The following is a 57,120-nucleotide window of genomic DNA, read 5'->3' on the forward strand; positions in this document are numbered from 1 at the left end:
CTTAGCGGCGGGATGCGCATTGGAGAAGTATGTGCCTTAACTTGGGCAGATGTGGATGTAGACAACGGCATAATCCGTGTAAATAAAACATTGCAGCGCATATACAGCCTCGAAAATAATCAACAGAACTGGTTCTAGACAGCCCGAAAACAAAAAACTCAATGAGGGAGATACCCATGAGCGGAGATCTGATCAGGTTGTTGAAGCCCCTCAGGAAAATGAAAAACCCCGATTTCTTTGTGCTTACCAATAGTTTAAAACCTACAGAGCCCAGAACTTATAGGATATATTACAAGAAACTGATGCAGAGCTTCGGTATGCCCGATCTAAAGTTCCATAGCTTAAGACATAGCTTTGCTACGAGGTGTATAGAAAGCAAATGCGATTATAAAACGGTTAGTGCGCTGTTGGGGCATTCAGACATTAGTACTACCTTAAATTTATATGTACACCCCAATTTAGAGCAGAAAAAAAAAGTAATAGAGCAGATGTTTAAAGATCTGGGTTAAGTTTTTATGTAAGAGACCGTTATTTTGGGCAGAAAGTATTTTTAATGTAGGAGTTAAAGTATTCATGCACTAAAATGACGGTTTCTTATGTAATAAATTACACTGTTTGCCATCATTAACGAATAAGTTGGGGCAAGCGCTGAACCCGTCGCGTCACTCCCTATCTTGCATCACTTCATAACCACAATCACAAGCGTACCTTATCACCGTCACCTCTAAATTCGTTACGTCACCTTATCACAATACCACGTCACTCTGAACTCGTTTTACAAGACTTTGTTGATTTTCTCTTGCGGTCTTGTAGCTACTTCGTGGTCAGAGTCTATATGAACTAGAAAGATGCCTTTGGTATTAAAGATGCTGAAATAAACGGCATAGCCCTCTTGAATACCGTTGAAACATAAATACTTTATGAAAAATTCAGCATGACGGGAGAGGAGTAAGTTCAGCATGACAGGTCAATCTACTTGCTCCACACCATACTTTTAAAGAAAGGCCGTACCTGGTATTTAACCTCTACAGGTAAAGGGAGTGGTTTATCTTTCAGGAGATTTAGCTGTTGGGCGTTCCATAGTGCATATTCCACATCGCATGAATCGAGTACCTCCTGCCCATTTAAGTTAAACTTATAATAAAACTTAATTGAACTGATTGTTTTTATTGTTCCGGTAGAGGACTGGTTCATGCCATAAACAGGCTTTCGGGCAATTAAAATCCCTGTGGTTTGGTAGGGCATACTTTTGCCTAGCCATAGCATTTTAAGGTAGGCAAAGTTGAAAAAGAAAAATAAGGCTAGCGAAAGAAACAGTAGCAAGCCAATGGTTTTCCATATGGACGGCCAATCGTAAAATTCTATGCGTTCTTTAAGTCGCTTTAACATGCAATTATCTTGGTTTTAGCTTTGCACGATAAAAAATGATAGCAGAAGCAATGAAAAAGCCCAATACTATATAAAATAGTTTATCTAAGATTATCAATCCCTTTGCAGAAAATAGAGTTTTAAATGTTGTTGATAAAAACATAATGTTTAGGCCGATTAATGCAGAAAAATAGAACATTAGGTTTACAAGTTGCTTAAATCTCATCTCGTAGTTTTATCTTTATATGTGGTATAAGCTATAATCAAAATAGAGCAAAAGACTAGTATCATCCATACTAGTCTTATGTAATTGTTCATTTTTGTATAATGGAATATAAAATCACTTATCAATAATATAGCTAATACTATTGAAGACCAATTTGAAATCTTATGCCAATTTGTTTTTTTTAGCATATTGGCTATGGATAAGGATTACCTACAGGTCCAACAGGATTTTGGTCCTTGGGATCAGGATCTTTTGGCGGAGTACCTGGAGGTGTTCCAGGTGGGGTTAAAGGTACAGGTGCGATATCATCATCCCATCCAAAATAATCACGCATTGCATCAAAGAGAGCACCTAACCCGGCTGAAATAAGGGCAATTTTAAGTGCAGTCCTAAAGTCATCACCATTTGGAAAAGGATTCATACCTCCATCGGCATTGTTATAAGGATTGGAAGGTTCTTGCCACGGTTGTCCTCTATCATAGCTATATAAAGTCGATTGGGCATCAAAAATTGCATAGCCTATGTAGCCTAAAATCCCAATAGGTATTAATACTTCTGCTAAAGGAGCTAAAACAGCTGCAAGTGTAGCTGCAAGTTCTGTATTGGTTAGACCCACTGCTAATAAAGTTGCAGCACTTAAATCACTGCTAGTCCCCGTCCCCGTCCCATTTCCGCTTCCTGTCCCACCTCCTGTCCCACCTCCTGTCCCACCTCCTGTCCCACCTCCTCCTCCATCAGATCCTCCAGGTGGGGTATAAGTTACATATCCATCATAATTAAACTGTTCAGGTCTGGTATAACTTCCATTAGGGGTGATGACAACAGTATCTAAATTTTGCCATAGATTCCAAGTCTCTGTACCGGCTACACGCCAATAAAGATTTCCGTTTGGGTCAATGGCATACTCATACTGTTGATTAACATCTACTAGCCCCCCCTTTATACCTCTTAAATTCTCTTTCTTTACTACTTCAAGCTCCTCGGAGAGCTGGTCAAGTTTAAGTTTTAATGTTTTCATACAAATTGAAATCAGGTTTTATTAGGTTTATATATCTAAAATAAAACATTAGTCTTTAATAATCAAAACATAGATATCAATTGCTATTAAATGCTATATATTTGAGATAATTTAATACCATATATAAACTTATGCCCCTTAATAAATTCCCTAGTGACAGGCAACTGGATATGATGGATTGCGGTCCGGCGTGTTTAAAAATGCTGGCCAAATATCATGGTAAATATTATAGCCTTCAATATTTACGAGATAAATGTGGGTTGACTAAAGAAGGGGTTTCTTTTCTAGATCTTAGTCATGCTGCAGAGGAGATTGGTCTCAAAACATTATCTGTAAAAGCTACGATAAATGATTTGCTTTTCAAAGTTCCACTTCCGGCAATTATACACTGGGATAATAGCCATTTTATAGTTGTATATAAAGTAAAAGCCCCGAATGGTCATATTGTTAATAGCGAACAAGTACCCAAAGGTAAAATATATGTATCTGATCCTGCAAAAGGACATATAACATACAATACAAATGATTTTGCTAAAAAATGGATAAAAGAAGAAGATAAAAAGGGATTGTTGATGGCTATTGAACCTCAAGCAGAATTTTATCAAAAACAAGCTGATGAGAAAATGGGGCGAAAAAAAACATTTGCCAACTTCTTAGGCTACTTTAGACCCTACAAAAAAAGCTTTATTAATTTGGCCATTGTAATGCTGCTCGTAACAATACTACAGGGTTTTCTCCCTTTTATTAGCAAAGCTGTAATAGACGTAGGTATTCAGACCCATGATATTGATTTTATTAACATTGTTTTGTTTGCCAATATTGCTATATACGTTAGTATTCTTCTAAGTAATATGGTTAGAGATTGGATTATGTTACATATAACTTCAAGATTAAACATTGCATTAATATCGGATTATTTGATTAAGCTAATGGTACTTCCTATTACTTTTTTCGAAAATAAAATGACTGGAGATATTCTTCAAAGAGCACAGGATCATGAAAGGATACGCAGTTTCATCATGAATAACTCTCTGAATATGATATTTAGCTCTTTAACTTTTGTTGTATTTGGTGTAATATTATTTTTTTATAATACTACCATATTCTGGATATTTCTTGTTGGAAGTGTTCTGTATGTGGTTTGGGTAATGGCCTTTCTAAAGATAAGGAAAAAACTTGACTGGGAGTATTTTGAGCTTATTAGTAAGAACCAGAGTTACTGGGTAGAAACAATCGGAAGCATTCAGGATATTAAAATCAATAATTATGAGAAGCCAAAAAGATGGAAGTGGGAAAGTATTCAAGCAAGGCTATATAAGGTAAACCTCAATGTGCTGAATGTTACAAATATGCAAAATCTTGGGGCTCAATTTATAGATAGTCTTAAAAATTTATTTATTACTTTTTTTTGTGCTAAGGCAGTTATTGCCGGTGAGATGACTTTTGGTGTAATGATTTCTACCCAGTTTATTATTGGTATGCTAAATGCACCGGTAGTACAATTTATTCAGTTTATTATCTCATTTCAATTCGCCCAGATAAGTTTTTTAAGACTTAATGAAATACACCAACTTAAGGATGAACATGAAGATGTTGGTACAAATGCAATTAATCTGCCCGAAAATAAAAGCCTTATTGTTAATAATATTATGTTCCAATATTCACCTACTGCACCAATGGTACTAAAGGGAGTAAGACTTGTTATTCCAGAGGGGAAAGTAACGGCAATTGTAGGGGACAGTGGAAGTGGAAAATCAACGCTTCTTAAATTGTTACTTAGATTGTACAAACCAAGTTATGGAGATATTATGATTGGCAATATGAATGTGAATAATGTAAGTCTTAAACAATGGAGAGATAAATGTGGGGCAGTTATGCAAGATGGAAAAATATTTAATGATACAATATTGAACAATGTTGTGCTTGATGATGAGAAAATTAATTACGAGAAGCTAAAACTGGCATTAGATACAGCTAACATTGCTCAAGAAATAGAAGCTTTGCCTTTGGGGTACCAGACTATGATGGGAGAACAGGGGCGTGGGTTAAGCGGAGGACAGAAACAACGTATACTTATAGCAAGAGCTTTATATAAAGATCCCGATTTTCTTTTTTTTGATGAGGCTACAAATTCTTTGGATACTTTAAACGAACAAAAAATAGTAAATGCACTTGATAATGTTTTTAAAGGCAAAACAGTAATTGTGGTTGCACATAGGTTAAGTACGATACGTAAGGCTGATCAGATTATTGTTATGCAGAGTGGGATGGTTGTAGAGGCAGGTAATCATCAAACCTTAATGGAAAGAAAAGGCAGGTATTTTCAGTTAGTACAATCACAATTAGATTTAACTGCAACTGTTCAGGTAAATTCAAATTAATAAATATTAAGGTAAATGAATGAAGATAAGAATAAATATCATAAAAATACTCGTACAGAAGAGGTACAGGATATTATAGATAAAATGCCTACCTCCTTTGGTGTCCGAGTTACAGCAATTGTAATACTTGTATTTATATTGTTATTTGTTTTTGGGTTTTTAGTGCGTTATCCTGATGTGGTATCTGGGCAGATTACCATTAATGCAAATGAAGCACCAATAAAATTGATTGCTAATACTTATGGAAAACTAAGGTTGACTGGTTCATCATCTATGCAGGAAATTAAAGAAGGGCAAGTTATTGCTTACTTGCAAAATCCTGCTGAGATTTCTGATATTTATAAAGTAGATAGTTTATTAAAAGGATTTAATACTGCAACTGATGTAACTCCAATGTTTATTTCGAACTTACCCATTAAACCTTCTATGGGGGAGCTAAATGGGAAATATAATACTTTTATTAATAGTGTTATTAATCTTAATAATTTTAAAATAGATCAACCACTGGATAAACAGGTAGAAAATCTTAATGCTTTACTCTTAGAACAAAAAAAATCAATTGATATAAGCTCAAAGCGTGTTGAGATGGTTAAACATAACATGGATTATGTAGGTAAGTTTTATAAAAGAGATTCTCTTTTGTTTATAAAGAAAGTTATTTCAGAAGCAGATTTAGATAAAACCCAAATTAGTTATTTTAATGCGAAAGATTCTTACCATAATGCTATGAATACTTTGGTAAATTCGACTCAGCAGATGAAACAAACGGAAGGTAAAATTAAGGAATTGCTAATTCAAAAAAGTGAAAAACTAAGCGAACTTAAAATAGCTTTAGTATCAGCTCATAACGACCTATTAGATAACATAAAGAGTTGGGAACAAAAGTATGTCTTTCGGGCACCATTTAATGGTAAGGTGCAATTTTTAAAATTTTGGGTTAATAATCAGTTTATTCAAAGTGGAGAATCTGTATTTACTATAATTCCTAAAATGGGACACGCTATGGGGCAGGTAAATATACCAACTATAGGGGCGGGTAAAGTAGTTGTTGGACAGGAAGTCATTGTAAAACTTGATAACTTTCCTTATACAGAATATGGTACGATAAAGGGTAGGGTTAATTCTATTTCTCTTTCTACAAATATATCTAAAACAGAAAAAGGAGAGATAGAAACGTATCTTGTGACTGTTGATTTTCCAGATCAGCTTAAAACAAATTATGGCTCTTCTCTTGAAGTAGGGTTAGATGCTAAAGGAAGTGCAGAGATTATTACAAAAGACAGAAGGTTGATTGAACGGTTTTTTGATAATCTTAAATATGCGTTAAAAAAATGAAGCAGATAAATTTAAAAACCTTCCTCATCGTTAAGATATAAACAATTATAATGGAAGAATGATAGATAAATATTAAAAGAAGGTTTGGATTATAGGGACAGACGATTAATAAATTAAAATCCAATAAATAAAACTTTTTTTAATTGCTTTTCAGCTTTACCTCAAACCATTACATATTTAATGGTAAAACAAATGGCTATAATCAAGCATAAAATAAACCAAAAATGCCCCCTAATGAAAAACCCTGAATAATAAGTTCTGTTGGTGTTTTCTGCTGGTTTTGTTTTTTTGGTGAAATAGATTAAAGCGGCAGCAAGAACGTAAAAAATAAGGGCATATTCCATATTAATTTCTTTATTACTCCTTGTTCTTCGTATCGATCAGAATAGTTACAGGACCATCATTCAACAGGCTAATCTTCATATCGGCACCAAAAATGCCGCATTGTACCTCTTTACCTATAAGCGTTGAGAGTTCTTTTTTCATCTGCTCATAAAGCGGAATAGCCTTTTCTGGTCTGGCGGCACGTGTAAAGCCGGGTCTATTGCCCTTTTTGGTAGAAGCAAAGAGCGTAAACTGGCTGATCAGTAAAATATTGCCATTAATATCGGCTAAAGACTTGTTCATTAAACCCTCACTGTCACTAAAAACGCGCATATTAGCAATCTTTTGCGCCAGCCATTGCAGGTCTTCGGTAGTGTCTTCATCTTCAATACCCAATAAGACCAAAAAGCCCTGTTCTATTTTTCCGGTAATTTGTGTTTCTACGGTGCAGCTTGCCTGGGTTACGCGTTGTATAACAGCTCTCATAATGTTTGGGATATGTACGTGCTAAGTTAATTAACCTTTTTTAAATGCTAAATTGTAGCTTTGAATAAAATTTTAAGGTAATGAAGTTTAAGCTTGGCGATTTTGTACGGTTTTTAGATGAGAAAAGAGAAGGTTATGTAACCAATATCATAAATGATGCAACGGTGGGCGTAACCGATACAGATGGTTTTGAAATACCGGTGGCGGTAAGCAATCTAACGCATGTACATGGACACCTGGAAGAAAACGCCGCTTTTAATGGACAAGAACAAGAAGTTCTGCATGATGAGACGTTTAAAGAGCATGGGGTCTTTATAGCTGTTGCCGAAGATGGTAAAGCCAGTGCCGTGGCACATTTGAGTGTAGTTAACCGCAGTTCTTACCAGTTGATGTTTACTTTAAAAACCGACAGAAAAGGTGTTTATAAAGGTGAATTTGCCAGCGTTATTCCTGCTAAAACAGCCGTAACCCTGTACGCAGCCAACTTAGGCGATCTGGATAACTGGCCGGTGTTTGTGGTACAGGCTCTGTATTTTAGCACGGCTAATGTAAAGCCTAAAGCACCTTTGCTGGCAGAACGAAAATTTAGGGCAAAGGATTTTAGTACTTCAAAAATACAAATACCCGAAATTAATAAGTATGGCTGGTTGATCGAACTGGATGAACAGGCGCCTGTTATAGATGCGCAGAAACTTAAAGAGAGTTTTTTTAGTCAAAAGACAGAAAAGCCCAAAGTACTTCGCCCGGCAGATGAGGTAGATCTGCATATCGAAAAACTGCGTGATGACCACCAGTTTTTGAGCGAGAGCGAAATGCTGGATATACAGTTGGCATACTTTAACCAAGTTTTAGATGCTGCCATTGTAAACCAGATGCCTAAGATTGTAATTATACATGGTGTAGGCAATGGTACGTTAAGGCATCATATCCATAAAGTGATCAGCAAGCACCCACAGGTACGTACTTTTATGGATGCTCGTAAAGAGAAGTTTGGTTTTGGCGCTACAGAGATTGTGTTTAAGTAGTTTCTTTTATCGTTATGCTGCCCATCTATCCGTCATGCTGAATTTCCTGAAGTATCGCGACAAGCTGTTTCAGTAATTACTCTGACAAGTGTCTCTACCGCAGGAGACAGACCCTGACCACGAAGTAGCTACAAGACCATAAGAGAAAATCAACAAAGCCTTGTAAAACGAGTTCAGGGTGACGTGAAGAGTTCAGCGCTTGTCCCGATTTTTCGGGAGTGACGATAGGGATTGGAGAATGACGAAATTACGGAGTTTGCTCCTTAACTTCCTTTGGCCGAGCGGGTCATTTGTTCCAGCATATCCCACATTTCGGTTGGGATGGCTTCAAGTCCGCTAAATTGTCCTGCACCCTGTAACCATTCACCTCCATCTATGGTAATCACTTCACCGTTGATATAAGCTGAGAAATCGCTTACCAGAAATGCCGATAGGTTGGCAAGTTCCTGATGATTGCCCGTGCGCTTTAAAGGAACACGGTTTTTAAAATCGAATTTTTGTGCCAGATCACCTGGTAATAACCTTTCCCAAGCACCCTTGGTAGGAAAGGGGCCAGGAGCAATAGCATTTGTTCTGATACCGTATTTACCCCATTCAACTGCCAGTGAACGGGTAAGTGCTAATACGCCTCCTTTTGCGCAGGCCGAAGGCACCACATAGGCAGAGCCCGTAAAGGCATAGGTGGTTACAATATTTAGTACACTTGCTGTTGTTTGTTTTTGTGCAATCCAGTGTTTACCAAAAGCTAAAGTACAGTTTACCGTTCCTTTGAGCACGATATCGATAATAGTAGAAAAAGCATTGGCTGATAAACGTTCTGTAGGCGAAATGAAATTGCCTGCCGCATTGTTTACCAGCGCATCTACCTGGCCAAACGTAGTTGTGGCTTCGTTTAAAAGATGTTCTACTTGTGTATAATCTCTTACATCGCATTGTACAGGTAGTACCTTGCCGCCCGTTTCGGCTTCCATTTCCTTTGCCGTTTCTTGTAATACTTCCAGCTTGCGACTGGTGATTACCAGATTAGCTCCCAGTTGCAGAAAATAGGTGCCCATGGCACGTCCTAGGCCGGTGCCGCCACCGGTTATTACTATGGTTTTTCCTTTTAGGGCGTTATCTTTTAACATGGGTTCGCTATACATATTGTATTTATTTGAGGTTGAACAATTGGTTAACTTTAAGTTTAACGGAAGAGTTTTGAGGAGTATTGTTCCATCTTCTTAAAACAGAACCTGCATTAAAGTATTAACTTTTCTTTTGTAGGTTGTCTATCATTGCTTTTAAAATAGCTCTTGTCCCCGGAGACCACCATTGTTTAAGCATGGTTTCTAACTCTGCACTCTGATCTGAATTGGCTACTCCAATAAGTTTTTTACGGATATTCAGTTTGCTTTGCTGCCAGGTATTCTGCTCAAAAGCCATATATTTTCTTACTTTGCGTTCGGCTGCGGTTAAGATAGTTTCGGGTTTAGTGATTTCATCAACTAGGCCAATCTGTAAGGCTTCTCCGGGATTGAACAATTTACCTTCTAACAGGCTGCGGGTGGCATTGGCCTGCCCTAACCAAAATGCGTAAAGTTCAAAAATGCTATGAGGTACAATAATGCCTACAGGTACCTCATTTAAACCAATAATGTATTTCCCTTCTGCCATTACACGTGCATCACAGGCCAGTGCCATTACACACCCTCCTGCCGGGCTATGCCCATTAATAGCCGCAACAATAGGTTTTTTAAAGCTAATCATGTTACCTATAAAGTTTAAGAACAGTTGCCAGAAACTTTTGGCTTCTTCTTCATTATAATGGTACAGCTCAATCAGATCTAAACCTGCTGAAAAAAAATTGTCTTTTCCAGCAAGGAGCACACCTCCAATATTAGGGTCGTTGGCTATGTTCTGCAACATATTATCTAGCTCTAGAACCATCTCACGGTTCAGGGCATTGGAGCGGCCTCGGTTTAATGTTATAACGGCAAGTTTATCTTTTACAGATGTAGTAATGGTGTTCATATATCTTTCCTCTTAGTGTTATAAAGCTAAGAGGAAAGCATTTATTATGCAAGCATAAAATTATTTTACTTCGTAGGTCAGTACTTTTCTGGCTAAATTACCATGAATGTCAATGCCTTCAATAACCATTCTGTAGATGCCGGCCACATCAGTATTAAAATAACCCACGCTTACATTACCATCTTTATCTGTAACTACCTGCGGGTCCCAAAATACGGTGGTACGCAAGTCTGGGCGACTATCAGGTGTGACATCGTATTTAGGCGAATAAAACTCACGTATGGCAGAAAATCCTTTAGGCACAAAGCTGATTAAGCCAGGGGTATAACGGTTATATGAACTGGTACCCATACCTGTTTTAGTTGTAATTACAATTACACCTGCAGATCCATTCATACCATATATGGCGCTATAAGACATGCTTTTTAAAACTTCTACGGTTTCAATGTCTTGTACTACGATATCATCTAATGAAAAACCATCTGTACCCAGGCTGATGCCATCGAGATAAACAGCCATAGGATTAGTGTTATTTCTAGCATAAGCAAGTCCGTTTCTGATCTGCACTCCTGCAATGCGCCCCTGCAGATATTGCGATAAAGAAAAAGCGTTTTCCAGATCTTTTGCCTTAATAACCATATCTGCCCTTCCAGGTCCGTTTAAATTACTTGAGCTGATGGTAAGAGGCTTTTTCTCTACTATCTTTACTTCATCTAGCAGAATAGTTTTGCTAAGCAGGCCACGTTTGGTCTGATCCTGAAAATACTTATCACTTTGATGCAAATAATCCATAATCGACTCGTTTACATTTTCATCTAAATCTGCCCTGTTTTTATTTTCAGTTACTTTCTGCTTTGGAACAGTATCAATATTGATCTCAACAAACTTTTTGTCTTTATTGGTGCGGGCTTGTACTAAAAATTTTGTACTATCCGGAAAAGAGATTTCATCAAAATTAAATCTACCCTTGCTGTCTGTAAGGGTATCTATCATCATTATTCCTTTTGCTAAAGTAAGTAAAGATACTTTACCCCCTACAACGGGGTTTTTACCTTTCATGATGTTACCACTGATGCTAAGGCCGGTTTCTGCGGGAAAAGTTAGATTTAAAGGAGTATCATTATTTACCTGCTGATAACTTATTTTTCTCCATCCTTGAGTTAATAAAAGGTTGTCCAGATCTTCTTTGGTTTTTTTATCATCATTTAAGAAATAATGATTAGGTTTTTCTACATAACCGCTCAGATCTGAGGTAAGCAGTAAGCCGGTAAGGATATTACTCTCGTTCTCTGGATCTGGCTTTACTGCGGTTGTATTGGTAACAGCCATAGAAAAACTGCCCATAACAGGACTGTTAACATGATGAGCTTTAAATGAGAAGTCCACTTTTTCGCGAGTTTTATAATCGGCTTTTAAATTTACAGGCTCAATACTGATTTTATCACTGGCGTTATTTATAAAAGCTATACGTTCATTTAAAGGTATAAAATCAGCTGATAACAGCGTAATCTGAATAATGCCTGATGGTAAACTATCTTTAGGTACGTTAACAAGGTTAACTGGTTTTAAAGAACTAACCTTAGTATTCAGAAAAACAGAGCCATTATGCTGTAATAATAGATAGTAAGTGCCGGTATTGATCTGACGGTCGCTAAAAAAAGTTTTAATGGTCAGTTTTTTATCGTCTAAATTATTTACACTTAAAACCGTACCCTGACCTTCTGCTTTTGGTAGGGCCAAAGTTTTGGTTGCCCCATTTTTAAGTTTTATAATGGCCTTATACGTTTCGCCGGGAACAGGATTAAGGTAAAAAGATCCCATGCCTAAAGCATTACTTTCTATATGTATAAGCTCCTGTCCTTGTGAGGTTACAACGACTCCGCTTACCATTTCGCCCAGACCATTGCTGCCAATGGCTTTAAACCCTATTTTTCCTGGCAGATTTTCTACTATTTTCCCGCCTTCTGCAAAGAACTGTATATCGGTTTCTTTAGCAGTAGGTGCTATGCTGATCTCCTTACTAATAAGCTGCTTGTTTGGCAGCGTAATGTTTGCATGGATCGTTAAATTTTTATCTGTATTTGGCTGTTTATTTACAAAATTAACTGTAAGCTCTCCGTTGGTATCTGTAATCCCTTTTCCACGATGAAGATTTTTACCTGAATATTTAACCTCGTAACTTACATTACAATTGGCATAAGGATTATTCTGTTTATCTGTAAATCTGATAACACTTTTTATTTCTTCAACATTATTTTGTGAACCTACTGTATTTGTAGCTTTTACAAATACTTTATTTGCCCATGAATTACCAATCTTAATGGTTTTATCGTAGAAAAAGGCAGTACCTGCATTGCGCATCCATTGGGTATAAGACCTGATACGGTAGTTGCCTTCCTTAAGAGAGTCTGTAAGTTTAAAATCGCCCCAGGTAATACCGCTGTTTAAAGGTAGTTTTAGCTGTTGTGCTATGGAATCTTTCTCGTTGATCAATTCTACGTACAAGATTTTGCTCATGGTTGATGGTTCTTGTGTAACACTGTTTACCACATAGGCTTTGAACCAGATATTGTCGCCAATAGCATAATAAGGTTTATCTAAGTGTAAATAGACCTTTTCCTGGGCGTACTTGTGTGTATAAAGCCTAAGTTTATTTAAAAATGTTATAAAAGGATCATCGTAAGCAAATGCTAAGCTAACGCTGAAAATGCTAATAAATGCAAGGATTACGGAGAGAATAATCTTTTTCATAATGGTGGTTCTACATTCTTGTAAATAATGGTAAAAGGCAATAGGTTTTCTTATAAATAAATATAGCCTTTTGTTTTAGAACAAAAGGCTATATTAAGATTGGGTTCACATATATTTGGTTTAAAAATTGTTTTTCCACATCATACTTTCTACCGGGCGTGTGGTTTTGTTGTTATACTTGGCATTTTGCTTAGCATTGTAAAGATTCTCTATTTTACCTTCAACCGTAAAATAAATAAGCTGACCTATGGGCATGCCAGCATAAACTTTAACAGGTTGTGCACAGGATATTTCGAGTGTCCAGGTATTGCAAAAGCCTACATCGCCTTTGCCCGCAGTAGCATGTATATCTATGCCTAAACGACCTGTACTGCTCTTACCTTCTAAAAAAGGTACATGATGGTGCGTTTCGGTATATTCTAAAGTTACCCCTAAATATAAAGTGCCAGGTTGTAAGACGTATCCATCTTTAGGGATCTCGAAATGTTCAATCTGGTTGTGGGCCTTGGCGTCTAAAACACGGTCTTTATAGGTAGCCAGATATTTACCTAAATGTACATCATAAGAATTGGTTCCTAAACACTCCCGCTTAAAAGGCTCTATAATAATGGTCCCTTTTTCTATTTCCTCAAGAATACGCTTATCTGTTAAGATCATTTTTTAACTAATTTGGATAAAATTATGATTAATTTAAGATACTTTTGTATAGATTTTCGAATTAGCGGATGCCGGTAGTTTTTAATAAAAAAATTGACGATCAAACCTCTTTGTCTCTATGGAAAATAGAAGAAACAGAAGAGGAACTGATAAAGGGCTTACAACTTAAGCAACATGAGATAAAGGTTATCGATTCGTTGAGTAAAGGTAAACGGGCTTTACACTGGTTGAGCACGAGGCTTTTGCTCCGGAAAATGTTGGATACACCTGATTATATAGACTGTCATATTGATGAGCATGGAAAGCCTTATCTGGTAAATTCAGATACCAGTATTTCTTTGAGCCACTCTTTTGATTATGCTGCCGTAATCATTAGCAGAAATAAAACGGTTGGGATAGATATTGAATTGATCAAACATAAGATCAAACTGATTAAGCATAAATTTCTTTCTGATTTAGAGCTTGCCCAAAAGCAGATAGGTGATAATACCGAAGGTTTATATGTTTGCTGGTGCGCAAAAGAAGCCGTTTATAAATGGTATGGTAAAAAAGGGCTTGAATTTAAACAGCATATGCACATTAAACCTTTTAAACTAAAAAAAGAAGGCTCTTTGGTGGTTACGGTAAACCTGCCTGAAGGTACCCGAGACCTGATGGTTAATTATTTTAAAACCCCCGATGGTTATATGTTGGGTTATGTGGTTGATTAGATATGAATAAAGAAGTTGCATTTATAGATTGGGGTTTAACCGATTACCAGGAAGCATGGGATAAACAAGAAGCCATATTTAATGAAACGGTTGCTGTTAAAGGAAGAAACCGTACTGAAAATACTAATGAGCCCACAAAAAATTACCTCATTTTTTGTGAGCACCCCCATGTATATACCCTTGGTAAAAGCGGACATGCTGAAAACTTGTTGCTGAATGAAGAAGGACTGGTAGAGAAAAATGCAACTTATTATAAGATTAATCGGGGAGGAGATATTACTTATCATGGACCCGGACAGATTGTGGGCTACCCTATTTTAGATTTGGATAATTTCTTTACCGATATACATCTTTATTTAAGAACACTGGAAGAAGCAATTATATTAACACTTGCCGATTATGGCATTACATCAGGTCGTTATCCGGGCTATACAGGAGTATGGTTAGATGCTGATAACGATAAAGCACGTAAAATATGTGCAATGGGTGTGCGTTGTAGTCGTTGGGTTACCATGCATGGATTTGCTTTTAACGTAAACGCTAATCTTGATTACTTTAAAAATATTGTTCCCTGCGGTATAGATGATAAAGATGTAACCTCTATGCAACGCGAATTAGGGAGAGAAGTGGATATGGAAGAGGTAAAAGCTAAACTTAAATCTCACATAGCCCATTTGTTTGCAATGAAATTGATATAATTCAGGTAATCCGCTTGTGTCAATTACACCTTTTTGTAATATTTTGATTTTCAGTAATTAGTTTTAACTTTAGTTAAACTAAAACAAAAATTACTATGGATTACACAGAACAGTATTCAGAATCTTCACTTCAGGCCTTATTAGGAGTTTGGCTTGTTTTCATGATTCTTTTTAGCCTTGCCATATCTGTTATTACTATCGCAGGTATGTGGAAGACTTTTACCAAAGCCGGTAAACCGGGCTGGGCAGCGCTTATTCCTATTTACAATGTATATGTAATGATACAGATTGTTGGCAAGCCAGATATTTGGTTGCTTTGGTGCCTTATTCCTTGTGTAAATATTGTGTTTACCATCTGGTTACAAAATCTGCTAAGCAAAAGTTTTGGTAAAGAAGAAGGTTTTACACTGGGTTTAATCCTGTTCCCGTTTATATTTTATCCCATTTTAGGCTTTGGGAGTGCTAAATATTTGGGGCCATCGGCAGAAGAAGCTAGAAATATGAGATTTGGAAATCCGAACGATCCCTTTAATCAGCAACAGCCTCCTCATCAATTTTAATGTTTAACATAAAGATTTTATCCGTTTTGTGTCTCAATTTAATCAAGACGGATATTTTTTTAATGCCCTGCCCTATAAAATATGTTACAGGTATAGATTGCCCGGGCTGTGGTTTTCAACGCTCGATATTGGCCTTGTTAACAGGGAATTTTAAAGAGAGCTTTTTAATGTATCCAGCTACAATTCCTTTTGCTGTCAGTATTTTTCTTGCCAGCCTGTCGTCTTTTCTTAAAATACCAGTTGATGCCAAAGTATTGAAAGCGATGTATTTTATTACCGGAGGTATTATATTCATTAACTATCTGTATAAATTTTTTTCAGGACAAATCGTTAGTTTTTGATATTATTGCAGCTGATTAATTATGGCTAAACAACCTGCACTTTCTTATCTGGCTTTAGGCGATTCTTATACCATTGGAGAAGCTGTTGAGCAACATGATTCTTTTCCTTATCAATTGGTTAAATTACTTAATGAGGAAGGGCTACATTTCAAAGAACCTGAAGTTATCGCTCAAACCGGTTGGACCACAGATGAGCTCATGTATGCAATTGAGAAGCGAAATCTTTCGCAAACTTTTGATCTGGTAACTCTGCTCATAGGTGTAAATAATCAATACAGAGGCTATACTACAGTGAATTATCAAAAAGAGTTTGCCACGCTTTTAGCCACAGCCTGTAATTTTGCAGCTGCCGATAAGAAACGTGTTTTTGTAATCTCTATACCTGATTGGGGCGTTACTGATTTTGGTAAGCAAAGCGGAAGGGATGTACAGCAGATAGCTAATGAGATAGACTCTTTTAATCGCATAAAAGAAGAAGTTACGCGGCTTAATGGTGTAACTTATATCGACATAACACCTATATCAAGAAAAGCCCCTACCGATTTTCATTTAACTGCATCAGATGGCTTGCACCCTTCTGCTAAAATGTACACTGAATGGGTAAAAGAAATTATGCCAATAGTTAAAGCTAATTTAAATAACGGTAATCAGGTCTAAGCATTTTCCTTTCATACCAGCTTAAGCCTACATAGCAGTTCTTCGTTCTGCTAAAACCGGCCTTGGCTGATGCGGGTAGCAGTATGTTGCTATAGCAGACACTTCTATAACATCGGGCACAGCCGTGGCTTTTTTTGCATACTTTTTTCAGCTAAAGGAAAAAAGTATGTCCGAGAAGCGACAGGGTTAATAAAATAACAGTAATGAATATTGGCTTAATCTTGAAATTAATGATTGTAATATTTAAATCCATATTTTGTCCCGGGCTTACGTTAAACAGTCAATTCCATTACAATATTAACCCGTTCATAAGCGCTATTGTGTCTGCTTAGATCAAGCTCCCTGAAGCCATATTTACGATACAGGTGTATAGAAGCTTCTAATTTAGTATTGCCTTCTAAGAACAAGGTTTTGATATGAGCTTGTTTCGCTGTTGCTATGCATGCTTCTATCAGCTTTTTGCCAATTCCTAAACCCTGGGTGCTTTCGGCTACGGCAAATTTAGAGAGCTCATATCTTTCATCTGTCACCTTCTTAAGCGCACAAACACCTACAGGCCCATCTTGGTTGAGCGCAACCAAAATAAAACCACCTTTATCAATAATCTGTTCAGGATGATTTAAAGTTTCAATATCGGCTGGTTCAAGCACAAAATATTTATTGATCCAGTTTTCATTTAAGGTTTTGAAAGCGGTTTTGTATTTATCCTGGTAGCCAGTAATTGATATCATAGTGGGGTGCTTATAATTTATTTGCTTTTAGAAACCAGATCGGGATAGTCTGTAATAATGCCATCAACCCCTAAACTTTTAAAATATTGCAGATCTTTCGGTGTATTTACATTCCAAGGTACAACCTGTACGCCTGTTGCATGGCATTTGTCAATTAGTCCTTTCCCTACTAAAGGTAAATAAGGGCTATAAATGGTAGGTTTAAAACCTAATTTCTCAACCAATATTTCAAAATCATTTTTCTCGTCAACACCTAATGCGGTTTTAATTGCAGGGTATTTCTGGTGTATATATTGTAAAGGTCGCAGGTCAAAAGAATAGATAATGGTTCTGTCTTCTATTTTTTTCTGCTTAACTACATCCATTACAAGATCTGTAAAAGCTTTGGGCTCGGGGTTGAAAACCAGATCGCCATTGCGAATAATCTTAATTTCTATGCAGTAAGTTGGTTTTGTCCTTTTGTTTTTCTTTACAAAAGTTTCCACCTTATCGATTAAATCGCTTAATAAGGGTTTGCCTACTCTAAACTTCTCCTGATAAGGAAAGCGAGGATGGGGTTTAGAGCCTACATCAAAATTCTTTACCTCATCATAGTTCATGGCATAGATATTATATTTTTTCTCATCCTTTAAAGTAATGGGTTCGCCATCTTGGTTGAGGGATATTTCATTGTTAAAGAAGGGCTCTGCCGAGGCAATTACTTTTTGATCTTTGGTTATAACAACTTCTATCTTAAGTGTAGTAGCTCCTTCTTCAAGTGCCTTAATCATACCTGGGATAGTATTCTCGGGCATTAAACCCCTTGCCCCTCTATTGCCATATATCTCTAAGGCTGGTTTTTGTGCAACCGCACACAGGGTTGATATTAATAATAGAATTCCGGTAAAAATAGCTTTCATAGCTTTTAAATAGTTTTAGGCTATAACGAAAAGATAACCTTATTGGTACAAGTATAAATGTTTAAGCCCGAAATGGAAGCGTATAAAGTTAAATGTGACAAAAAAGGCTGTAACAATTTGCTACAGCCTTTATATAAATTAATTTTTAAGGATTATTTAATGAAAAAGCTCAGTACATAATAGATGATTGCGGCAAGGGCTGCCGAAACAGGTATGGTTAATATCCAGGCCCAAACCAGTTTTACGGTTATCCCCCATTTTACAGCAGAAACACCTTTAGTTAAACCTGAACCGATGATTGAACCTGTAATGGTATGTGTGGTACTTACCGGTATTTTCATATGTTCGGTAAAGTATAAGGTTAATGCACCTGCAGTTTCAGCAGTTACGCCTTCAAATGGACTTACCTTTGTAATTTTAGAACCCATGGTTTTTACGATTTTCCATCCTCCACTTAATGTACCAACGGCAATGGCGCTGTAACAGGCTAATGGAATCCATGTTGGCATATGACCGGCGATCTCTTCCCCATTTGCATCTTTTGAAGGTAAGATTACGTGTAGCCAATCAGGTAAGCTGTCGGCAGAAATGTTGTTCTGATGTACATATACCATAATAGCCGCAGCAATGATACCCATTACTTTTTGCGAGTCGTTACCACCATGCCCTAAACTGAATGAGGCAGAAGATAGCAATTGCATCTTTTTAAGCCATGCAGTAGATTGGGTTTGGTTTAAGCTGCTAAATATTAAGCAAAAGAAACTGATACAATATATAATGAAACCTACCAAGAACCATTTGATATTATGGGGTTCTAATAATACGCTCAGTATTTCAGATTTAAAACGGGGGTGTTTAATTTCTGGAAAGAATTTCATTTCTGAATAGATCAGCACAGTAGTAAGTATAACCAGTGCTATGGTAAACAATTTTGGCCAGATACTTTTCTTGGAAGAATGTAATAACCAGACTGAAATGAAATAAGATACAATAGCACCTATAACTGGTGCAAGTACAATAAAACCGATGATAACGAGAACGCCTGTTGGCATTTCGCCGGCTTTGCCCTCTTTATACCACAATACAACGTTAAAACCTGCATGTGCAATTGCTGCTCCTGCAAAGCCACCTATAAGCGTATGCGATGAGCTGGAAGGAATACCTAACCACCAGGTTAACAGGTTCCATATGATAGCGGCTATTACACCTGCTAGAATAACCACCAGGTTTATCTGCATAGTATCGGCAGTTTTGGCTACAGTATCGGCAACGCCAAATCCAAAAACCCAATAAGCTAAAAAGTTAAAGAACGCTGCCCAGACAACCGCCTGAAAAGGTGTTAACACCTTTGTGGCCACAATAGTAGCGATCGCATTGGCCGCATCATGAAATCCATTGATGTAGTCAAAAATAAGCGCTAATACAATGATGGTTATTAAAATGCTTAATGTCATGGGTTATGCGTTTTTAACCAGGATAGATTCTAAAACATTAGCAGCATCTTCACATTTATCTGTTGCTATTTCTAAAGTTTGTAATACTTCTTTTTGTTTGATCAGCTCTATAGCGTTGGTTTCAAATTCAAATAAACGGGCAATTGCCAGATTGCAAGTATAATCTGCCTGGTTCTCAGCACTGTTAATTCTAACACATGCATCAGCAATAACTCTGATGTTTTTAAAGCTTCTTAATTCTTTAATAGCCTTTTCAAGATCTATACACATTTCAACCAAGAGTTCTGCCAGTTTAACCATTGGCTCAGTAATTACGGTAAGGTTATATAATTCTATGTTAACCGCTGAAGCCTGGATATAATCTGCAATATCATCAATGGCACTAGCCAAAAAGTGTATGTCTTCTCTGTCAAATGGCGTAATGAAGTTTTTGCTTAACTCAATGAAAATACTGTGGGTAATGTCATCACCAACATGCTCAAGGCGTTCAACTTCTTTGATGGCTTCCTTTCTTTTTTCTAAGTCAGGCGTAGTTACAACCACTAAAAGCGCCTCAGCAATTTTTTTAACGTTGCTGCCTGCTTGTTCAAATAAAGGTTGAAATTTTTTGTCTTTGGGTGTAAAGAAGCTAAAAATACTGCTCATTGTTTTAAATTAAATTTGATGCAAATTTAAAATAGCAATGTTAAGTTAATGTTAACTTTAGGAGGTAGCTTAAACAAATGTTTAAGCCGAGCTTAGCAGTTTAGAGAATTTAGGTTATTTATCGCTCTTTTGTAGTGTAAATGCAAATGTGGTGCCTATATGGGGGGTGCTGCGTACTGAGATAGTTTGCTGGTGGGCTTCTAAAATATGTTTTACAATGGCTAAACCTAAACCTGTTCCGCCTTCCATACGTGAGCGGTGCGTGTCTATCCGGTAAAAGCGTTCAAATAATCTGTTCAGGTGCTTTTCTTCTATACCCATACCATCATCAGTTACCTCTATAAGAAACTGATCATGCAGAGCAAATATTTTAATTGCTGTAGCACCGTTTTCTTTACCGTATTTGATCGAGTTTTCAATAAGGTTGATCAATACCTGTCTTATCTTTTCACGGTCTGCATTAACAAAAGAAGGGGTGGTATATTTATCTTTAATGTATAAGGAAATCTGCCTTTTTTGTGCTCTGTCTTGTAGCAGCTCTATAACTTCTTTGGCCAAGACTGCAAAATCAAATCTTTGGTAATTGATTGGCATTTCGCCCGTCTCTAATTTAGTAATCGCATCTAAATCGCTGATGAGATAGGTAAGTCTTTCTACATTCTTTTCTGCTTTTTTTAAAAAAGAGAGCGCCATTTCCGGATCATCGGTCATACAGTCCTGTAAAGTCTCTATGTAACCCTGTATAGCAAAAAGAGGGGTTTTAAATTCGTGCGATACATTAGAAAGAAATTCTCTCCTGAATTTCTCTTGTCTTTTCAATAGTTCTATTTCTCTTTTTTTAGCTCCGGCCCATTCTTTAACCTCATGCTCAACATCATTTATAGGATCAGAACTCACATATTCGCCTAAAGCTTCTTTTAAATCTTTTCCTAATTTAAGGTTGTGGATCATTTTATAAATGAGCTTAACCTTAGAGTAGATGTATTTTTCGAGAAGATAATAGAATACAATGAAGCTGGTTGTGAAAGAAATCAGGAAAGAAATGAGCATATAATACCAGCTACCCTGAAAGTGGAAATTAACCAGACTTATAGATAAGCCCACAGACAAAGCTGTTATAAATACAAGCACCCAGAGTTTCATGGTATTAATTTTTACGAAAATAGGACTTTTAAATTAAGAAATTGTTAAGCGACATTGTGGGCATGGGGATAAATTAAATGTTTATTTATGGCCTTCCCATTCTGCATAAAACTGCTCAAGATAAGCCAGCATAAAATCATGCCGCTGCTGCGCCATTTTCTTGCCTGTTTTAGTTTTCATTAGATTTTTTAGCAGCAATAGCTTCTCATAAAAATGGTTAAGTGTTGGCCCCGCAGAGTTTTTATACTCTTCTTTGGTCATGTTTAGATTGGGTTTTATTTCAGGATCATACAATACGCGGTTTTTATATCCTCCATAGGTAAAGGCTCTGGCAATGCCTATTGCACCGATGGCATCAAGCCTGTCGGCATCCTGTACCACATTAAGTTCTTTAGACTGATAGGTATTCTTATCGAAACTGGCTTTAAAAGAAAGGTACCTGATAATAAGTTTTACCTCGTTAATTACTTGCTGATCTACATTTATGCTTGTTAAAAACTCTTCCGCTTTTTGAGGTCCAATCTCTTCATCTCCATTATTGAATTTGCTATCTGCAATGTCATGTAAAAGAGCAGCCAAAGCAACGATTAAAGGATTTGCCTGTTCAGTTTGGTTAATAGTTTGCGCGGTTTTAAAAACCCTTTCAATATGAAACCAATCGTGGCCCGCTTCGGCATCTGCCAAAGTATTTTTTACAAAAGCAATGGTAAGATCTAAAGTTTGCTGCATAATTTGTTGTGTTATGCCGGCAATTTACTTTTAAATTGTGTGTATAAGGATGTTTGTTGAAAAAGTCTTATTTCTTAAGCAGATCCACAACCTCTGTGTCTAATAAATGTGCTAAATGGAAAAGCCTGTCTAAACTGATTTTGCTATAACCCAACTCAATTTTACTGTAAGCGTTTTGAGAGATGCCTAATTTTGCAGCTATATAATCTTGTGTATAATTCTTTTTCTCACGAATTTTTCGAATGTTCGTTGCCACACGACGCATTTCGTTTTTATATAATTCTTTCATGTTGTGAAATATTGTTGGTTAATAAAACTCTTTTTAAAGCAAAATGTTTTATCTTTTTCAATAAAATTTACAACAGGTATTAAATCAGCCTGCTTTATTCTCTTAAGAGATATTGGTAGATCATTCAGGTTTGTAGCTGCCTAATGTTTTCTGGGGCCAGAGATGTGGGTTGAAATAAAAGCCTAAAGTAAGCAATAAATAATCTACCTCGAATTTAATCAGAAAATGGGCCTGATGGTGTAGGGAGTTATTACGGTGCTTCCATTTCTTTTTTCAAGAAATATCCCGTTAAACTGATTGGATTTTCTATTAATCCTTCCGGAGTTCCTTCAAAGATGATCTTTCCACCACCAGCTCCTCCTTCTTCTCCTAAATCAATTACCCAATCGGCTACCTTTACCACATCTAGATTGTGTTCAATAACCAAAACGGTATTGCCCTTGTTTACAAGCTCGTTTAAAACGTTAAGTAATACGTTGATATCTTCAAAATGCAAACCAGTGGTTGGCTCATCCAGTATGTAAAAAGTTTTTCCTGTGTCTTTTTTAGATAATTCAGTAGCTAGTTTTACCCTTTGTGCTTCTCCTCCGGATAGCGTAGTAGAAGCTTGTCCTAAACGGATATAACCTAAACCTACATCATTCAATGTTTTTATTTTGCGATAGATTATAGGAAGGTGTTCAAAGAATACGCAGGCTTCTTCAATGCTCATATCCAGTACATCGCTGATTGATTTTCCCTTGTAACGTACTTCTAAGGTTTCACGATTGTATCTTTTGCCGCCACACTCTTCACAGGGTACCTGTACATCGGGCAAAAAGTTCATTTCTATGATCTTCATACCTGCTCCCTGACAGGTTTCGCAACGACCGCCTTTTACGTTAAAGGAGAAACGCCCCGGTTTATAACCTCTGATCTTAGCTTCAGGAAGCTGTACAAACAGATTTCTGATATCAGAAAACACGCCTGTATAGGTTGAAGGGTTGGATCTCGGTGTACGACCAATGGGTGCCTGATCTATTTCGATAACTTTATCTATTTCTTTTAAACCTTCAATCTTTTCATAAGGTAAGGGTTTTTTCTTAGCCCTAAAAAAGTGATGATTTAAGATAGGGTATAGGGTTTCTGTAATTAAACTTGATTTACCACTACCTGAAACTCCCGTTACCGCAATAAATTTACCTAAAGGAAAATCTACCGATACTTCTTTAAGATTATGTCCGGTAGCTTTAATCAGACTTAATTTTTTGCCATTGCCTTCGCGACGTTTTTGTGGTATTTCAATTTGTTTTCTACCGTTTAAGTAAGCTGCGGTAAGGGTATCAGATTTTAAAATTTGCTTAGGTGTACCTTGCGCAACAACTGTACCGCCATGCACTCCGGCAGCCGGACCAATATCAATTACATGGTCGGCTTCTAAGATCATATCTTTATCATGTTCTACTACTAAAACCGTATTACCTAAATCTCGTAGATTTTTTAAGGCTGTAATTAAGCGTTCGTTATCTCGCTGGTGTAATCCAATGCTCGGCTCATCTAAAATGTACATGACGTTCATTAATTGAGAGCCAATCTGTGTAGCCAGGCGTATACGTTGCGCCTCGCCCCCAGATAAAGTTCTTGCCGTTCTGTCTAAGGTTAGATAGTTTAAACCTACATCGGTAAGGAAGCCTATACGTGCCCTGATTTCTTTGAGGATTTCTTTGGCAATGGTATTCTGGCGCTCACTTAAACGGCTTTCTAAATGCTCAAACCACTGTTTAAGTGTGGTAATATCCATTTCAGAAAGCTCGAAAATATTTTTGCCATCAATTTTAAAGTGAAGACTTTCTTTTTTTAACCTTGCGCCATGACAGGTAGGGCAGGTTTCCAAACGCCTGAATGCTTCGAGGTCATCTGCACCTTCGCCACGTTTTTCTTGCTGCTCTTCAAGCAGTTTAATCAGCCCATCAAAAGTAATCTGGTAATTCTGAACGTTCCATTTGTTGTATTCAACGGCCACACTCAATAAATCGGGTGCTCCGTTTAAGATAAGGTCAATGTTTTCATCGCCCAGTTTTTCTAATGGGGTGGAAAGCGAGAAATTGTATTTTTTTGCAAGTGCTTTCAATACCTGAAAGATCCATACATCACGGTATTCGCCCAAAGGAGCCAAACCACCGTTCATAATGCTCAGCTTCATGTTTGGCATTACGCTGTTTTTGTCAACTACAAATACATAGCCTAAACCGTCACAGGTTTCGCAGGCACCATAAGGAGAGTTGAAAGAAAAAGTGTTGGGTTGTGGCTCATCATACGAGATGCCTGTTGTAGGGCACATTAAAAACTTGCTAAAATGCGCAACATTATCATCTTTATCACTGATTTTGATTACGCCTTTACCCAAGCGCATGGCTGTTTGTATGCTGTCGTTTAATCGTTTGCTGTCTTTCTCGTCAATGAGAAGGCGGTCAACTACAATTTCTATATCGTGTATTTTGTAACGATCAACCTGCATTTTAGGCATAAGATCCTTGATCTCGCCATCTACACGCACTTTAACGTAACCCTGTTTCCTGATCTGCTCAAAAAGTTCTCGGTAATGCCCTTTCCGGCCTTTAACAACGGGAGCAAGTATATTGGCGGGTTTGCCACCAAATTTCTGGTAAATGTTTTTCAGGATCTGCTCTTCGCTCAGGCGCTCCATTTTCTCACCGGTGTTATACGAGTATGCATCGGCAACACGGGCGTATAACAAACGCATGAAATCATAGATTTCAGTAATGGTGCCTACTGTAGAGCGGGGATTTTTGCTGGTGGTTTTTTGTTCTATGGCAATTACAGGGCTTAATCCAGAAACTTTGTCAACATCTGGGCGCTCCATACCACCCATAAATTGCCTGGAGTAGGCGCTGAAGGTTTCCATGTAACGACGTTGCCCTTCTGCGTAAATTGTATCAAAAGCCAATGAAGATTTACCGCTACCGCTTAAACCGGTAACTACTACCAGTTGGTTGCGGGGGAAACTTACATCGATATTCTTAAGATTGTGTACTCTGGCTCCATATACTTCAACATCTTTTTGCTCGCCAAGGTCAACGTGGGTCTTGCTCATAGGTTACTTATTCTCATTAAAATAGCTTGCAAAATTAACGAAATAAAAGTACAAAAGCTATTGATTTAGAATGCTTAAATAGATGTTAGTACACTAATATGATCGGATTTTTACAGTTCTTGGGCATAGGTCTGTTAAACCGTTTTTAAAGTTTTTTGCTTGTTCCTTAGCATTAAAATTGCTTTTTCTGCTCTTGTTTGTCTTGTGGCTTCTTGTTTGGCAGAACCTACCCAGTCGCAGTAACCCTGTTTGTATGATTTGGTCAAGGTTTCAAAAAAATCATTTGCCTCTTTATCGTGGTCAAGCAACTGTTGTAATTCTGAAGGAACGCCTTCTATGTGTTCTCCTTTTTTTAACATAATGTATAGTTTTTGTCTGTCAAATATATTGTATTTAATGATTTTAAAATTATAAATGAACAAACTACTTAACCCTTTTACTTTTTATCGTTTAAAAAAAGTGTAATTTGCATAGAATAAAAAATTAGGATAGTTTTGACAAAAAAAGCTGGCTTACCAGTTAAAAAAATAAGCGAATATGATTATTGAACCAAGAATGCGTGGTTTTATCTGTTTAACAGCTCATCCAGTAGGTTGTGCTCAGAACGTTAAAAACCAGATCGAATATGTAAAGTCAAAAGGTAAGATTAACGGTCCTAAAAATGTGCTGGTAATAGGCGCCAGTACCGGTTTTGGATTGGCATCAAGAATTACTGCTGCTTATGGTGCAGGCGCTGCAACCATTGGTGTTTATTTTGAGAAAGAGCCTAAAGAAGGTAAAACGGCTTCACCGGGCTGGTACAATACTGCTGCTTTTGAAACACAGGCTCAGGCAGACGGATTGTATGCTAAAAGTATCAATGGAGATGCTTTTTCTGATGAAGTAAAACAACAGGTTATTGACCTTATCAAAACCGATTTAGGTCAGATAGATTTGGTTATCTATAGTTTGGCATCGCCGGTAAGAACTAATCCTAAAACAGGCGTGTTGCACCGTTCAACCTTAAAACCTATCGGTAATGTATTTACAGATAAAACGGTAGATTTTCATACAGGTGTAGTATCACAGGTATCAATTGAGCCTGCAAATGAGGAAGAAATTGCCAATACTGTAGCTGTTATGGGTGGTGAAGACTGGGAAATGTGGATGGACGATTTAAAAGCTGCAGGTGTTTTAGCAGAAGGCGCTACAACGGTTGCTTACTCTTATATAGGCCCTGAAGTAACCGAAGCGGTTTACCGTAAAGGAACCATTGGTCGTGCAAAAGATCATTTAGAGGCAACAGCCTTTACTATTAGTGATAAATTGGCCGATATTAAAGGTAAAGCTTACGTTTCTGTAAATAAAGCTCTGGTTACGCAAGCAAGTTCGGCTATTCCTGTAATTCCTTTATATATCTCCTTATTATACAAAATCATGAAAGAAAAAGGCATTCATGAAGGGTGTATTGAGCAGATGCAGCGTTTATTTAGCGATCGGTTATATAACGGAGGAAATACTCCGGTTGATGATAAGGGAAGGATAAGAGTAGATGACTGGGAAATGCGTGAAGACGTACAAAGCCAGATCAAAGAACTATGGAAAGATGCTACAGAAGAGAATTTGCCTAAAATTGGCGATTTAGCTGGTTACAAGCATGACTTTTTAAACCTATTTGGATTTGATGTGGCAGGAGTAGATTATCAGGCAGATGTAAATGAAATGGTTGAAATACCGGGTTTACAGCAAGCATAATCCAATGCATAAACATATAGCCTCCGTAGCCCGGGGGCTTTTTTGTGCGTAAAGATTTTATGACTGTGCGCTGAAAAGTATCTGTGTAATACAGAACTTTATTTAAGTTATATTTGTTAAAAGCTAAAAATATGTCAAATATCCAGCTCGTTATAGAGGAACGTCCCAGTTTAATCGGGAATTTCATGGTAGGACGTTTACTGCCATTTAGGGAGAAACGTTTGGTAGGGCCTTTCTGTTTTATAGATCATATGGGGCCAGTAGATTTATCGGGTAATGCAAATATTGATATTGGACCACATCCACATATAGGTTTGTCAACATTAACTTTTTTGTTTGAGGGTAGTATTACGCACCGCGACAGTTTGGGTTCGGTAGTAGAAATTAAACCCGGTCAGGTAAACTGGATGACAGCCGGAAAAGGTATTGTCCATTCAGAAAGAATGCCGGTACATGCTAAACGAGAAGGCCAGATGCATGGGTTGCAGATTTGGGTTGCTTTGCCGAAACATTTAGAACAGATGGACCCTGAATTTTTCCATATTGAGGCGGCAGATATTCCTTCATGGGAAGAAAAGGGAGCATCTTTTAAATTAATTGCAGGAGAGGTCTTGGGCCACCGGTCACCAGTACCTGTTTACAGCCCTTTGTATCTCTTAGAAATTAGAACTAAAGTAAAACAAATCATCAATTTAGGTAGTCAGTTGTTTGGAGAAAGTGGTTTGTATATTCTTGAGGGAGCTGTAGAGAGTGAAGGAAGTGTTTTTGGCCCGAAAAATTTACTGGTAGCTAAAGAAGGCATCCTGTGTGAATTTACCATGGAGGAAAATACCAGCGTTTATATTTTTGGCGGCGAACCTTTTCCCGAAGAACGGTTTATTTACTGGAATTTTGTGGCAAGCGATAAAGCACTGATAGAAGAAGCTAAGAGGAAATGGGTAGCGCAGGAATTTGATCATGTACCCGGTGAAACAGATTATATTCCTTTACCTGCACCGATTAAGCCTATAAAATAAGTTGGACTTTGCTTGTTTGTTGCATTGAGTTTGTCGAAATGTAAAGCTTCGACAGGACTCAGCCTGACATTATACCCTTCTCTTCTTGCCTTGTCATGCTGAACTTGTTTCAGCATCTTGCTTGTTAATAGACCCTGAAACGAGTTCAGGGTGACGTTAATGTAAGGGAAATATACGTTAAACTCCCCGAAGTGAGTTCGGGGTAAGTTATTTCAGCATCTTTAGACATTATGTAACATAAAAAGCCTAAACTAAATGAACTAAACAAAAGACTAGTTCGCGTCATCTTTTACGTCAGCGGCGGTTTCAATGATTTTACCACCTGTTTTAAGTTGGTTGTTCAACATAGCCTCTTGTTCACGACGATTGTTTACAATGTGTATAGCAGCAAATAAGGCTTCCATAAAAGAAGAAGGATTTGCCTGATTTTTACCTGCGATATTGTATCCGGTACCATGATCAGGAGAAGTGCGTACAAAATTTAAACCTGCGGTAAAGTTTACACCTGCTCCAAAAGAAATCGTTTTAAAAGGAATTAAGCCCTGATCGTGGTACATGGCCAAAACGGCATCAAACTGTTTATAAGTGCCATTGCCAAAGAAACCATCAGCAGGATAAGGGCCAAAACAAATAATGCCTTCATCAAATGCTGCCTGTATAGCCGGACTAATGACTTCAGCTTCTTCATTTCCTATTAAACCATTATCGCTGGCATGCGGATTTAAACCTAAAACAGCAATTTTGGGCTTTTCGATCCAAAAATCCTTTTTTAAACTATCATTGATCAGTTTTAGCTTCTGTACAATCTTTTCTTTGGTAATGCTCTTCGCTACATCAGCAACAGGAATATGCCCGGTAACTACGCCAACTCTCAGATCATCACTGATCAAGAACATTAGCGCGTCTTTACTTCCTGCTCGTTCCTGTAAATATTCGGTATGTCCGGCAAAGTTAAATTGTTCAGACTGGATATTGTTTTTGTTGATGGGGGCAGTAACCAATGCATCAATCTTGCCATTTATCAAATCGTCGGTAGCTTTCTGTAAAGATAAAAAAGCGTACTTTCCACCTGTTTCATTAGCTTGTCCAAGGTCTATTTTTACATCTTCTTCCCAGCAATTAATCATATTGGCTTTATGGGCCACAGCAGCTTCGGCATTAGGTATAACGTTAAACATAAAATCGTTTAAGTGTAAAGCTTTTCTGTGAAAGGAGGCTACTTTGGTATGCCCGTAAACAACAGGTGTACAGTAATCCAATATCTTGCTTTCGGAAAGGGTTTTTAAAATTACTTCTAAACCAATGCCGTTTACGTCGCCAATACTGATACCTATTTTTACTTTGCTGCTCATAAAATCAAATTTAGCGCAAATTAGCGATTCTTGTACTTAACCGCAAAAAATCTATCCGGTTTATATGGAGAGAACGTGTCTGTACTTAGCTATTATCTCATATCTGAACTAAAAAAATTACCTTTGCACCTGTAGCATCGGCTATATTGCATTAATATGAGTTCAGTAAAAGCAAAAAAACATTTAGGTCAGCATTTTTTAACAGATAAAGGTATTGCCGAAAGAATTGTAAATGGACTAATTCATACTGATAAATACCATGAGGTGTTAGAAGTTGGACCAGGAATGGGTATCTTATCTGATTTTTTGCTAAATAGGAAAGACCTGCAAACGTACCTGATTGATATAGATATAGAATCTTTTCATTATCTGAAAGAAAAATATCCTCAATTGGGCGATAGGCTCATTAACGGGGATTTTTTAAAACTTAATTTTCAGGATATTTTTTCTGGCAAATTCGCTGTAATTGGTAATTTTCCTTACAACATCTCATCGCAGATCCTGTTTAAAATTTTAGAGAACAGGCAACTCATCCCTGAAATGGTGGGAATGTTTCAGAAAGAAGTTGCAGAACGCTGCGCTGCAAAAGCTGGAACTAAGGAGTATGGTATCTTGAGCGTGCTGATACAGGCTTATTATGAGATCGATTATCTATTTACGGTAAAACCTGGCACGTTTAATCCTCCACCTAAAGTAAATTCGGGCGTAATCCGCTTATCAAGAAATCAGGTTGAAAACCTGCCATGCGATGAAAAGTTATTTTGGCGGGTGGTGAAAGCGGGTTTTAATCAGCGTAGAAAAACTCTGCGCAATGCCTTATCGGCCGTGTTGCCTAAAGAGCGTTTAGGCGAACATCCTTTTTATGAAAAAAGAGCTGAACAGCTTACGGTGAATGACTTTATTGAACTAACTAATTTTGTGGCTGCCATGCAGCTAAAGCATTAGATACAGCGTCTTAATGTATATGAAAAAATGGATACTGATATTAGCCGGAGTAATTTCTTTTAACGCACTGTTTGCACAGAACAGTAACGAGACAGATATAGATGCTTTATACCATGCGATAACACAAACTCAATCTTACAAAGACCAGCTTAAAAACGACAGAACATACCAACAGTTGTACAGTGAATTGAAAAGCTCGCTCACTGATACCAATGAGTTTGAAGTTTTTAAACAGCTTTGCCGTTTAATCATTCCCATTAAGGATAATCACCTAGGATTTTATCGAACACCTGGTACGGCTCATAAATGGCCTGTAATAAGAGCACAATTTGATTTAGAGTATTTAAAGCAAGTTCATCCTGATAGTTTAGAAGGAATTTATGATGCGCAGGGAGCAGCATTTGCAATTTACAGAACCGTAAATGAATATCATATTGCTAACGTTAAAACAGGTCTTTTATCGGGTTATATCTTTAAAACTCCTCACTCCAGTTTTGATGCTATTCTGTTTTCAAACGGTCCTGCTCCTTATATCCTGTTGAGAAATGTAAAGCTTGTAAATGGTGATTTGATTGGAACTCCATTCAGGAAATTTACCACACTAAACTATGCTCTGCTAAATGATGTAAAAGAAAGCTATGAATTCAAATCCTTAAATGAACAAACCGCCTACCTGCGCTTAAGCAGTTTTTCTGCAAGCCCAAAGAATATAGACAAGGCAACCGCATTCTATCAGCAGATAGCAGGCTCCTTAAGGTGCCCTTTTTTAATTGTAGACCTTAGAAATAATGGCGGTGGCGGTTATAAAACATCACAGCAATTTATCTCTCTGTTAAAAAAATATAAAGGCAAAATTTATATTTTGCAAAATGCTTATACCATAAGTAACGCTGAACAGTTTATCTTAAAAGTAAGAAACCTGAAAAATGTGACCACTTTGGGCACCGAAACCAGGGGTCAGATCGCTTATGGCAGTAATTATGGTAATAATGTGGTGTTGCCCAGTAAACGCTTTACTTTTTATCCTACAGATATGAATGGTAAAAAAGAAGAACTTGCGGTTGAGAATATCGGTATTAAACCCAGTGTAAGACTCAATAATACAGCCGATTGGATTGAGCAAACTTTAGATTATATAAAAAATCACCATGAATAAACGCATACTTATTGTTGATGATCTGCACCCTGTTTTTAAAGAAAAAGCGCTTGCTTTAGGTTATGAGGTTGATGATCTGCCCCAGATAACCCGTACAGAAACCTTATCAATCATTAAAAATTATGTCGGCATTGCAGTAAGGACTAAATTTAGGATAGACCGCGAAATGATGGATGAAGCCCCACGATTAAAATTTGTAGCCCGTGCCGGTGCTGGTTTAGATAATATTGATGTTGAGGTTGCAAAAGAACGTAGTATACAACTACTGGCAGCTAATGAAGGAAATATGGATGCGGTTGGAGAACATACGGTAGGTATGTTATTGAGCCTCATGAACAATTTTCGTAAAGCTGATAGCGAAATAAGAGCAGGGGTTTGGAACAGAGAAGGTAACCGTGGCTATGAACTGAAAGGTAAAACCGTAGGTATTATTGGTTTTGGTTTCATGGGTCAATCTTTTGCACAAAAACTAAGGGGTTTTGGCGTAAATATTATGGCTTACGATAAATATAAAACGGGTTTTGGTACCGAGCTTGTTCGAGAAGTGAGCATGGAAGAAATTGTAAAGCATAGCGATGTTTTAAGTTTGCATATTCCACTTACACGAGAAACCCGGCAAATGGTAAATGATGAATACTTTTTTCATTTTAAAAAGCCTATTTTCTTTTTGAATGTAAGCCGTGGCGAAATTGTAAATACGCAGGCTGTATTGAACTGTATCAAATCGGGTAAGATATTAGGCGCAGGCTTGGATGTGTTGGAGGTAGAAAAATTTCCGGCTTTGGGTGAGCAGTTGTGGTACCATGATTTGCAACAAAATGATAAAGTATTGCTAAGTCCGCATGTTGCGGGCTGGACTTTTGATTCTTATCGCAAAATATCTGAAGTTTTGGCGCGAAAACTGGAAAAAATCACATTTTAATCTTAAATTGCCTTAAGAAAATCGAAATCTTATGGCAAAGCAGCATCTTTACAAAACCAATTTGACCTGGGAAGGTAACAAAGGCTCAGGTACTATGGATTACCGTTCGTATGACAGGGATTTTAAAGTTGAAGTTGATGGAAAAGCAGCTCTTTCAGGTTCTTCTGATTCTGTCTTCTTGGGAGATAAGACCAAACATAATCCCGAAGATCTGCTGTTGGCTTCAGTTTCTTCATGCCATATGCTATGGTATTTACATCTCTGTGCCGAAAATGGTGTGGTAGTAATAGAATATCAAGATAATGCTGTAGGCACCATGATTGAAAACGCTGATGGAAGTGGTAAATTTATTGAGATAACTTTAAATCCGGCTGTGGTAATCTCTAAAAAAGAACATAAAGAACTTGCCTTGCGTTTGCATAGTGAAGCGAATAAAAAGTGCTTTATTGCCAATTCATTAAATTTTCCGGTTAAGCATGAGGGCGCGTGTAGAGCCGAGGATGAGTAATTTATTATTCGCTTAGCCTATCCAATCGTCATTTTGAATTTATTTCGGAATCTAATGCTAAAGATGCTGAAACGTGTTCAGCATAACGACCTATTAAAGTAACCCATGTCTCCAACCGTAACCCTGATTTGGCGCGAAGCGGAAAGCTACGCAGTAAAACAACCTATCCCGAATTTGATCAGGGGTTCAGCATGACGCTTTTTTATTAAAGCCGTATGTCAGGCTGAGCCTGTCGAAGCCTAATTTGCAGGAATTACATTTCGACAAGCTCAATGTGACATACTAAGTTTATTTTTTGCCCTTATCAATGGCTTTGTTGATCACATCTTCAATACGTGGACGAATATTCAACCTACCTAATACCTCTGTAACCGTAGGGTTAACGCGGTTTGATAAAAAGATATAAACCATGTTTCTTGCAGGATCTACCCAAACTCCTATACCAGTATAACCTGTGTGGCCAAAGGTTTGTGGGGAGGCCAGTTCTGAAGGATATTTCTTGGTCAAATCTGGGTCCCATCTGTCAAAACCTAAACCACGACGGCTTACATTAGATTGTTTGCTGGTAAAAGTCTGTACCGTTTGAGGCGTAAAATATTGCTCACCACCGTATGTGCCCTGGTTAAGTAACATTTGGTAGTAGATAGCCAGATCGTTGGCTGAGCCAAATAAACCGGCATGTCCGGCAACACCTCCTTTTAAAGCCGCACCTTGATCATGTACATATCCTTCCAGTAAGGTTTTTCTAAAAGCCTGATCATCTTCAGTTGGAATGATTTCATCTTTGCTGAAACGGTTACGCGGTAAAAAACCTGTGCGGTACATCCCTAAAGGTGTATAGAAATTTTCTTGGGTATATTTATCTAAAGGTTCTTGCGTAAGATGCTCTACAATATCCTGCATTACATACATGCTGATATCGCTGTAAACGTAACTTCCTCTGGTTTTAATAGGCGAGTTTAGCATTTTAGGCCACATAAAATCGTTGAAAAATCCTTTTTTGATATAGTAGTTGTCGGCAACTTTTGTAGGATAGGCAGCAGAAGAGTCCCGGCTGTAATCACCTTCCTTAACAAAATTATGAAAAGGAATATAAGGTATAAAACCTGCCTGATGCAACATTACCTCTCGTACGTGAATGTTGTTCATTGGCGTATTGCGGGCTTTAGCAATATAATAACCTATGTTAGTATCTAAATTCAATTTGCCTTGCTCAACCAAACGCATTACACTGGGTGTAGTAGCGGTAATTTTGGTTACTGAAGCCAGATCAAAAATATCAGATAACTTATCGGGCATAGTGTTGGCATAGGTATGGTAGCCAAAGGCTTTATTGTAAATCACTTTTCCATCTTTTGCTACCAAAACTTCCATTCCGGGGGCGGCTTTTTGTTTGATACCATCGAGTATGATATTATCGATTTCTTTTAAGTCATCGCTGTTTACATCCGCATCTTCCGGAACGGTATATTTCAATCTGGTTGCGGTTGTTTTGTAACCAGAACCAATGGTATATTTAGGTGAATGGGCTTTAGTTAAAGTTTGTGAAGCACCTATACCTCCAAAGATAATTTGTGGTGCAACCATTGCAGATTCATTGTTGCTGGAGCTGGTCCATATAAGAGGCATACTTAAATTATCAAAAGAAGCAAGGCTCGAACCATGTCCAAACAAGGCTACAATAACCTGTTTGCTTTTGCTTAAACTGCTGATAAAATTAATGTTCTTACCATTAAGTGCCATTTTATCGTTTAAGGCTATAACAACAGTATTATAGAATTTAAGATTGTCTTCAAGGTCATTGTAGGTTGTAGAATCTTTATACATCCTTCCATCAGCCAGCTTTACATCCGCATATTTATTTAAGAGACTGTCAAAAGCCACCTGATTTTCATAACCTAAATTAACAGATACAAATCTTTTCTGGGCAAGACCTTTTATAGGAATAATATTATCTTGATTATTTAAGAGTACTGTATTGCTGATGGCATTTTCAATCTCTTTTAATCTGTTTTGATTCTTTTTATGTTCCTGCGCACATGCAGTAGTGGTAATAATTGCAGCGAAACAGAGTGTTAACAAGGTCTTTAAATTATTTTTTTTCATATACTTTTTGGCCATTTACGTAGGTTTTTAATACTTTATTCTGTAAAATCTGTTGAGCATCGGCATGTATCAGGTCATTTTCCATGATAATGAAATCGGCAAATTTTCCTGCTTCCAAGCTTCCTTTTTCTTTTTCTTCAAAATTGGCTTTGGCTGCCCAGATGGTCATACCACGTAGGGTTTCCTCAGGTGTTAACGCATTTTCGATCTGGAAACCTCCTTTTGGATAATTTTGATTATCTATTCTTAAAGTAGCAGCATAAAAGGTAAGCATCGGGTTAATATGTTCAACAGGGAAATCGGTTCCTAGGGCAATCCATCCATTTTGTTGTAACAATTGTTTGTAAGCATAGGCAGTTTTGATACGTTCGGCACCTAAACGATCTTTAGCCCAGTACATATCTGAAGTGGCGTGTGTAGGTTGTACCGAAGGAATAACGCTTGCTGAGCCAAATAAGTTAAAATCTTGAGGGGCTACAACCTGAGCATGTTCTATGCGCCAACGCTTATCGTTTTTACCACCCAATACCTGATTGTAGATTTTTAAAATGGTGCGGTTTGCAGAATCGCCAATGGCATGTGTGCACATCTGGAAGCCGTGTTCGTTGATTTTTTTCGCCACCTCTTCAAAATGTTTAGGTTCACTTAACAAGAATCCTGTTTTATTAGGCATATCGCTGTAATGTTGAAGCAGGCAGGCACCACGAGAACCCAATGCACCATCGGCATACACTTTAAAGCCTCTTACGTTTAGGAAATCAGTTTTAATAGGACCTTTTTTAAACAGAAAATCATAATTCTTTTCAGAGTCGGATAGCAGTACATATAATTTCATTTTCAGATCACCATCTTTTTGCAGTTTGTCCAGCGCTTCTACGGTTTCGTAATCCAAGCCACAATCATCTATGGTAGTTAAGCCAACTTCAAAACAGTTCTGCTGTGCCTGCAATAAATATTTCTTAAATTGCTTTTGATCAGGAGCAGGGATTTTATCTGCTACCAGGCCTACAGCATTATCAACTAATAAGCCTGTAAGTTTGCCGTTTTCTTCCACTACTTCACCGCCTGTTATTTTAATGGCTTTGTTAATACCCGCTATATCCAATGCTTTTTGATTTGCAATTGCCGCATGTCCGTCTATTCTGGTTAAGAGAACAGGTCTGTCAGGAAACAGTTCATCTAGTTTATCTTTGGTGGGAAATTTTTTGTCAGGCCATAAATTCTGGTCCCAGCCGCGTCCGGTAAGCCAGCCATCCTTATCGGTTTGAGCATAAGTTTTTAGACGTTCTAAAATTTCGCCCCAGCTTTTGGCAGCCACTAAATTGGCATTTTTGAGACTTTGAGCATAGCCTACAAAATGTGCATGAGCATCAATAAAGCCCGGATATACTGGTTTTTGCTGCGCATCAATACTTTCTTTTGCAGTGTATTGTTTTTGGATTTGCTCTGTGCTGCCTACCGCTATGATCTTGCCATCTTTAATGGCCATTGCTTCAGCTATATCAAAGTTCTGGTTTACAGTATATATTTTACCATTGTAAATAATTAAATCGGCCTTGTTTTGTTTACAGCTTAACAGGGCCGTTGCCAATAACAGTAACAAAATTTTTTTCATTGTATAGTGGTTTATATGGATAAAGATATAAAACTCTGTACGGTTTTGGTTAAAAAGTAAATGTAATACTCTTGTTAATTGTAGCTTTTCGTAAAAATATATTCTAATGGATTTCTTACTCCGGGTAAGTATTATGGGTTATCGCTGATCTGCTATCATTTAGAATTCCATTTCTAAGTCATTTAGTATCAGTAATGTGAAAACAGCCTTTATAGGTACGCCTTATTTTCGCTAAATTAGCAACGGTACAAAACAAATAAATGTCTGATATAATACAACTTTTACCCGATAGTGTTGCCAACCAGATTGCAGCAGGAGAGGTGGTACAGCGGCCGGCATCGGCAGTAAAGGAGCTTTTGGAGAATGCAATTGATGCGGGAGCAGATAAGATACAACTGATTGTAAAAGATGCGGGCAAGGCCCTAATACAGGTGATTGATAATGGCTGCGGAATGAGTATTACCGATGCCCGTATGTGCTTTGAACGCCATGCAACTTCTAAAGTCCGCAAAGCCGAAGATCTGTTTGCTATACGTACTATGGGTTTTAGAGGTGAGGCTATGGCTTCTATAGCCGCAATTGCGCAGGTAGAACTAAAAACCAAACGACATGAAGATGAAGTAGGAACTTTGGTTCAGATAGAAGGTTATAATTTTATTAAACAAGAACCAACTGCTACCCCAAATGGTACAAGTATATCAGTTAAAAATTTGTTTTATAACACTCCGGCACGTCGTAATTTCCTAAAAAGTAATCCTACTGAAATGCGTTATATCATTGATGAGTTTCAGCGGGTAGCTTTGGCCAAGCCACACATTGCATTTAGCCTGCATCATGATGGTAGTGAGATTTACCGCCTCCCGGCGGCATCCATCAAACAGCGTATTGTGCATTTGTTGGGTAACAATTATAACGAGAGGCTAATTCCTGTTGAGGAAGAAACTTCTATTATAAATCTTAAAGGTTATATTGGCAAGCCCGAATTTGCTAAGAAAACACGTGGAGAGCAGTTTTTTTTCGTAAACAATCGCTTTATTAAAGATGGCTATCTTAACCATGCGGTAAACAAGGCTTATCAGGAATTGCTGCCTGATGATAATTTCCCTTTGTATGTGCTGTTTATTGATATTGATCCGGCTAACATTGATGTGAATGTTCATCCCACAAAAACTGAGATTAAGTTTATAGATGAAAAATCTATCTATGCCATTCTGCACTCGGCAATTAAAAGATCTTTGGGCAGATTTAACATTACCCCAACTTTGGATTTTGATCAAGAAACGGCATTTAGCGGAATGATCAGCGTTAAAGCACCTGAAGATATTGTGCCACCAAGTATCAACTTTAATCCGGAATTTAATCCTTTTGGACCTCCTAAAAGCAATGTTGCCGCTCCAAAAGATCCTGCTTTTTCAAAAACTTATGCACCTAAAAAAGAAGTAGAACAGAACTGGCAGTCTTTGTACCAGATCAATCATTTTGAGCAGAATCAGCAAACGGTTATTGATATAGATGATCAGGACGACGATGCTTTTGAAGTACCCAGTAAGCAATATATGCAGGTACATAACCGCTTTATTGTATCGCAGATTAAATCGGGCGTCATGATTGTGGATCAGCAGGCCGCGCATGAGCGGATTTTATATGAGCGTTTTCTGATGCATCTTGAGAACAAAAGAGGCGCTTCACAGCAAAGCCTTTTTCCGCAAACAGTGGTTTTATCTGCCGGCGATTATGAGTTGGCAAAAAGTTTGCTTGAGGACATTAAAAACTTAGGTTTTGATGTGCGTGAGTTTGGTAAGAATACTCTGATTATAGAAGGTGTTCCTGCCGATTTAGGAAGTACAAACGTAAATGAAACCGAACTATTTGAGCACTTGATAGAGGGTTTTAAAAACTCGCAACAGGAACTAAGATTAAGTAAGCGAGAAGCTTTGGCAAGAAGTATGGCCCGTAACAGTGCCATTAAAGCGGGTACGGCTTTAAGCCAACAAGAAATGAACACTTTAATAGAAGAATTATTTGCCTGTAAAATGCCTAATACGGGCGTTAGCGGAAAAGCGACCATACAAACCCTAACACTGGCAGAACTTGCAGCAAAATTTGATAAATCATAAAAAACGCAAAATTATTGTATGAACAATATTCATATTCCACCAGTTGTTAAAAACATACTGATCATCAATGTGATCTTCTTTATAGCCACTATGGTTATAACACGGGTAGATCTGGGTACGGTTTTAGGAGTTTATTATTTCGATTCGCCGCGTTTTGGGTTCTGGCAACCCATCACTTACATGTTCATGCACGGCGGTTTCATGCATATTTTCTTTAATATGTATGCCGTATTTATGTTTGGCAGTGTATTAGAGCAACGCTGGGGGGCAAAGCGGTTTATTAATTTTTACCTGATCACAGGTCTAGGGGCACTGGCTCTGCAATGGGCAGTACAGGCTTTTGAAGTTTACCAGATTACAGGTTCGGCAATAGACAGAGGGCAAATTCCTTTAGATCTGTTTCTAAAAGACAGATTCAATCCTGCTTTATATTCCATGGAAAAATCGGCAACCTTAGCGTCAGTTTATTTCACACCTATGGTTGGTGCATCAGGTGCAGTATTTGGTTTGCTAGTAGCTTTTGCCATGTTATATCCAAATGTAGAGTTGTACATTATGTTTATCCCGGTTCCGGTAAAAGTTAAATACGTAATCCCAGTTTATGTCGTTTTAGAATTGTTTTTGGGTGTGGGTAAATTTCAGGGCGATTCGGTGGCGCACTTTGCGCATATAGGCGGCGCTTTGATTGGCTTTTTACTGGTAAAACTCTGGAAAGACAACAACAGATTTTACGACTATTATGAGTAATATTTGGCATGACATAAAGTATAGAGTGTTTAAATCAGGTAATCCCGTTATGCTGTATATAGGTATCAATGCAGCAGTATTTTTGATAACGGGCATTTTATCGGTTTTAGGGTTCTTTAGTGGTATTAACGGAATGGTGAGCATATTTGTTCGTGAGTATTTTGCTTTTCCTGCCGATCCTCACCTCTGGTTAATCAAATGTTATACTCTGGTTACCTATGCCTTTTTTCATCAGGATTTCTTTCATCTTTTGTTTAACCTGCTTTGGTTGTATTGGATGGGACAATTATTCCTCGACTTTTTAAAAACCCGTCAGTTTCATTTTGTATATTGGGGAGGTGCATTTGCTGGAGCTTTGTTCTTTGCCCTGATCTATAATATTGCTCCTGCTTTCAGAGATGCTGTAGCGGGAGCAACATTAATCGGAGCTTCGGCTGCAGTCATGGCAGTTTTTACCGCCATTGCAACTTTACTGCCCGATTATAGCATACGATTAATGCTGTTTGGAACAGTTAAACTAAAATATTTGCTGTTAGCGTATATTTTGCTCGATATTATCAGTACTTCTTCTTCTGGCATAAATGTAGGAGGCAGTCTGGCACATTTAGGGGGGGTATTATGGGGCTTTACTTATATTAAGTTGTTGCAAAAAGGTAATGACCTGAGTAACCTGTTCAAAAGAAACCCTAAATTGCGGGTTATTAAAAGTGATACAATAAATAAGTCGTCTCAACAACATGGGGCTAAAAAAGCAGATCAAAAAGAAATAGATGCCATTTTAGATAAAATATCAAAAAGTGGTTACAGTAATTTAACTGCTAAAGAGAAACAAACTTTATTCGACGCAAGCAAAGACTAATGGTGAAAAGCAGCAAACTTACATTTATGGATAAACTGATGCTGTTAATTACGGCAGGTTTTATTTTGGGTTTGCTTTTAGGCATGACAGCAGGTAAAATAGATCCACGTAAATTTATTTATATAGCTTTTTTTGGTCTGGCATACAGTTATTTTTTAATAGCAAACATACTGATGGTTATTTATTGGTTGTTGAGGAAAAAATGGCTGTTTTCAATAGTAATTGCTGGTTTAATTTTATGTGGATGGGGACCTTTAACTGCCAGTTACCAGTTTTCGGGAGAAGAAGGTAGCGATGAAAAAAATGACCGTAATGCCTTGAGGTTGATGACCTATAATGTACATCAATTTAAACGTTATGGCGAGAATAATGATATTTCTACCAAAGACCAGATTTTTGAGGTCATTAAAAAGCAGAATCCCGATATCATTTGTTTTCAAGAGTATTATACCCGTTACAAAGGTGCATTTGATATAACCGACAGCGTTAAAAAAAGCTTGGGTTTAAAGTATTATTATTTTCTGCCTTCTGCCCAAAATGATTATGAGGCCTGGGGTGCGGCTATTTTTTCGCGTTACCCCATTAAAAATACCGGGCAGGTAATTTATGGCGCGGTAACCGCAGGTAACGGAAGTATATTTGCAGATATCCAGTTTAAAAATCAAGTGCTCAGAATTTATAATGTGCATTTTCAATCTATATCTTTTGATAAGCAAGATTATGATTACATAGATCAGATATCTAAAAAAATGGATGCTCAATACCGACCTACCAGAAGAATAGCCGGAATGCTAAAATCTGCATTCTTGAAACGAAGCGGGCAGGTAGAGATTTTTACAGACAGTCTGCGCAATTGTAAACTCCCTTTTGTAATTGCCGGCGATTTTAATGATACACCTGCATCTTATGCCGTAAGTAAAGTAATGCGAGGTTTAAAAAATGCTTTTGTAGAAAAAGGACAGGGTTTTGGAAAAACCTATAATGGTAAATTTCCTAATTTCCAGATAGATTATATTGCTACTTCTTCTCATCTGCAGATTAACAGCTACCATATCTCAAAAGCAAAATTATCAGATCATTTTCCTGTGCGCAGCGATATTAGTTTTAGCAATTCTTTACTTAGCGTAGAAGAAAACTAAAGCTGTTTAATGCTAAAAAAATTACCTTTGTAATATGATACAAGAACTTCAGCTATACAATACAATTTCTCGCAAAAAAGAGATTTTTGAACCTTTAAATGCACCCCATGTAGGGATGTATGTGTGCGGTCCTACTGTTTACAGTGATGTACATTTAGGTAACTGTCGTACCTTTATTTCATTTGACCTGATTTTCAGATATCTTACTTATACAGGTTATAAAGTACGCTATGTGCGTAATATTACCGATGCCGGCCACTTAGAGGGCGATAGGGATGAAGGCGATGATAAATTTGCTAAACGGGCCAAACTGGAGCAGCTGGAGCCAATGGAGATTGTACAAAAGTACACACTAGGTTTTCATGAGGTGCTGAGATTGTTCAATACACTTCCGCCAAGCATTGAGCCAACAGCTACCGGGCACATTGTTGAGCAGATAGAAATGATAAAAACCATCATAAATAATGGTTATGCCTATGAGATAGATGGCACTATATATTTTGATGTAGAAAAATACAGCAAAACCTATAACTATACCATTCTTACCAACCGTAATTTAGAAGATATGCTGGCCAATACCAGAGAACTGAATGGTCAGGATGATAAACGCGGTCGTTTGGATTTTGCATTGTGGATCAAAGCTAAGCCAGAAACCCTTATGCAATGGCCTTCGCCATGGGGTATGGGTTTTCCGGGATGGCATATCGAATGTTCGGCCATGAGTGCAAAGTATCTGGGGCAAGAGTTTGATATACATGGTGGAGGGATGGACCTTGCAGCTACGCACCATACCAATGAGATTGCTCAATCAGAGGCCTGTTCTCATGTACAACCGGCCAAGTATTGGATGCATACCAATATGCTAACTGTAAATGGTACTCGAATGTCAAAATCGGCAGGAAACGGATTTTTGCCTCATGAACTCTTTACGGGAGATCATCCTTTATTGCGTAAAGGATATAGTCCAATGACTGTTCGTTTTTTTATGTTACAGGCACATTATCGCAGTACATTAGATTTTAGCAACGATGCCTTAGATGCTTCTGAAAAAGGATTGAAACGTTTGATGAATGCCATGGCTTTACTGCCTAAGCTCGTGCCGTCAGAACAGAGCGATGTAGAGATTGAGCCGATAAGAATAAACTGTATTAATGCAATGAACGATGATTTTAACAGCCCTGTTGCCATTGCAGAATTATTTGAAGCGGCCAGGATCATTAATACCATTTATGATGGTACAAATAAAATTTCGGCAGAGGAACTTGAAAAGCTTAAAAAACTGATGCATGATTTTGTATTTGATATCTTCGGACTTAAAAACGAAGAAGCTGATAATACCAACTTGAATGATGTGCTGGATATGATCATTAGCTTGAGACAAGAAGCCAAATCCAATAAAGATTATGCTACTTCAGATTCAATCCGTATAGGTTTACAGAAAATAGGAATTCAATTAAAAGACAGTAAAGAAGGTACCACCTGGACTAAAATATAGTTAATAAGATGAAAAAAACATGGTTAATACTTCCGGCTATCGCCTTGTTTAGTCTGCATGCATGTCAGCAGAATAAAAATAACGCAGGCCAGGAGAGCACAGAAAACACAGTGAAACTAACATCTCCAGAATTTGATCCAGATAGTGCCTATGCTTATGCCAAAGCACAGGTAGATTTCGGACCACGCATTCCCTCAACAGATGCTCATGCTAAATGTGCAGCTTATCTGGAGCAAAAACTGAACAGTTTCGGTGCTAAGGTTACCATCCAAAAAACAGAGGTAAAGACTTATGATGGTAAAAGCCATACCTTAAAAAATATTGTTGCTGTTTTTGATCCTGAAAAAAAACAGCGTGTATTGGTTACTGCACATTGGGATGCACGTCCTTTCTCAGATCAGGACCCTGATCTTGATATGAGAAATAAACCTTTTGAAGCTGCCAATGATGGAGCTAGTGGCGTAGCTGTGATTTTGGAAATGGCAAGACAAATACAGAAAAGCAAACCAGAAGTAGGCGTTGATTTTATTTTATGGGACATTGAAGATTATGGCAAAGCTAATGATACCAGTCCTAATGAAACCACATGGTGCCTGGGTTCGCAATATTGGGCTAAAAATCCACATATTGCCGGATATAAAGCGATGTATGGTATCAATTTAGATATGGTAGGCGGTAGTAATGCGCAATTTACACAAGATGAGGTATCAAGAAAATACGCAACCAACGTTGTAAATAAGATCTGGAATGTAGGTAATGAAATTGGTTATGGGTCTTATTTTATCAATGTACCTTCAGGAAATATCATTGACGACCATTTCTGGATGAACCAAGCGGGCATACCAACAGCAGATATTATTCATTATTCTGATAATTCGGGATTTTATGTAAACTGGCATACACAATTAGATAATATGAACAATATAGACAGAAATACCTTAAAAGCAGTTGGACAAACTGTGCTTGAAACCATATACCGCGAAAAAACCCAGTAGTATGTTTAATTGTTAAATACTTTTTTAAGCGAAGTAAATACTTAGCTTTATATTCGCTACATCTATTAAAACTAAAACATGAACAAAATTATTATATCAGCTTTAGCTATGACGCTCTGTGCCAGTGCTTACGCTCAAAGATCAGACGGTACCACTAAATCATTAGTCGAAGCAGAAAAAGAGTTTGCAGCTTCAGTAAAAAAGGAAGGAACTTCGGCAGCATTTTCAAAATTTGCAGCTCAGGACGGAATTGTTTTCAGACCTAATCCGGTAAATGCCAAAAAACATTTTGCTACTGCAAAAGATATTTCTGGTTTAAGCTGGGACCCGGTGATCGCCAGGGTATCAAGAAGTGGCGATTGGGGTTTTACCTTAGGTAATTATACTGTAGCCGAAGGAAGTAAAGCAACATACGGACATTATCTAACTGTATGGAGAGCTAATGATGGTAAATGGGAATATATTATTGATATTGGTGCAGATGCTGTTAAGCCTTTTGATAAAAAAATATTAAAAAGCTTTGTTGAGCCTAAAGATAGTTACAGACCAAAATTTGCTTCAGCAAAAGAGCTAAAGGCTTCGGTAGATATTATTTATGCTACAGAAAAAACTTTAAATACTACTCTAAAAGCAATGGGCCCTCAGGCTTTTGCAGGCTTTTTAAATCATGATGCGGTTTTACAGTTTCCGGGAACAGAAACCATTACCGGTAAAAATGATATTTTAGCTTTCAACAATAGAGTTATAGATAAGATTTCTCTTAAAACGGTACAAGCCGATAAAGCTTTAGGAGGTGATTATGCTTATACTTATGGTGTTGCAACCATAGATTATAAAGCTGATCTGAGAGAAAGCTTCAACTATGTATTTATCTGGCAACGTCAGTCGGATGCCACATGGAACATCATTGCTCAGATATTTAATGAAGCTGTAAGGTAATAAACACTTAGTTACAAATAAAAGGCTGTTCAATTTGAACAGCCTTTCTTATGTTAAAGCTTATTATTAAGCTATACCTTCAATATCGAATAAATGTTTTTCTGCATGATAAGAAGAACGTACCAGAGGGCCGCTTTCTACGTATTTTAGACCTTTGGAAAGACCGGCTTCTTTGTACTTGGCAAACTGATCTGGATGGATCCAGTCTACTACAGGATGATGGCTTTTTGTAGGCTGCAAATACTGGCCTAAGGTTAAAATATGTACCCCGTTAGCCACCAGATCATCCATAGCTTCTAATACATCTTCTTCAGTTTCTCCTAAGCCTAACATGATACCGGTTTTGGTGCGTAAACCAAATTCAGAAATTCTTTTCAGACACTCTAAACTTCTGTCATATTTAGCTTGAATGCGCACTTGTCTGGTTAAACGTTTTACGGTTTCCATATTGTGCGAAACAACTTCAGGTCTTTCTTCTAATACGCGGTATAAATTATCCCACTGACCTTTAAAATCAGGAATTAAGGTTTCTAAGGTAGTAACAGGGCTTTCTCTTCTGATCGCTTTTAAGGTTTCAGCCCAGATGATAGAACCACCATCTTTAAGATCATCTCTGTCAACAGAAGTAATTACGCAATGCTTAACGCCCATTAGTTTAACAGAAGTGGCCACACGGTTGGGTTCGTCATTATCAACAGCTAATGGTCTGCCGGTTGCTACAGCACAAAAAGAACATGAGCGGGTACAGATGTTACCCAGAATCATGAATGTGGCTGTTCCTGCTCCCCAGCACTCGCCCATATTAGGGCAGTTACCACTTTCGCAAATGGTGTGCAGCTTGTGTTCATCCACAAGAGATCTTACTTGAGCATATTCTTTACCAACAGGTAATTTAACTCTTAACCAATCCGGTTTACGCGGTTTATCGGTAACAGCAGCTACAACAGGTAATTCTATCATATTGCAAAGTTAAATAATCTTTGCCAATAGTTATAAGTCTTATATGTTGCAAACATGTAATGTTTTGAAGCTAAAATTAAATAGATACCAGGTTTACGGTAGTGATGGGGCATTACATTAGCGCCACATGAAAGACTAATGTAAAAAAAATAAGAAATTGCCTTTAAAACCCTTAAAAGACAAAGCTATATGCATAATAAATAATTGCAAAGCAGTAAATTTGCAGAAAATTTAGCAATGGCAACATCAAAAATTACCTATACCGGAGGGTTAAGAACGTCTTCGGTTCATATAAAATCGGGAAATACCATTATTACTGATGCTCCTGTAGACAATCATGGTAAAGGAGAGTCTTTTTCTCCCACAGATCTTTTGGCCACTTCATTGGGTAACTGCATGCTTACCATTGTTGGTATAGCGGCTAATACACATGGCTTTAATATAGATGGCGCTACAGCCGAAGTTACCAAGATTATGGCCGAACAACCTCGCAGGGTAAGTGAGATCAGAATTGATCTGCATTTTCCTGAAAATAATTATTCTGCTAAAGAAAAAGAAATCATAGAGCGTTCGGCAAGAACTTGTCCGGTTGCCTATAGCCTGCATCCTGATATAAAGAAAGAAATTACGTTTAACTTTTAGTATAAACTTTTTAGCACTTTCCGGTGTTAAGAGTAAATAGATTTTATTTGGTTTTTTAATGAGTAAGAAAAAAAAGTCGGTTACCGAAACCGATGTAGATGTGGTTCTGATAGGAGCGGGCATTATGAGCGCAACATTAGGCGTGCTCTTAAAAGAACTTGAACCCGGTCTAAGCATTGAAATTTATGAAAGACTTGATGTTGCTGCAGCCGAAAGTTCTGATGCCTGGAATAATGCCGGAACAGGTCATTCTGCCTTTTGTGAACTTAATTATACCCCACAAAAAGCAAATGGTACAGTGGAGATTAAAAAGGCTGTAAGCATTGCAGAATCTTTTGAAGTGTCTAAGCAATTTTGGGCCTATCTGGTGCAAAAAGGAGTTTTGTCAAAACCTGAAGATTTCATTAAACATATTCCTCATTTAAGCTTTGTATGGGGTAAAAAAAATGTAGATTTCTTAAAGACCCGTCATACCAATCTTACGGCCTGTAACTTGTTTAAAGACATGGAATACAGCGAAGATCCTAAAACTATAAAAGAGTGGATACCCTTAGTAATGGAAGGAAGGGATGAGAAGGAGAAAGTGGCGGCCACTAAAATGGAGTTGGGAACAGATGTGAATTTTGGATCATTAACCCGCGAAATGTTTGCTTATTTAGGCAAACAGGAAAGTGTGAAACTCCATTTTCACCATGAAGTACGTGATCTTAAAAAAGAAGGTAATATTTGGGAGGTTGAGGTAAAGAATCTAGAGAACCGGAAAAAAGCTAAACGTAAAGCTAAATTTGTATTCATTGGAGCTGGGGGCGGGTCTTTATTGCTGTTAGAAAAATCAGATATTAAAGAAGGAAAAGGCTTTGGTGGTTTTCCAGTAAGCGGACAATGGTTAAAATGTACCAATGAAAAGGTTATTGCCCAGCATCATGCCAAAGTATACGGCAAAGCCGCGGTAGGAGCACCGCCAATGTCGGTGCCTCATTTAGATACCCGTATCATTAATGGTAAACAAGCTTTGCTTTTTGGGCCTTATGCAGGTTTCTCTACCAAATTTTTAAAAAATGGCTCTTACCTTGATTTAGCCAAGTCTATTAAATTTAACAACATACGCCCGATGATATCGGCAGGATTGAAAAATATCGATCTGACTAAATACCTGATCGAGCAGGTACGTCAGTCGCCCGAAGACAGGTTTGAAGCTTTAAAAGAATTTATGCCAAATGCCGATATTAAAGATTGGGAATTAGAAATTGCCGGTCAGCGTGTACAGGTAATTAAAAGAAAAGCAAGCGGCGGAGGTATACTGGAATTTGGAACTGAGGTGGTAAGTGCTGCAGATGGCTCCATAGCGGCTTTATTGGGAGCTTCTCCCGGTGCTTCAACAGCAGTATCTATTATGCTTGATCTTTTGGGGCGTTGTTTTAAAAAACAGATACAAACTGCCGAATGGCAAACCAAAATAAGAGGCATGATACCAAGTTACGGACAGAAATTAGCTGAAGATCCGGAGTTATGTGCCGAAACCCGTAATTATACTTCTAAAGAGTTGAAATTAAATTCCTGATAAAGGAATTATGATAAATAATGGAGCTGCTTCAAAAATCTTGAAATTCGTCATTCTGAGTTTGTTTCAGTCCGAAATATTGTTGTAGTATTTCTGTAAACAGACTGAAATAAATTCAGGGTGACGACCTATTTTTTAGACAGCCTCATTTTTTATAAAGATTTTTCTATTTCTGCGGCAATTTCTTCTGCCGATATATCACTATGAGATGAATCTAAAATACACTCGCCGTCTTTAATTAAAAGGGCTTGAGGCGATTCGTGGTGAACATGAAACGTTTCTGCAATGTAGTTAGAAACATCGCGATGGGCAATAAGGTCTAAAAAATAAAGCTTGGTATGTGGAGGAATGCTTTCCCATCCAAATTCAAAACTTCTTTTAGCCATTGAACTCACAGAACACCTCGTACTATGCTTAAATATAACACTATAGCCGGGGGACTGCTTAATCTCATCAATCTGTTGAGTTGAAGTAAGGTCTTGCCAGCGCATTAATTTTTTCTCCCTTTATATTCAGGATAAGAACTGTAAGCCGGACAAAGTTTATTTGAGCACGATTGTAATACACTTAATACGCAAAATACAACAAGCACAATAATCGCTATTTTTTTCATTATTAAAAGTTTAATGGTTCTAAAATACAAATTTTAAACTTAAACATGTGCTGCAAAATGAGCCATTTTTATAGCTGTGATGGCGGCCTCGTCGCCTTTGTTTCCATGCACACCACCAGCACGGTCTATAGCTTGTTGTTCATCGTTGGTAGTTAATACGCCAAAAATAACAGGTTTGCCATGTTTAAGACCAACGTTGGTTATACCATGTGCGGCAGCGTCACAAATAAAATCAAAATGTTTGGTATCGCCCTGTATAACACAGCCTATGCAGATTACGGCGTCTAAATCTTGTTGTTTTGCCAACAATATATCTGCTGCCGAAGAAAGCTCAAACGTGCCTGGTATGCTTAAAGAAACAATGTTTTCTTCTTTAACCTGATGTTTTTTCAATGTACTGAAGGCACCTTCATAAAGAGCTCCTGTTATTTTTGCATTCCACTCGGCTACAATAATGCCGATTTTAAATTTTTCTCCATTGGGAATAGTGGTATGAGAGAAATCTGATAGGTTTTTAAGATGTGTTGCCATGTGGCAAAGATAAATTAATTTATATGTTTTACGATAGGGTAAACAGAAACAAAAAAGCCCTGCAACATTGCAGGGCTTTTTTATCAATAGGGTTATATCTTATTTAACTTGTGCGTTTGCTCGGGCGATATATTCATCGATCATTGCAGCTTCCTGACTTTGAGGAAACTCACTTTTTATTTTGGTATAAGCATCTTCTGCGGCTTTAAAATCTTTTTGAGCTTCATAAACCAAACCTAATTTCTTTAAGAACATAGGAGCAGTGAATTTATTGTTAGATTTATCAGCAGCCTTTTTGTAATAAGAAGCAGCTTGTTTGTAATCTTTAAGCTCGCTATAAGCATCACCTAACAAACCTAAAGCAAGTGGATCGATAACTTCGCTACCGGTAGATGAGTATTTGTTTAAAGCGTCAACAGCTTTTTTATACTCGCCTTTACGAAGATATATGCCTCCTAAATATAAATTAGCTAAGTTAGCTGATTTTGTATTTTGGTATTCCTCAGCAATTTTTTCTAATCCAGGGTATCCGCCTTCGCCGTTAATCGCTTTATTAGCTAATGAGTCAACGCCAATGTACTGTTCTGCTTTGAACATTTGTGCAGAAGCTTCTTCGGCTCTATTTTTTAAATAAACATTCTGATACCAGATGTAGATACCAATTAAAACTACAACTGCACCAGCTATAAAGAGTAAACTTTTAGCATTTTCCTGAACAAAAGAACCTTTTCTTACCGGGTGTTCTATTTCTTTCTCTTTTACAGACATTTTATAATTTGGAATTAAGGATTGCAAAAATACATTTTTCAATGAAAGTATCAACCCCTTTTTAACTATTTAATTAAAGTTTAGCGTTTTACCATGGCTTTCAGCGCAAATTTTGCCAGCCTGTTTAGGTAAAAACGTTTTGCAAAATAAAACATTTACCACGAGGGTAAAAAATGGTAACTTTGTTTACCTTATGTGGCTAAAAAATTTAACTCTTCTTTATTTTAAAAACTATGCATCGGCAGAGCTTACTTTTTCACCTACTGTTAATGTTTTTGTAGGTAATAATGGTGCCGGAAAAACCAATTTGCTGGATGCCATACATTACCTGTGCCTGTGCAAAAGTTATTTCAATCCAATAGATAACCAACAGATCAAAATAGGAGAAGAACTTTTTTTGGTGCAGGGTAATTTTGATAAAGATGGTAAAGCCGAACAGATCAGCTGCGGGGTTAAGCGAAATCAGAAAAAACAGTTTAAGCGAAATAAAAAGGAATATGAAAAACTTGCAGATCATATAGGCTTATTTCCAGTAGTAATGATTTCTCCTTATGATGTGAACCTAATTATGGAAGGCAGTGAAGAACGCAGACGTTTTGTTGATAATGTGATTTCACAAACAGATACGCAATATCTCGATTTGCTGATTACATACAACAAACATTTATTGAACAGAAATACGCTGCTTAAACAGGTGGCCGCCACACATAAACTGGATGTAGCGCTTTTAGAAATTCTAAATGAGCAGTTAGCCCATGTGGGGAATGCTATTTTTGCAAAACGTAAACAGTTTTTAACCGAATTTATCCCTTTATTCAATAAGCATTACAGCTTTATTTCGGGCGATGCTGAAGAAGTGGCTTTAAACTACCAGTCTCAGCTGAGTGAAAAACCTTTAGAGGTTTTACTGGAAGAAAGCTTGGAAAAAGACCGCATACTGGAACGTACTACCACAGGTATTCATAAAGACGAATTGCTTTTTAGTATTGCAGATGTACCTTTAAAGAAATTTGGCTCACAAGGACAACAGAAGTCGTTTTTAATTGCATTAAAATTAGCTCAATATAGCTACCTGCAAAAATTTAAAGGTTACAAACCTTTGCTTTTACTGGATGATATATTTGATAAGTTAGATAATCTTAGAGTACATAAATTGATGCAAATGGTATCGCATGATGATTTTGGACAGATTTTCATTACTGATGCTAATAAAGAACGCGTGATTAACGTGTTTAATGAAATAAAAGCCGATATTAATTTGTTTGAGGTTGTAAATGGAAATGTAGCACATGCGTAAACCAAATGATATAACGCTGAAAGAGGCTATTGAGAAAATGCTCAAGCATTACCGTATAAAAGGTAAATTTGATGAAACTGGCGTGGTAGCCTTATGGCCGGAAATTATGGGAACGGCAGTATCTAACCGTACTACACAGATTTATGTACATCAGCACAAACTATTTGTCCGCATAGAATCTTCAGTTATTAAAAATGAATTGCTTATGGTGCGCTCTGCAATCATTCACAAGATTAATGAAAGAATTGGCACACCAGTAATCAGTGAGATTGTTTTTTTATAAACATTAAGAATCCTTACTGCCTCCAAAAATTTTTGCAGCCAGCCAGATAATAAGGGCTAAAACCAAAACAACGATTAGTACGCCTGACCATACACCTGCTTTAAAAATACCAGCTATAAATTCGCAACTCTGTAGTGTGGTACAAAATATCAATACTAAAGCAATCCAACTAAAATTTTTCATAGCTTCTCCGTTTTAATTATTAACGTTTTAGTGGTTAAAAAGGTTTTATAACTTTAAGTAAAAAGAAAAGGTCATTAAAAATAAATAACCTTTTTAATGACCTCTATGAAAAATCCTTTATTGAAATTTAAGCTAATTAGCTGCAGGTGCGTCTATTTTAATCAGCTCAATTTCAAAGATTAATGTAGCATACGGAGGAATATTTTGTCCAGCGCCGCTTGTTCCGTAACCTAAATTATAAGGAATGTAGAATTTATATTTTGAACCTTCAGGCATTAACTGAACACCCTCTGTCCAGCCTTTAATTACACGGTTCAAATCAAGAGAAATAGGCTCGCCTCTTTTATAAGAACTGTCAAACTCAAAGCCATTAAGTAAAGTGCCCTGATAATGTACAGTTACCTGATCTGTGGCTTTGGGTTTATTGCCCGTACCCTGTTTAATAATTTCATATTGCAAACCACTTGCAGTAGTAATAACGCCTTTTTTTAATTTATTCTTTGCCAGAAATTCTTCACCTTCTTTAATCTGTGCAGCAAACTGGTTTTTGCTTTTTTCTTCTCTTACACTGGCCAGACTTTCAAAAAGTTTGTTAATAGTGAGTTGAGCGGTTTCTTCATTTAAAACAGGAGTGTTGCTATCAAAAGCATCTTTTAAACCCTTAACCAACAATTCGTAATTTAAACTACTTAATCCCCCGGCTTTTAAATTGCTAGCCATGGCGTTACCAAACGCGTAACTGGCAGAATCAAGTAGATTAGTAAAAACAGGTTTTGCTGTAAATGTAGTTTTGGTTATTGTTTTAGTTATTGAAGCTGGTTTTTTGGCTACTGTAGCTGTTTTGGTTTTGTTTTGCGCTTTTACCTGAGCAGATAGAGCTAAGGCAAATATTAGGATAAAAGTTTTTTTCATGTTAAAGGTTTTAAGGCGAAATATACAAATAAAAAATAAGCACCCTGAAAAGAGTGCTTAGTTAAAAACAATATTCTTAATGCTTAGAAACGCTCATCAGCAGTGAAAAAGAAATCTCCTTCAATTTGTGCATTTTCATCAGAATCTGATCCATGGATAGCGTTTGCATCAATAGATTTGGCATACTTCTGACGGATGGTGCCTTCTGCAGCCTCAGCAGGATTTGTAGATCCGATTAGTTTTCTGAACTCTTCAATTGCATTGTCTTTCTCTAAAATAGCCGCAACAATTGGTCCTGAAGACATGAAGCTAACTAAATCATTATAAAAAGGACGCTCTTTATGTACAGCGTAAAACTCGCCTGCTTTTTCAGGGCTCAGTCTGGTGTACTTCATTGCAATAATTTTAAATCCTGCTTTTGTGATATCATTTATGATTGCACCGATGTGTCCGTTCGCAACAGCATCAGGTTTAATCATAGTAAAGGTTCTGTTAGTTGTCATTTGTATTAAATTTTTTGCAAAAATACAGTTTATAAAATTAAAATTAAAGAGACAGTAATAAGAAGATATCTTTATGTTTAAAATCCTTAACTTCGCAAGCTATATATGATTACAAGTACCGATTTAAAAAGCTTATTGTCAGTACCTCAACAGATTGTGATTACTACGCACCACAAACCTGACGGTGATGCTATGGGCTCATCATTAGGATTATATGCCTACCTAATTCAAAAAGGACATCACGTTAGTGTAATTGCACCCACAGATTATCCTGAATTTTTACATTGGATGCCCAACAACAGTGAGGTGCTTATTTATACAGAAGCAGAAGGACAATCTGTAAAACTGGTAAATGAAGCTGCTATTATTTTTTGCTTAGACTTTAATGCGTTAGGACGGATTAATGCTCTCGGAGAACATGTGAGAGAGGCTTCTGCCGTAAAAGTAATGATCGATCATCATTTGGATCCCGAAGATTTTGATGATTACAGGCACTGGAATATCAATGCATGTGCATCTGCGCAGCTGGTTTATGATTTTATCATAAATGTAATGGAAGAACCTCAGCTGGTTAACAAAGATGTGGCTACCTGTTTGTATACGGGAATTATGACAGATTCAGGATCTTTTCGTTTCCCTTCAGCAACATCTGAAGTTTACCGTATTGCTGCTGATCTGATCGATGCCGGAGCTGAACATTGGCGGATCCATCAACTGGTTTATGATAATGTTTCAGAGACCCGGATCAAATTTTTAGGTTATTGCCTATCGCATAAATTAGAAATTCTAAGAGATTTTAATACAGCTATTATTAGTGTAAATAAGCAGGAGCTAGAACAGTTTAAAATAGAAACCGGCGATACAGAAGGTATTGTAAATTATGCTTTGTCTGTTAATGGCATTAAACTGGCTGCTTTTATTATTGAGCGTACGGATAAGGTTAAATTATCATTAAGATCTACCGGTGATTTTCCTGCAAACGAGATCTGTAAAAAGTATTTTAACGGAGGAGGTCACAGAAATGCTGCAGGAGGCTCATCTGATCAGAACCTTGAACAAACCGTAGAGGCTTTCAAAGCTGTATTACCTGAATATAAAGCACTGCTTTTTGTTTAGCATAAATTTTTATAATAAATATATAAGTAAAGCGTAAAGCTGTTAAATTCGCATCACGTTATTAAACATAAAATTAAATGAAAAAAAGTTTAGCAATTCTTTTTGTAGCTGCCTTAGGTTTAGCTGCATGTAACACTGAAAAGAAAGGACCGGGAGGTTTGTTATATACCATCCATAAATCTGGTGGAAAAGACAAAATTAAAGAAGGAGATATCGTTAAGATTAATTTTACCCAGAAAAATGAAAAAGATTCTGTATTAGGGAGCACTTACGAGACTGAACAGGCGCAAATATTTCCTGTAAGTAAAAAGAATTATGCGGGAGATATGAATGATGTGTTGACACTTTTTGGTGAAGGTGACAGCGCAACATTTAAAATTAATTTGGATACTATGGCTGCACGTACAAACCAGCCTAAACCAGAGCAATTTAAAAATGATAAATACATGATATTTACGGTTAAAGTTGAAAAAGTATTCAAAAAAGGAGCTAATGAACCTGATTCGGTATTTCATAAAAAGGCAAGCGATTTTTTTCAGGCAGACTACAAAGCTGATATGGAGAAAAGAAAAGCTGCTGAGCCAGGTAAAATCAAACAATATATCAAAGAAAATAATTTAAAAGTAACTACTTCACCAAGTGGCTTAGAGTATGTAATTACTGCTCCGGGTACCGGCGAAAAAGCAAACAATACAGACACTGTGGTGATTAACTATATTGGTAGATTTACCAAGAAAAATGCCAAAGGTAAATACGTTTTATTTGATACCAACGTTGAAAAAGCTGCTAAAGAAGCTGATCACATACAGCCTGGCCATAAATATGAGCCTGCAAAAATGTTACCTACCAACGTAGTACCTGGTTTCTCTGAAGCTATAAAATTAATAGGTAAAGGGGGTAAAATCACAGCTATTTTCCCGTCTAAATTAGGTTATGGAGAAGAAGGCGGTGGTCCATTTGCGCCATACACACCAATGGTTTTTGAAATAGAAGTAATAGATATTATTAAACCTAAAGCAGCAGCACCTGTGCAACCAGCACCTCCGGCTCCTGTAAAAAAATAATTTAGATTATTTACGATTGTAAACCCTGTTTGAGTTTCTCAAACAGGGTTTTTTATTTAAAGCTTTAATAGCCGCTTAAATTAAAATAACTTTGCATGATGCAACTTACAGATACCCATACCCACCTGTATTATGAAAAAGACCCGCAATTGCTTAAGCAGTTAATGGACAGGTGTTTTGAGCAAAAGGTAGAGCGGTTGTTTTTACCTAATGTAGATGTAAACTCTATTCCTTTAATTGATGAGTTGGTAAAAAACTATCCGGATTATTGCTTTGCCATGTTAGGATTGCATCCTTGTGATGTAAAAGAAGATTTTGAAGAACAGTTACAGGTTATTAAAGGAGCTTTAGCTGATAGGAAGATATACGCCATAGGAGAAATAGGAATTGACCTGTACTGGGATAAAAGTACTTTAGCTATTCAGCAGAAAGCATTTGCCGAACAAATAGAATGGGCAAAATCATTGGATCTGCCTATTGTAATTCATTGTAGAGAGGCTTTTGATGAGGTTTTTGAAATGCTGGAACGATATAAAGATTCTAAATTAAGAGGTATTTTTCATTGCTTTACAGGCAATATAGCACAAGCAGAACAAGCTATAGATTTAGGTTTTTATTTAGGAATAGGTGGAGTAGTTACTTATAAAAAGGCAGGCTTAGATGAGGTATTAAAAAACATAAATCTGAAACATATCGTACTTGAAACAGATTCCCCTTATCTGGCTCCTGTTCCATTCAGGGGTAAACCTAATGAAAGCAGTTATCTCATTCATATTGCTCAGAAATTGGCAGATATTTATGCGTTGGATTTAGCAGAAGTTGCAGCAGTTACCACTGCTAACTCAAAAAAAATTTTTGGGGTTTAGGCAAAGCTTATAACTTTATAGCACTAACTAACTTACTAAAACTAAGGTGACCAAAATACTTGTAATTTATACAGGAGGTACCATTGGTATGGTTAACGATACCAAAACCGGTGCCCTTATTCCCTTTGACTTTGAGCAGATCAAGGCTAAAGTGCCAGAACTTTCATTACTTAATTACGAACTGAAAGTCCATTCTTTCGATCCTATTATCGATTCGTCTAATATGAATATAAACGGATGGGTAAAAATGGCTAGTGTAATTAGCGAAAACTATGATGAGTTTGATGGCTTCGTGATCTTGCATGGCTCAGATACGATGTCTTATACGGCATCTGCATTGAGTTTTATGCTTCAGAACCTGAGCAAACCCGTTGTGTTAACGGGATCGCAGTTGCCCATAGGTGAAATCAGGACAGATGCAAAAGAGAATCTGATTACTGCACTGGAAATTGCAGCTACCAAAAAAAATGGAAAGGCGATGGTACCTGAGGTTTGTATCTATTTTGATTACCAGTTATTTAGAGGTAATCGTTCAATTAAATATAATTCTGAGAAATTTGAAGCTTTTCAATCGCCTAATTATCCAATATTAGCCGAAGCAGGCGTACATCTTACGTTTTTTCCCAATAATATCTTGCCCCGTAA

Annotated in this window: 58 protein-coding genes (2 of these 58 only partly in view); 31 read left to right on the plus strand and 27 right to left on the minus strand. The window is 37.3% G+C overall.

From position 1 onward, the window contains the following. Together ACLHG9_RS14410 and ACLHG9_RS14415 are read left to right on the plus strand one after the other, a co-directional pair. A protein-coding gene (locus ACLHG9_RS14410) for a tyrosine-type recombinase/integrase (RefSeq protein WP_410222202.1) crosses the window boundary here: on the plus strand, window positions 1–138 show its 3' portion. 321 nt of this gene lie to the left of the window's left edge; 138 of the gene's 459 nt are visible here — the last part of the coding sequence; its start codon lies beyond the left edge, outside the window; it ends in the stop codon at window positions 136–138. A 23-nt stretch (window positions 139–161) separates the two neighbouring features. Next, window positions 162–509, plus strand: a complete 348-nt coding sequence (locus tag ACLHG9_RS14415) for a tyrosine-type recombinase/integrase (RefSeq protein ID WP_410222203.1) — start codon at window positions 162–164, stop codon at window positions 507–509. A 463-nt stretch (window positions 510–972) separates the two neighbouring features. On the opposite strand, the gene ACLHG9_RS14420 is transcribed toward ACLHG9_RS14415, so the two are convergent. Together ACLHG9_RS14420 and ACLHG9_RS14425 are read right to left on the minus strand one after the other, a co-directional pair. Then, a complete protein-coding gene (locus ACLHG9_RS14420; protein WP_410222204.1) occupies window positions 973–1,389 on the minus strand; it encodes a hypothetical protein in 417 nt (138 codons plus the stop codon). Between the two features lie 398 nt (window positions 1,390–1,787). Beyond that, window positions 1,788–2,612, minus strand: a complete 825-nt coding sequence (locus tag ACLHG9_RS14425) for a hypothetical protein (protein ID WP_410222205.1) — start codon at window positions 2,610–2,612, stop codon at window positions 1,788–1,790. 131 nt (window positions 2,613–2,743) lie between these two features. Between ACLHG9_RS14425 and ACLHG9_RS14430 the strand changes: the two genes are divergently transcribed. Both ACLHG9_RS14430 and ACLHG9_RS14435 read left to right on the plus strand, forming a co-directional pair. Then, window positions 2,744–4,993 carry a peptidase domain-containing ABC transporter gene (locus ACLHG9_RS14430; RefSeq protein WP_410222206.1) on the plus strand — a complete coding sequence of 750 codons (2,250 nt, stop codon included), beginning with the start codon at window positions 2,744–2,746 and terminating at the stop codon, window positions 4,991–4,993. Between the two features lie 15 nt (window positions 4,994–5,008). Continuing rightward, on the plus strand, window positions 5,009–6,328 hold the full coding sequence (locus ACLHG9_RS14435; RefSeq protein ID WP_410222207.1) for an HlyD family secretion protein: 1,320 nt from the start codon (window positions 5,009–5,011) through the stop codon (window positions 6,326–6,328). A gap of 357 nt (window positions 6,329–6,685) precedes the next feature. Here the strand turns inward: ACLHG9_RS14435 and dtd are convergent, their stop codons facing one another. Next, window positions 6,686–7,138, minus strand: a complete 453-nt coding sequence (gene dtd / locus ACLHG9_RS14440; RefSeq protein ID WP_410222208.1) for a D-aminoacyl-tRNA deacylase — start codon at window positions 7,136–7,138, stop codon at window positions 6,686–6,688. Window positions 7,139–7,218: 80 nt separating this feature from the next. On the opposite strand from dtd, the gene ACLHG9_RS14445 reads away from it, so the two are divergent. After that, a complete protein-coding gene (locus ACLHG9_RS14445; protein WP_410222209.1) occupies window positions 7,219–8,163 on the plus strand; it encodes a Smr/MutS family protein in 945 nt (314 codons plus the stop codon). A 263-nt stretch (window positions 8,164–8,426) separates the two neighbouring features. Here the strand turns inward: ACLHG9_RS14445 and ACLHG9_RS14450 are convergent, their stop codons facing one another. From ACLHG9_RS14450 to dcd, 4 genes are all read right to left on the minus strand, one after another. After that, complete coding sequence (locus tag ACLHG9_RS14450; protein WP_410222210.1) at window positions 8,427–9,305, minus strand: SDR family oxidoreductase; 879 nt, start codon at window positions 9,303–9,305, stop codon at window positions 8,427–8,429. 103 nt (window positions 9,306–9,408) lie between these two features. After that, a complete protein-coding gene (locus ACLHG9_RS14455; protein ID WP_410222211.1) occupies window positions 9,409–10,173 on the minus strand; it encodes an enoyl-CoA hydratase/isomerase family protein in 765 nt (254 codons plus the stop codon). Window positions 10,174–10,233: 60 nt separating this feature from the next. Next, window positions 10,234–12,924 carry a TonB-dependent receptor gene (locus ACLHG9_RS14460; protein WP_410222212.1) on the minus strand — a complete coding sequence of 897 codons (2,691 nt, stop codon included), beginning with the start codon at window positions 12,922–12,924 and terminating at the stop codon, window positions 10,234–10,236. A gap of 120 nt (window positions 12,925–13,044) precedes the next feature. Next, a complete protein-coding gene (gene dcd / locus ACLHG9_RS14465; RefSeq protein WP_410222213.1) occupies window positions 13,045–13,581 on the minus strand; it encodes a dCTP deaminase in 537 nt (178 codons plus the stop codon). Between the two features lie 68 nt (window positions 13,582–13,649). Here dcd and ACLHG9_RS14470 point away from each other — a divergent pair, with 68 nt between their 5' ends. From ACLHG9_RS14470 to ACLHG9_RS14490, 5 genes are all read left to right on the plus strand, one after another. Continuing rightward, window positions 13,650–14,291 carry a 4'-phosphopantetheinyl transferase family protein gene (locus ACLHG9_RS14470; protein ID WP_410222214.1) on the plus strand — a complete coding sequence of 214 codons (642 nt, stop codon included), beginning with the start codon at window positions 13,650–13,652 and terminating at the stop codon, window positions 14,289–14,291. Window positions 14,292–14,293: 2 nt separating this feature from the next. After that, window positions 14,294–14,989: a lipoyl(octanoyl) transferase LipB gene (gene lipB / locus ACLHG9_RS14475; RefSeq protein ID WP_410222215.1), complete on the plus strand. Its 696-nt coding sequence runs from the start codon at window positions 14,294–14,296 to the stop codon at window positions 14,987–14,989. A 95-nt stretch (window positions 14,990–15,084) separates the two neighbouring features. Then, window positions 15,085–15,549: a DUF5684 domain-containing protein gene (locus ACLHG9_RS14480; RefSeq protein WP_410222216.1), complete on the plus strand. Its 465-nt coding sequence runs from the start codon at window positions 15,085–15,087 to the stop codon at window positions 15,547–15,549. 62 nt (window positions 15,550–15,611) lie between these two features. Then, the gene (locus ACLHG9_RS14485) at window positions 15,612–15,890 is read left to right on the plus strand and encodes a DUF2752 domain-containing protein (protein WP_410222217.1); all 279 of its coding nucleotides are present in this window, start codon (window positions 15,612–15,614) and stop codon (window positions 15,888–15,890) included. A 21-nt stretch (window positions 15,891–15,911) separates the two neighbouring features. After that, window positions 15,912–16,547, plus strand: coding sequence for an SGNH/GDSL hydrolase family protein (locus ACLHG9_RS14490; protein WP_410222218.1), 636 nt, complete (start codon window positions 15,912–15,914; stop codon window positions 16,545–16,547). Window positions 16,548–16,819: 272 nt separating this feature from the next. On the opposite strand, the gene ACLHG9_RS14495 is transcribed toward ACLHG9_RS14490, so the two are convergent. The 9 genes from ACLHG9_RS14495 to ACLHG9_RS14535 all read right to left on the minus strand — a co-directional run bounded on the left by ACLHG9_RS14495 (window position 16,820) and on the right by ACLHG9_RS14535 (window position 25,890). Beyond that, window positions 16,820–17,278, minus strand: coding sequence for a GNAT family N-acetyltransferase (locus ACLHG9_RS14495; RefSeq protein ID WP_410222219.1), 459 nt, complete (start codon window positions 17,276–17,278; stop codon window positions 16,820–16,822). A 17-nt stretch (window positions 17,279–17,295) separates the two neighbouring features. Next, window positions 17,296–18,177 carry a glycerophosphodiester phosphodiesterase family protein gene (locus tag ACLHG9_RS14500; protein WP_410222220.1) on the minus strand — a complete coding sequence of 294 codons (882 nt, stop codon included), beginning with the start codon at window positions 18,175–18,177 and terminating at the stop codon, window positions 17,296–17,298. Window positions 18,178–18,329: 152 nt separating this feature from the next. Beyond that, complete coding sequence (locus ACLHG9_RS14505; RefSeq protein ID WP_410222221.1) at window positions 18,330–19,631, minus strand: inorganic phosphate transporter; 1,302 nt, start codon at window positions 19,629–19,631, stop codon at window positions 18,330–18,332. Between the two features lie 3 nt (window positions 19,632–19,634). Then, entirely contained in the window at window positions 19,635–20,276 is a 642-nt protein-coding gene (locus tag ACLHG9_RS14510) for a DUF47 domain-containing protein (protein WP_243357857.1), read from the minus strand. Window positions 20,277–20,390: 114 nt separating this feature from the next. Then, entirely contained in the window at window positions 20,391–21,419 is a 1,029-nt protein-coding gene (locus ACLHG9_RS14515; protein WP_410222222.1) for a sensor histidine kinase, read from the minus strand. An 81-nt stretch (window positions 21,420–21,500) separates the two neighbouring features. Further along, window positions 21,501–22,148 (minus strand): HD domain-containing protein, encoded by a 648-nt coding sequence (locus ACLHG9_RS14520; RefSeq protein WP_410222223.1) that lies wholly within the window; start codon window positions 22,146–22,148, stop codon window positions 21,501–21,503. Between the two features lie 67 nt (window positions 22,149–22,215). After that, a complete protein-coding gene (locus tag ACLHG9_RS14525; protein WP_243357852.1) occupies window positions 22,216–22,437 on the minus strand; it encodes a helix-turn-helix domain-containing protein in 222 nt (73 codons plus the stop codon). A gap of 250 nt (window positions 22,438–22,687) precedes the next feature. Beyond that, a complete protein-coding gene (gene uvrA, locus ACLHG9_RS14530; RefSeq protein ID WP_410222224.1) occupies window positions 22,688–25,531 on the minus strand; it encodes an excinuclease ABC subunit UvrA in 2,844 nt (947 codons plus the stop codon). 134 nt (window positions 25,532–25,665) lie between these two features. Further along, window positions 25,666–25,890 carry a YdeI/OmpD-associated family protein gene (locus tag ACLHG9_RS14535; protein WP_410222225.1) on the minus strand — a complete coding sequence of 75 codons (225 nt, stop codon included), beginning with the start codon at window positions 25,888–25,890 and terminating at the stop codon, window positions 25,666–25,668. A gap of 178 nt (window positions 25,891–26,068) precedes the next feature. Between ACLHG9_RS14535 and fabV the strand changes: the two genes are divergently transcribed. Both fabV and ACLHG9_RS14545 read left to right on the plus strand, forming a co-directional pair. Next, window positions 26,069–27,265, plus strand: coding sequence for an enoyl-ACP reductase FabV (fabV, locus tag ACLHG9_RS14540; RefSeq protein ID WP_410222226.1), 1,197 nt, complete (start codon window positions 26,069–26,071; stop codon window positions 27,263–27,265). 131 nt (window positions 27,266–27,396) lie between these two features. After that, complete coding sequence (locus ACLHG9_RS14545; protein ID WP_410222227.1) at window positions 27,397–28,281, plus strand: pirin family protein; 885 nt, start codon at window positions 27,397–27,399, stop codon at window positions 28,279–28,281. A gap of 272 nt (window positions 28,282–28,553) precedes the next feature. On the opposite strand, the gene pdxA is transcribed toward ACLHG9_RS14545, so the two are convergent. After that, on the minus strand, window positions 28,554–29,633 hold the full coding sequence (gene pdxA / locus ACLHG9_RS14550; protein ID WP_410222228.1) for a 4-hydroxythreonine-4-phosphate dehydrogenase PdxA: 1,080 nt from the start codon (window positions 29,631–29,633) through the stop codon (window positions 28,554–28,556). Between the two features lie 156 nt (window positions 29,634–29,789). On the opposite strand from pdxA, the gene rsmA reads away from it, so the two are divergent. From rsmA to ACLHG9_RS14570, 4 genes are read left to right on the plus strand one after another with little or no spacing between them, the layout of a single operon-like run. After that, window positions 29,790–30,578 carry a 16S rRNA (adenine(1518)-N(6)/adenine(1519)-N(6))-dimethyltransferase RsmA gene (gene rsmA / locus ACLHG9_RS14555; protein ID WP_410222229.1) on the plus strand — a complete coding sequence of 263 codons (789 nt, stop codon included), beginning with the start codon at window positions 29,790–29,792 and terminating at the stop codon, window positions 30,576–30,578. A 19-nt stretch (window positions 30,579–30,597) separates the two neighbouring features. Then, on the plus strand, window positions 30,598–31,734 hold the full coding sequence (locus tag ACLHG9_RS14560) for a S41 family peptidase (protein WP_410222230.1): 1,137 nt from the start codon (window positions 30,598–30,600) through the stop codon (window positions 31,732–31,734). Then, window positions 31,727–32,656, plus strand: coding sequence for an NAD(P)-dependent oxidoreductase (locus ACLHG9_RS14565; protein ID WP_410222231.1), 930 nt, complete (start codon window positions 31,727–31,729; stop codon window positions 32,654–32,656). The genes ACLHG9_RS14560 and ACLHG9_RS14565 overlap by 8 nt, the downstream gene beginning before the upstream one ends. Before the next feature lie 31 nt (window positions 32,657–32,687). Continuing rightward, complete coding sequence (locus ACLHG9_RS14570) at window positions 32,688–33,164, plus strand: OsmC family protein (RefSeq protein WP_410222232.1); 477 nt, start codon at window positions 32,688–32,690, stop codon at window positions 33,162–33,164. A 288-nt stretch (window positions 33,165–33,452) separates the two neighbouring features. Here the strand turns inward: ACLHG9_RS14570 and ACLHG9_RS14575 are convergent, their stop codons facing one another. Together ACLHG9_RS14575 and ACLHG9_RS14580 are read right to left on the minus strand one after the other, a co-directional pair. Further along, the gene (locus ACLHG9_RS14575; protein WP_410222233.1) at window positions 33,453–35,270 is read right to left on the minus strand and encodes a serine hydrolase; all 1,818 of its coding nucleotides are present in this window, start codon (window positions 35,268–35,270) and stop codon (window positions 33,453–33,455) included. After that, complete coding sequence (locus ACLHG9_RS14580) at window positions 35,257–36,885, minus strand: amidohydrolase (RefSeq protein WP_410222234.1); 1,629 nt, start codon at window positions 36,883–36,885, stop codon at window positions 35,257–35,259. The genes ACLHG9_RS14575 and ACLHG9_RS14580 overlap by 14 nt, the downstream gene beginning before the upstream one ends. A gap of 260 nt (window positions 36,886–37,145) precedes the next feature. Between ACLHG9_RS14580 and mutL the strand changes: the two genes are divergently transcribed. The 7 genes from mutL to ACLHG9_RS14615 all read left to right on the plus strand — a co-directional run bounded on the left by mutL (window position 37,146) and on the right by ACLHG9_RS14615 (window position 45,176). After that, complete coding sequence (gene mutL, locus ACLHG9_RS14585; protein ID WP_410222235.1) at window positions 37,146–39,002, plus strand: DNA mismatch repair endonuclease MutL; 1,857 nt, start codon at window positions 37,146–37,148, stop codon at window positions 39,000–39,002. A gap of 18 nt (window positions 39,003–39,020) precedes the next feature. Beyond that, window positions 39,021–39,749 carry a rhomboid family intramembrane serine protease gene (locus tag ACLHG9_RS14590; RefSeq protein ID WP_410222236.1) on the plus strand — a complete coding sequence of 243 codons (729 nt, stop codon included), beginning with the start codon at window positions 39,021–39,023 and terminating at the stop codon, window positions 39,747–39,749. Next, on the plus strand, window positions 39,742–40,608 hold the full coding sequence (locus ACLHG9_RS14595; protein WP_410222237.1) for a rhomboid family intramembrane serine protease: 867 nt from the start codon (window positions 39,742–39,744) through the stop codon (window positions 40,606–40,608). The genes ACLHG9_RS14590 and ACLHG9_RS14595 overlap by 8 nt, the downstream gene beginning before the upstream one ends. After that, window positions 40,608–41,747, plus strand: coding sequence for an endonuclease/exonuclease/phosphatase family protein (locus tag ACLHG9_RS14600; RefSeq protein ID WP_410222238.1), 1,140 nt, complete (start codon window positions 40,608–40,610; stop codon window positions 41,745–41,747). The genes ACLHG9_RS14595 and ACLHG9_RS14600 overlap by 1 nt, the downstream gene beginning before the upstream one ends. Window positions 41,748–41,781: 34 nt before the next feature. Beyond that, complete coding sequence (gene cysS / locus ACLHG9_RS14605; protein WP_410222239.1) at window positions 41,782–43,242, plus strand: cysteine--tRNA ligase; 1,461 nt, start codon at window positions 41,782–41,784, stop codon at window positions 43,240–43,242. A gap of 8 nt (window positions 43,243–43,250) precedes the next feature. Further along, the gene (locus ACLHG9_RS14610; RefSeq protein ID WP_410222240.1) at window positions 43,251–44,237 is read left to right on the plus strand and encodes a M28 family peptidase; all 987 of its coding nucleotides are present in this window, start codon (window positions 43,251–43,253) and stop codon (window positions 44,235–44,237) included. 78 nt (window positions 44,238–44,315) lie between these two features. After that, the gene (locus ACLHG9_RS14615; protein ID WP_410222241.1) at window positions 44,316–45,176 is read left to right on the plus strand and encodes a nuclear transport factor 2 family protein; all 861 of its coding nucleotides are present in this window, start codon (window positions 44,316–44,318) and stop codon (window positions 45,174–45,176) included. Between the two features lie 66 nt (window positions 45,177–45,242). Here ACLHG9_RS14615 and lipA read toward each other — a convergent pair whose 3' ends face one another. Beyond that, window positions 45,243–46,136 (minus strand): lipoyl synthase, encoded by an 894-nt coding sequence (gene lipA, locus ACLHG9_RS14620; protein ID WP_410222242.1) that lies wholly within the window; start codon window positions 46,134–46,136, stop codon window positions 45,243–45,245. A gap of 237 nt (window positions 46,137–46,373) precedes the next feature. Here lipA and ACLHG9_RS14625 point away from each other — a divergent pair, with 237 nt between their 5' ends. Continuing rightward, the gene (locus ACLHG9_RS14625; protein WP_410222243.1) at window positions 46,374–46,778 is read left to right on the plus strand and encodes an OsmC family protein; all 405 of its coding nucleotides are present in this window, start codon (window positions 46,374–46,376) and stop codon (window positions 46,776–46,778) included. A 58-nt stretch (window positions 46,779–46,836) separates the two neighbouring features. Continuing rightward, the gene (locus tag ACLHG9_RS14630; protein WP_410222244.1) at window positions 46,837–48,339 is read left to right on the plus strand and encodes a malate:quinone oxidoreductase; all 1,503 of its coding nucleotides are present in this window, start codon (window positions 46,837–46,839) and stop codon (window positions 48,337–48,339) included. 152 nt (window positions 48,340–48,491) lie between these two features. Here the strand turns inward: ACLHG9_RS14630 and ytxJ are convergent, their stop codons facing one another. The 4 genes from ytxJ to ACLHG9_RS14650 form a co-directional block, all read right to left on the minus strand. Continuing rightward, window positions 48,492–48,830 (minus strand): bacillithiol system redox-active protein YtxJ, encoded by a 339-nt coding sequence (gene ytxJ / locus ACLHG9_RS14635; protein WP_410222245.1) that lies wholly within the window; start codon window positions 48,828–48,830, stop codon window positions 48,492–48,494. Continuing rightward, the gene (locus ACLHG9_RS14640; protein ID WP_410222246.1) at window positions 48,830–48,952 is read right to left on the minus strand and encodes a hypothetical protein; all 123 of its coding nucleotides are present in this window, start codon (window positions 48,950–48,952) and stop codon (window positions 48,830–48,832) included. The genes ytxJ and ACLHG9_RS14640 overlap by 1 nt, the downstream gene beginning before the upstream one ends. Window positions 48,953–48,991: 39 nt before the next feature. Further along, window positions 48,992–49,483 carry a 6,7-dimethyl-8-ribityllumazine synthase gene (gene ribH, locus ACLHG9_RS14645; RefSeq protein ID WP_410222247.1) on the minus strand — a complete coding sequence of 164 codons (492 nt, stop codon included), beginning with the start codon at window positions 49,481–49,483 and terminating at the stop codon, window positions 48,992–48,994. Window positions 49,484–49,582: 99 nt separating this feature from the next. Then, on the minus strand, window positions 49,583–50,251 hold the full coding sequence (locus tag ACLHG9_RS14650; RefSeq protein ID WP_410222248.1) for a tetratricopeptide repeat protein: 669 nt from the start codon (window positions 50,249–50,251) through the stop codon (window positions 49,583–49,585). A 193-nt stretch (window positions 50,252–50,444) separates the two neighbouring features. Here ACLHG9_RS14650 and recF point away from each other — a divergent pair, with 193 nt between their 5' ends. After that, window positions 50,445–51,548 carry a DNA replication/repair protein RecF gene (gene recF / locus ACLHG9_RS14655; RefSeq protein ID WP_410222249.1) on the plus strand — a complete coding sequence of 368 codons (1,104 nt, stop codon included), beginning with the start codon at window positions 50,445–50,447 and terminating at the stop codon, window positions 51,546–51,548. Beyond that, window positions 51,541–51,831: a DUF721 domain-containing protein gene (locus tag ACLHG9_RS14660; RefSeq protein WP_410222250.1), complete on the plus strand. Its 291-nt coding sequence runs from the start codon at window positions 51,541–51,543 to the stop codon at window positions 51,829–51,831. Before recF ends, ACLHG9_RS14660 begins: the two co-directional genes overlap by 8 nt. 3 nt (window positions 51,832–51,834) lie before the next feature. Here ACLHG9_RS14660 and ACLHG9_RS14665 read toward each other — a convergent pair whose 3' ends face one another. From ACLHG9_RS14665 to ACLHG9_RS14675, 3 genes are all read right to left on the minus strand, one after another. Next, a complete protein-coding gene (locus tag ACLHG9_RS14665) occupies window positions 51,835–52,014 on the minus strand; it encodes a hypothetical protein (protein WP_410222251.1) in 180 nt (59 codons plus the stop codon). Window positions 52,015–52,146: 132 nt separating this feature from the next. Then, window positions 52,147–52,926, minus strand: a complete 780-nt coding sequence (locus ACLHG9_RS14670; protein WP_410222252.1) for an FKBP-type peptidyl-prolyl cis-trans isomerase — start codon at window positions 52,924–52,926, stop codon at window positions 52,147–52,149. Window positions 52,927–53,009: 83 nt separating this feature from the next. Continuing rightward, complete coding sequence (locus tag ACLHG9_RS14675; protein ID WP_410222253.1) at window positions 53,010–53,429, minus strand: nucleoside-diphosphate kinase; 420 nt, start codon at window positions 53,427–53,429, stop codon at window positions 53,010–53,012. A 105-nt stretch (window positions 53,430–53,534) separates the two neighbouring features. On the opposite strand from ACLHG9_RS14675, the gene ACLHG9_RS14680 reads away from it, so the two are divergent. From ACLHG9_RS14680 to ACLHG9_RS14695, 4 genes are all read left to right on the plus strand, one after another. Then, complete coding sequence (locus ACLHG9_RS14680; RefSeq protein ID WP_410222254.1) at window positions 53,535–54,545, plus strand: DHH family phosphoesterase; 1,011 nt, start codon at window positions 53,535–53,537, stop codon at window positions 54,543–54,545. 77 nt (window positions 54,546–54,622) lie between these two features. Further along, window positions 54,623–55,609: an FKBP-type peptidyl-prolyl cis-trans isomerase gene (locus tag ACLHG9_RS14685; protein WP_410222255.1), complete on the plus strand. Its 987-nt coding sequence runs from the start codon at window positions 54,623–54,625 to the stop codon at window positions 55,607–55,609. Window positions 55,610–55,707: 98 nt separating this feature from the next. Next, window positions 55,708–56,475, plus strand: coding sequence for a TatD family hydrolase (locus ACLHG9_RS14690; protein WP_410222291.1), 768 nt, complete (start codon window positions 55,708–55,710; stop codon window positions 56,473–56,475). A 46-nt stretch (window positions 56,476–56,521) separates the two neighbouring features. Beyond that, a protein-coding gene (locus ACLHG9_RS14695; protein WP_410222256.1) for an asparaginase crosses the window boundary here: on the plus strand, window positions 56,522–57,120 show its 5' portion. 421 nt of this gene lie beyond the right edge of the window; only the first 599 of its 1,020 coding nucleotides appear in the window; the start codon lies at window positions 56,522–56,524; its stop codon lies off the right edge, out of view.

It is taken from the genome of Pedobacter sp. (assembly GCF_046462515.1).
Lineage (GTDB): Bacteria > Bacteroidota > Bacteroidia > Sphingobacteriales > Sphingobacteriaceae > Pedobacter.

Excerpts from the sequence above, each read along its gene's own strand:
- ACLHG9_RS14450 (WP_410222210.1), bottom strand. The coding sequence starts at position 9,305 with ATGTATAGCGAACCCATGTTAAAAGATAACGCCCTAAAAGGAAAAACC.
- ACLHG9_RS14435 (WP_410222207.1), top strand. The coding sequence starts at position 5,009 with ATGAATGAAGATAAGAATAAATATCATAAAAATACTCGTACAGAAGAG.
- ACLHG9_RS14615 (WP_410222241.1), top strand. The coding sequence starts at position 44,316 with ATGAACAAAATTATTATATCAGCTTTAGCTATGACGCTCTGTGCCAGT.
- ACLHG9_RS14690 (WP_410222291.1), top strand. The coding sequence starts at position 55,708 with ATGCAACTTACAGATACCCATACCCACCTGTATTATGAAAAAGACCCG.
- ACLHG9_RS14685 (WP_410222255.1), top strand. The coding sequence starts at position 54,623 with ATGAAAAAAAGTTTAGCAATTCTTTTTGTAGCTGCCTTAGGTTTAGCT.
- ACLHG9_RS14640 (WP_410222246.1), bottom strand. The coding sequence starts at position 48,952 with ATGAAAAAAATAGCGATTATTGTGCTTGTTGTATTTTGCGTATTAAGT.
- ACLHG9_RS14675 (WP_410222253.1), bottom strand. The coding sequence starts at position 53,429 with ATGACAACTAACAGAACCTTTACTATGATTAAACCTGATGCTGTTGCG.
- uvrA (WP_410222224.1), bottom strand. The coding sequence starts at position 25,531 with ATGAGCAAGACCCACGTTGACCTTGGCGAGCAAAAAGATGTTGAAGTA.
- ACLHG9_RS14600 (WP_410222238.1), top strand. The coding sequence starts at position 40,608 with ATGGTGAAAAGCAGCAAACTTACATTTATGGATAAACTGATGCTGTTA.
- ACLHG9_RS14425 (WP_410222205.1), bottom strand. The coding sequence starts at position 2,612 with ATGAAAACATTAAAACTTAAACTTGACCAGCTCTCCGAGGAGCTTGAA.
- ACLHG9_RS14485 (WP_410222217.1), top strand. The coding sequence starts at position 15,612 with ATGCCCTGCCCTATAAAATATGTTACAGGTATAGATTGCCCGGGCTGT.
- ACLHG9_RS14420 (WP_410222204.1), bottom strand. The coding sequence starts at position 1,389 with ATGTTAAAGCGACTTAAAGAACGCATAGAATTTTACGATTGGCCGTCC.
- ACLHG9_RS14595 (WP_410222237.1), top strand. The coding sequence starts at position 39,742 with ATGAGTAATATTTGGCATGACATAAAGTATAGAGTGTTTAAATCAGGT.
- ACLHG9_RS14480 (WP_410222216.1), top strand. The coding sequence starts at position 15,085 with ATGGATTACACAGAACAGTATTCAGAATCTTCACTTCAGGCCTTATTA.
- lipB (WP_410222215.1), top strand. The coding sequence starts at position 14,294 with ATGAATAAAGAAGTTGCATTTATAGATTGGGGTTTAACCGATTACCAG.
- ACLHG9_RS14490 (WP_410222218.1), top strand. The coding sequence starts at position 15,912 with ATGGCTAAACAACCTGCACTTTCTTATCTGGCTTTAGGCGATTCTTAT.
- ACLHG9_RS14460 (WP_410222212.1), bottom strand. The coding sequence starts at position 12,924 with ATGAAAAAGATTATTCTCTCCGTAATCCTTGCATTTATTAGCATTTTC.
- ACLHG9_RS14625 (WP_410222243.1), top strand. The coding sequence starts at position 46,374 with ATGGCAACATCAAAAATTACCTATACCGGAGGGTTAAGAACGTCTTCG.
- ACLHG9_RS14565 (WP_410222231.1), top strand. The coding sequence starts at position 31,727 with ATGAATAAACGCATACTTATTGTTGATGATCTGCACCCTGTTTTTAAA.
- ACLHG9_RS14665 (WP_410222251.1), bottom strand. The coding sequence starts at position 52,014 with ATGAAAAATTTTAGTTGGATTGCTTTAGTATTGATATTTTGTACCACA.
- ACLHG9_RS14670 (WP_410222252.1), bottom strand. The coding sequence starts at position 52,926 with ATGAAAAAAACTTTTATCCTAATATTTGCCTTAGCTCTATCTGCTCAG.
- ACLHG9_RS14650 (WP_410222248.1), bottom strand. The coding sequence starts at position 50,251 with ATGTCTGTAAAAGAGAAAGAAATAGAACACCCGGTAAGAAAAGGTTCT.
- ACLHG9_RS14415 (WP_410222203.1), top strand. The coding sequence starts at position 162 with ATGAGGGAGATACCCATGAGCGGAGATCTGATCAGGTTGTTGAAGCCC.
- ACLHG9_RS14515 (WP_410222222.1), bottom strand. The coding sequence starts at position 21,419 with ATGAAACTCTGGGTGCTTGTATTTATAACAGCTTTGTCTGTGGGCTTA.
- rsmA (WP_410222229.1), top strand. The coding sequence starts at position 29,790 with ATGAGTTCAGTAAAAGCAAAAAAACATTTAGGTCAGCATTTTTTAACA.
- ACLHG9_RS14570 (WP_410222232.1), top strand. The coding sequence starts at position 32,688 with ATGGCAAAGCAGCATCTTTACAAAACCAATTTGACCTGGGAAGGTAAC.
- pdxA (WP_410222228.1), bottom strand. The coding sequence starts at position 29,633 with ATGAGCAGCAAAGTAAAAATAGGTATCAGTATTGGCGACGTAAACGGC.
- ACLHG9_RS14535 (WP_410222225.1), bottom strand. The coding sequence starts at position 25,890 with ATGTTAAAAAAAGGAGAACACATAGAAGGCGTTCCTTCAGAATTACAA.
- ACLHG9_RS14505 (WP_410222221.1), bottom strand. The coding sequence starts at position 19,631 with ATGACATTAAGCATTTTAATAACCATCATTGTATTAGCGCTTATTTTT.
- ACLHG9_RS14470 (WP_410222214.1), top strand. The coding sequence starts at position 13,650 with ATGCCGGTAGTTTTTAATAAAAAAATTGACGATCAAACCTCTTTGTCT.
- ACLHG9_RS14630 (WP_410222244.1), top strand. The coding sequence starts at position 46,837 with ATGAGTAAGAAAAAAAAGTCGGTTACCGAAACCGATGTAGATGTGGTT.
- ACLHG9_RS14545 (WP_410222227.1), top strand. The coding sequence starts at position 27,397 with ATGTCAAATATCCAGCTCGTTATAGAGGAACGTCCCAGTTTAATCGGG.
- recF (WP_410222249.1), top strand. The coding sequence starts at position 50,445 with ATGTGGCTAAAAAATTTAACTCTTCTTTATTTTAAAAACTATGCATCG.
- lipA (WP_410222242.1), bottom strand. The coding sequence starts at position 46,136 with ATGATAGAATTACCTGTTGTAGCTGCTGTTACCGATAAACCGCGTAAA.
- ACLHG9_RS14680 (WP_410222254.1), top strand. The coding sequence starts at position 53,535 with ATGATTACAAGTACCGATTTAAAAAGCTTATTGTCAGTACCTCAACAG.
- ACLHG9_RS14520 (WP_410222223.1), bottom strand. The coding sequence starts at position 22,148 with ATGCAGCAAACTTTAGATCTTACCATTGCTTTTGTAAAAAATACTTTG.
- fabV (WP_410222226.1), top strand. The coding sequence starts at position 26,069 with ATGATTATTGAACCAAGAATGCGTGGTTTTATCTGTTTAACAGCTCAT.
- ytxJ (WP_410222245.1), bottom strand. The coding sequence starts at position 48,830 with ATGCGCTGGCAAGACCTTACTTCAACTCAACAGATTGATGAGATTAAG.
- ACLHG9_RS14500 (WP_410222220.1), bottom strand. The coding sequence starts at position 18,177 with ATGAAAGCTATTTTTACCGGAATTCTATTATTAATATCAACCCTGTGT.
- ACLHG9_RS14660 (WP_410222250.1), top strand. The coding sequence starts at position 51,541 with ATGCGTAAACCAAATGATATAACGCTGAAAGAGGCTATTGAGAAAATG.
- ribH (WP_410222247.1), bottom strand. The coding sequence starts at position 49,483 with ATGGCAACACATCTTAAAAACCTATCAGATTTCTCTCATACCACTATT.
- ACLHG9_RS14430 (WP_410222206.1), top strand. The coding sequence starts at position 2,744 with ATGCCCCTTAATAAATTCCCTAGTGACAGGCAACTGGATATGATGGAT.
- ACLHG9_RS14580 (WP_410222234.1), bottom strand. The coding sequence starts at position 36,885 with ATGAAAAAAATTTTGTTACTGTTATTGGCAACGGCCCTGTTAAGCTGT.
- dtd (WP_410222208.1), bottom strand. The coding sequence starts at position 7,138 with ATGAGAGCTGTTATACAACGCGTAACCCAGGCAAGCTGCACCGTAGAA.
- ACLHG9_RS14510 (WP_243357857.1), bottom strand. The coding sequence starts at position 20,276 with ATGAGCAGTATTTTTAGCTTCTTTACACCCAAAGACAAAAAATTTCAA.
- ACLHG9_RS14590 (WP_410222236.1), top strand. The coding sequence starts at position 39,021 with ATGAACAATATTCATATTCCACCAGTTGTTAAAAACATACTGATCATC.
- cysS (WP_410222239.1), top strand. The coding sequence starts at position 41,782 with ATGATACAAGAACTTCAGCTATACAATACAATTTCTCGCAAAAAAGAG.
- ACLHG9_RS14575 (WP_410222233.1), bottom strand. The coding sequence starts at position 35,270 with ATGAAAAAAAATAATTTAAAGACCTTGTTAACACTCTGTTTCGCTGCA.
- ACLHG9_RS14525 (WP_243357852.1), bottom strand. The coding sequence starts at position 22,437 with ATGAAAGAATTATATAAAAACGAAATGCGTCGTGTGGCAACGAACATT.
- dcd (WP_410222213.1), bottom strand. The coding sequence starts at position 13,581 with ATGATCTTAACAGATAAGCGTATTCTTGAGGAAATAGAAAAAGGGACC.
- mutL (WP_410222235.1), top strand. The coding sequence starts at position 37,146 with ATGTCTGATATAATACAACTTTTACCCGATAGTGTTGCCAACCAGATT.
- ACLHG9_RS14560 (WP_410222230.1), top strand. The coding sequence starts at position 30,598 with ATGAAAAAATGGATACTGATATTAGCCGGAGTAATTTCTTTTAACGCA.
- ACLHG9_RS14445 (WP_410222209.1), top strand. The coding sequence starts at position 7,219 with ATGAAGTTTAAGCTTGGCGATTTTGTACGGTTTTTAGATGAGAAAAGA.
- ACLHG9_RS14495 (WP_410222219.1), bottom strand. The coding sequence starts at position 17,278 with ATGATATCAATTACTGGCTACCAGGATAAATACAAAACCGCTTTCAAA.
- ACLHG9_RS14455 (WP_410222211.1), bottom strand. The coding sequence starts at position 10,173 with ATGAACACCATTACTACATCTGTAAAAGATAAACTTGCCGTTATAACA.
- ACLHG9_RS14610 (WP_410222240.1), top strand. The coding sequence starts at position 43,251 with ATGAAAAAAACATGGTTAATACTTCCGGCTATCGCCTTGTTTAGTCTG.